This is a genomic window from Serratia sp. NGAS9 (assembly GCF_009905295.1).
In the GTDB taxonomy this organism is placed as follows: Bacteria; Pseudomonadota; Gammaproteobacteria; order Enterobacterales; family Enterobacteriaceae; genus Serratia; species Serratia bockelmannii.
This window is the reverse complement of sequence record NZ_CP047605.1, coordinates 4,854,199-4,911,869: the sequence shown is the minus strand read 5'-3', so window position 1 is coordinate 4,911,869 and position 57,671 is coordinate 4,854,199. Positions and strand designations below refer to the sequence as shown.

At 61.5% G+C, this 57,671-nt stretch carries 47 protein-coding genes and 1 pseudogene (2 of these 48 only partly in view); 24 read left to right on the top strand and 24 right to left on the bottom strand.

Features of this window, described 5'->3' with window-relative positions; translation table 11 throughout:
* Positions 1-327: the 3' portion of a universal stress protein UspB gene (gene uspB / locus GUC32_RS23300; protein WP_369435460.1), read on the top strand. 9 nt of this gene lie to the left of the window's left edge; 327 of the gene's 336 nt are visible here — the last part of the coding sequence; its start codon lies off the left edge, out of view; its stop codon occupies positions 325-327.
* Between the two features lie 73 nt (positions 328-400).
* Here the strand turns inward: uspB and pitA are convergent, their stop codons facing one another.
* On the bottom strand, positions 401-1,903 hold the full coding sequence (gene pitA, locus GUC32_RS23295; RefSeq protein WP_025304605.1) for an inorganic phosphate transporter PitA: 1,503 nt from the start codon (positions 1,901-1,903) through the stop codon (positions 401-403).
* A gap of 300 nt (positions 1,904-2,203) precedes the next feature.
* Here pitA and GUC32_RS23290 point away from each other — a divergent pair, with 300 nt between their 5' ends.
* Positions 2,204-3,403: an NAD(P)/FAD-dependent oxidoreductase gene (locus GUC32_RS23290; protein WP_369435459.1), complete on the top strand. Its 1,200-nt coding sequence runs from the start codon at positions 2,204-2,206 to the stop codon at positions 3,401-3,403.
* 382 nt (positions 3,404-3,785) lie between these two features.
* Here GUC32_RS23290 and GUC32_RS23285 read toward each other — a convergent pair whose 3' ends face one another.
* From GUC32_RS23285 to GUC32_RS23270, 4 genes are all read right to left on the bottom strand, one after another.
* Positions 3,786-4,202, bottom strand: coding sequence for a VOC family protein (locus GUC32_RS23285; RefSeq protein ID WP_043139052.1), 417 nt, complete (start codon positions 4,200-4,202; stop codon positions 3,786-3,788).
* 145 nt (positions 4,203-4,347) lie between these two features.
* Positions 4,348-4,764 (bottom strand): SRPBCC family protein, encoded by a 417-nt coding sequence (locus tag GUC32_RS23280; RefSeq protein WP_049294966.1) that lies wholly within the window; start codon positions 4,762-4,764, stop codon positions 4,348-4,350.
* Between the two features lie 36 nt (positions 4,765-4,800).
* Complete coding sequence (locus tag GUC32_RS23275; RefSeq protein ID WP_369435458.1) at positions 4,801-5,598, bottom strand: SDR family NAD(P)-dependent oxidoreductase; 798 nt, start codon at positions 5,596-5,598, stop codon at positions 4,801-4,803.
* Between the two features lie 53 nt (positions 5,599-5,651).
* Entirely contained in the window at positions 5,652-6,662 is a 1,011-nt protein-coding gene (locus GUC32_RS23270) for an aldo/keto reductase (protein ID WP_197811498.1), read from the bottom strand.
* Positions 6,663-6,803: 141 nt separating this feature from the next.
* Here GUC32_RS23270 and GUC32_RS23265 point away from each other — a divergent pair, with 141 nt between their 5' ends.
* A complete protein-coding gene (locus tag GUC32_RS23265; protein ID WP_025304598.1) occupies positions 6,804-7,703 on the top strand; it encodes a LysR substrate-binding domain-containing protein in 900 nt (299 codons plus the stop codon).
* A 32-nt stretch (positions 7,704-7,735) separates the two neighbouring features.
* On the opposite strand, the gene GUC32_RS23260 is transcribed toward GUC32_RS23265, so the two are convergent.
* From GUC32_RS23260 to GUC32_RS23250, 3 genes are read right to left on the bottom strand one after another with little or no spacing between them, the layout of a single operon-like run.
* Positions 7,736-9,928: a virulence factor SrfC family protein gene (locus GUC32_RS23260; protein ID WP_193402979.1), complete on the bottom strand. Its 2,193-nt coding sequence runs from the start codon at positions 9,926-9,928 to the stop codon at positions 7,736-7,738.
* Positions 9,925-12,870: a virulence factor SrfB gene (locus GUC32_RS23255; RefSeq protein WP_369435786.1), complete on the bottom strand. Its 2,946-nt coding sequence runs from the start codon at positions 12,868-12,870 to the stop codon at positions 9,925-9,927. The genes GUC32_RS23260 and GUC32_RS23255 overlap by 4 nt, the downstream gene beginning before the upstream one ends.
* Positions 12,870-14,108 (bottom strand): SrfA family protein, encoded by a 1,239-nt coding sequence (locus GUC32_RS23250; RefSeq protein ID WP_369435457.1) that lies wholly within the window; start codon positions 14,106-14,108, stop codon positions 12,870-12,872. Before GUC32_RS23250 ends, GUC32_RS23255 begins: the two co-directional genes overlap by 1 nt.
* A gap of 297 nt (positions 14,109-14,405) precedes the next feature.
* On the opposite strand from GUC32_RS23250, the gene GUC32_RS23245 reads away from it, so the two are divergent.
* Positions 14,406-15,320 carry a DMT family transporter gene (locus GUC32_RS23245; protein ID WP_049205608.1) on the top strand — a complete coding sequence of 305 codons (915 nt, stop codon included), beginning with the start codon at positions 14,406-14,408 and terminating at the stop codon, positions 15,318-15,320.
* Here GUC32_RS23245 and GUC32_RS23240 read toward each other — a convergent pair.
* The 9 genes from GUC32_RS23240 to GUC32_RS23200 form a co-directional block, all read right to left on the bottom strand.
* Entirely contained in the window at positions 15,317-16,810 is a 1,494-nt protein-coding gene (locus GUC32_RS23240; protein WP_334274091.1) for a PLP-dependent aminotransferase family protein, read from the bottom strand. The two genes, GUC32_RS23245 and GUC32_RS23240, sit on opposite strands and share 4 nt — an antisense overlap.
* A gap of 79 nt (positions 16,811-16,889) precedes the next feature.
* Complete coding sequence (locus GUC32_RS23235; protein ID WP_043139025.1) at positions 16,890-17,513, bottom strand: LuxR family transcriptional regulator; 624 nt, start codon at positions 17,511-17,513, stop codon at positions 16,890-16,892.
* 109 nt (positions 17,514-17,622) lie between these two features.
* A complete protein-coding gene (locus tag GUC32_RS23230) occupies positions 17,623-18,159 on the bottom strand; it encodes a fimbrial protein (RefSeq protein WP_025304591.1) in 537 nt (178 codons plus the stop codon).
* Between the two features lie 18 nt (positions 18,160-18,177).
* A complete protein-coding gene (locus tag GUC32_RS23225) occupies positions 18,178-19,182 on the bottom strand; it encodes a fimbrial protein (RefSeq protein ID WP_043139022.1) in 1,005 nt (334 codons plus the stop codon).
* Positions 19,183-19,196: 14 nt separating this feature from the next.
* Positions 19,197-19,808: a fimbrial protein gene (locus GUC32_RS23220; RefSeq protein WP_369435456.1), complete on the bottom strand. Its 612-nt coding sequence runs from the start codon at positions 19,806-19,808 to the stop codon at positions 19,197-19,199.
* An 11-nt stretch (positions 19,809-19,819) separates the two neighbouring features.
* Positions 19,820-20,566: a molecular chaperone gene (locus GUC32_RS23215; protein WP_049294961.1), complete on the bottom strand. Its 747-nt coding sequence runs from the start codon at positions 20,564-20,566 to the stop codon at positions 19,820-19,822.
* A 24-nt stretch (positions 20,567-20,590) separates the two neighbouring features.
* A complete protein-coding gene (locus tag GUC32_RS23210) occupies positions 20,591-23,077 on the bottom strand; it encodes a fimbria/pilus outer membrane usher protein (protein WP_050505149.1) in 2,487 nt (828 codons plus the stop codon).
* 86 nt (positions 23,078-23,163) lie between these two features.
* Positions 23,164-23,715: a fimbrial protein gene (locus GUC32_RS23205; protein WP_049294959.1), complete on the bottom strand. Its 552-nt coding sequence runs from the start codon at positions 23,713-23,715 to the stop codon at positions 23,164-23,166.
* 91 nt (positions 23,716-23,806) lie between these two features.
* The gene (locus tag GUC32_RS23200) at positions 23,807-24,337 is read right to left on the bottom strand and encodes a fimbrial protein (RefSeq protein WP_015379342.1); all 531 of its coding nucleotides are present in this window, start codon (positions 24,335-24,337) and stop codon (positions 23,807-23,809) included.
* Positions 24,338-25,093: 756 nt separating this feature from the next.
* Here GUC32_RS23200 and GUC32_RS23195 point away from each other — a divergent pair.
* From GUC32_RS23195 to fetB, 5 genes are all read left to right on the top strand, one after another.
* A complete protein-coding gene (locus GUC32_RS23195) occupies positions 25,094-25,507 on the top strand; it encodes a hypothetical protein (protein ID WP_025304585.1) in 414 nt (137 codons plus the stop codon).
* 29 nt (positions 25,508-25,536) lie between these two features.
* Positions 25,537-26,658 carry an FKBP-type peptidyl-prolyl cis-trans isomerase N-terminal domain-containing protein gene (locus tag GUC32_RS23190; protein WP_369435455.1) on the top strand — a complete coding sequence of 374 codons (1,122 nt, stop codon included), beginning with the start codon at positions 25,537-25,539 and terminating at the stop codon, positions 26,656-26,658.
* 37 nt (positions 26,659-26,695) lie between these two features.
* Positions 26,696-26,983 (top strand): FaeA/PapI family transcriptional regulator, encoded by a 288-nt coding sequence (locus GUC32_RS23185; RefSeq protein WP_004930885.1) that lies wholly within the window; start codon positions 26,696-26,698, stop codon positions 26,981-26,983.
* A gap of 191 nt (positions 26,984-27,174) precedes the next feature.
* The gene (fetA, locus tag GUC32_RS23180; RefSeq protein WP_004930881.1) at positions 27,175-27,852 is read left to right on the top strand and encodes an iron ABC transporter ATP-binding protein FetA; all 678 of its coding nucleotides are present in this window, start codon (positions 27,175-27,177) and stop codon (positions 27,850-27,852) included.
* The gene (gene fetB / locus GUC32_RS23175; protein WP_025304582.1) at positions 27,839-28,612 is read left to right on the top strand and encodes an iron export ABC transporter permease subunit FetB; all 774 of its coding nucleotides are present in this window, start codon (positions 27,839-27,841) and stop codon (positions 28,610-28,612) included. The genes fetA and fetB overlap by 14 nt, the downstream gene beginning before the upstream one ends.
* A gap of 35 nt (positions 28,613-28,647) precedes the next feature.
* Here the strand turns inward: fetB and GUC32_RS23170 are convergent, their stop codons facing one another.
* On the bottom strand, positions 28,648-29,484 hold the full coding sequence (locus GUC32_RS23170; protein WP_049205590.1) for a TIM barrel protein: 837 nt from the start codon (positions 29,482-29,484) through the stop codon (positions 28,648-28,650).
* 31 nt (positions 29,485-29,515) lie between these two features.
* A complete protein-coding gene (locus GUC32_RS23165) occupies positions 29,516-30,958 on the bottom strand; it encodes a sugar porter family MFS transporter (protein WP_369435454.1) in 1,443 nt (480 codons plus the stop codon).
* Between the two features lie 556 nt (positions 30,959-31,514).
* Here GUC32_RS23165 and GUC32_RS23160 point away from each other — a divergent pair.
* Positions 31,515-33,020, top strand: coding sequence for a CoA-acylating methylmalonate-semialdehyde dehydrogenase (locus tag GUC32_RS23160; RefSeq protein ID WP_049205588.1), 1,506 nt, complete (start codon positions 31,515-31,517; stop codon positions 33,018-33,020).
* Positions 33,021-33,097: 77 nt separating this feature from the next.
* Positions 33,098-33,919: a 5-deoxy-glucuronate isomerase gene (gene iolB, locus GUC32_RS23155; protein ID WP_025304578.1), complete on the top strand. Its 822-nt coding sequence runs from the start codon at positions 33,098-33,100 to the stop codon at positions 33,917-33,919.
* A gap of 38 nt (positions 33,920-33,957) precedes the next feature.
* Here the strand turns inward: iolB and GUC32_RS23150 are convergent, their stop codons facing one another.
* Together GUC32_RS23150 and iolC are read right to left on the bottom strand one after the other, a co-directional pair.
* On the bottom strand, positions 33,958-34,794 hold the full coding sequence (locus GUC32_RS23150; RefSeq protein WP_004930856.1) for a MurR/RpiR family transcriptional regulator: 837 nt from the start codon (positions 34,792-34,794) through the stop codon (positions 33,958-33,960).
* 203 nt (positions 34,795-34,997) lie between these two features.
* Positions 34,998-36,929: a 5-dehydro-2-deoxygluconokinase gene (gene iolC / locus GUC32_RS23145; RefSeq protein WP_025304577.1), complete on the bottom strand. Its 1,932-nt coding sequence runs from the start codon at positions 36,927-36,929 to the stop codon at positions 34,998-35,000.
* 545 nt (positions 36,930-37,474) lie between these two features.
* Here iolC and iolD point away from each other — a divergent pair.
* Genes iolD through iolE form a run of 4 tightly spaced genes read left to right on the top strand, consistent with a single transcriptional unit; the run spans position 37,475 to position 42,351 of the window.
* Complete coding sequence (gene iolD, locus GUC32_RS23140) at positions 37,475-39,415, top strand: 3D-(3,5/4)-trihydroxycyclohexane-1,2-dione acylhydrolase (decyclizing) (RefSeq protein WP_025304576.1); 1,941 nt, start codon at positions 37,475-37,477, stop codon at positions 39,413-39,415.
* A 41-nt stretch (positions 39,416-39,456) separates the two neighbouring features.
* The gene (locus GUC32_RS23135) at positions 39,457-40,479 is read left to right on the top strand and encodes a Gfo/Idh/MocA family protein (protein WP_043138991.1); all 1,023 of its coding nucleotides are present in this window, start codon (positions 39,457-39,459) and stop codon (positions 40,477-40,479) included.
* Between the two features lie 31 nt (positions 40,480-40,510).
* Positions 40,511-41,395, top strand: a complete 885-nt coding sequence (locus tag GUC32_RS23130) for a sugar phosphate isomerase/epimerase family protein (protein ID WP_049205585.1) — start codon at positions 40,511-40,513, stop codon at positions 41,393-41,395.
* Positions 41,396-41,454: 59 nt separating this feature from the next.
* Positions 41,455-42,351: a myo-inosose-2 dehydratase gene (gene iolE, locus GUC32_RS23125; protein WP_019455194.1), complete on the top strand. Its 897-nt coding sequence runs from the start codon at positions 41,455-41,457 to the stop codon at positions 42,349-42,351.
* Between the two features lie 60 nt (positions 42,352-42,411).
* Here the strand turns inward: iolE and GUC32_RS23120 are convergent.
* Together GUC32_RS23120 and GUC32_RS23115 are read right to left on the bottom strand one after the other, a co-directional pair.
* Positions 42,412-43,585: pseudogene (locus tag GUC32_RS23120) on the bottom strand (P1 family peptidase).
* Positions 43,578-44,093 (bottom strand): GNAT family N-acetyltransferase, encoded by a 516-nt coding sequence (locus GUC32_RS23115; protein WP_151429175.1) that lies wholly within the window; start codon positions 44,091-44,093, stop codon positions 43,578-43,580. Before GUC32_RS23115 ends, GUC32_RS23120 begins: the two are co-directional and overlap by 8 nt.
* A 389-nt stretch (positions 44,094-44,482) precedes the next feature.
* On the opposite strand from GUC32_RS23115, the gene GUC32_RS23110 reads away from it, so the two are divergent.
* The 4 genes from GUC32_RS23110 to gntK all read left to right on the top strand — a co-directional run bounded on the left by GUC32_RS23110 (position 44,483) and on the right by gntK (position 48,753).
* Positions 44,483-45,178 carry a pirin family protein gene (locus tag GUC32_RS23110; protein WP_004930835.1) on the top strand — a complete coding sequence of 232 codons (696 nt, stop codon included), beginning with the start codon at positions 44,483-44,485 and terminating at the stop codon, positions 45,176-45,178.
* Between the two features lie 293 nt (positions 45,179-45,471).
* Positions 45,472-46,467 carry a gluconate operon transcriptional repressor GntR gene (gntR, locus tag GUC32_RS23105; protein WP_025304569.1) on the top strand — a complete coding sequence of 332 codons (996 nt, stop codon included), beginning with the start codon at positions 45,472-45,474 and terminating at the stop codon, positions 46,465-46,467.
* 340 nt (positions 46,468-46,807) lie between these two features.
* Positions 46,808-48,124 (top strand): gluconate transporter, encoded by a 1,317-nt coding sequence (gene gntT, locus GUC32_RS23100; protein WP_016930400.1) that lies wholly within the window; start codon positions 46,808-46,810, stop codon positions 48,122-48,124.
* 101 nt (positions 48,125-48,225) lie between these two features.
* Positions 48,226-48,753, top strand: a complete 528-nt coding sequence (gene gntK, locus GUC32_RS23095) for a gluconokinase (RefSeq protein WP_213928355.1) — start codon at positions 48,226-48,228, stop codon at positions 48,751-48,753.
* A 30-nt stretch (positions 48,754-48,783) separates the two neighbouring features.
* On the opposite strand, the gene GUC32_RS23090 is transcribed toward gntK, so the two are convergent.
* Complete coding sequence (locus GUC32_RS23090) at positions 48,784-49,377, bottom strand: YhgN family NAAT transporter (RefSeq protein ID WP_004930825.1); 594 nt, start codon at positions 49,375-49,377, stop codon at positions 48,784-48,786.
* 317 nt (positions 49,378-49,694) lie between these two features.
* Here GUC32_RS23090 and asd point away from each other — a divergent pair, with 317 nt between their 5' ends.
* From asd to glgA, 5 genes are all read left to right on the top strand, one after another.
* Positions 49,695-50,798, top strand: a complete 1,104-nt coding sequence (asd, locus tag GUC32_RS23085; protein ID WP_016930397.1) for an aspartate-semialdehyde dehydrogenase — start codon at positions 49,695-49,697, stop codon at positions 50,796-50,798.
* A gap of 443 nt (positions 50,799-51,241) precedes the next feature.
* On the top strand, positions 51,242-53,428 hold the full coding sequence (glgB, locus tag GUC32_RS23080; protein ID WP_025304568.1) for a 1,4-alpha-glucan branching enzyme: 2,187 nt from the start codon (positions 51,242-51,244) through the stop codon (positions 53,426-53,428).
* Entirely contained in the window at positions 53,425-55,407 is a 1,983-nt protein-coding gene (glgX, locus tag GUC32_RS23075; protein WP_060435146.1) for a glycogen debranching protein GlgX, read from the top strand. The genes glgB and glgX overlap by 4 nt, the downstream gene beginning before the upstream one ends.
* 15 nt (positions 55,408-55,422) lie before the next feature.
* Positions 55,423-56,700 (top strand): glucose-1-phosphate adenylyltransferase, encoded by a 1,278-nt coding sequence (gene glgC / locus GUC32_RS23070; protein ID WP_025304566.1) that lies wholly within the window; start codon positions 55,423-55,425, stop codon positions 56,698-56,700.
* 135 nt (positions 56,701-56,835) lie between these two features.
* Positions 56,836-57,671, top strand: partial view of a glycogen synthase GlgA gene (gene glgA, locus GUC32_RS23065; protein WP_025304565.1) — the 5' portion only. 595 nt of this gene lie beyond the right edge of the window; 836 of the gene's 1,431 nt are visible here — the first part of the coding sequence; its start codon is at positions 56,836-56,838; its stop codon lies beyond the right edge, outside the window.

Sequence of the window (57,671 nt, the reverse complement as noted above, 5' to 3'; positions counted from 1 at the left end):
ACCGTCGCGCTGTTTTGGGCCTTATGTGTGGTGTGTGTGGTAAACATAGTGCGGTATTACTCTTCTCTGCGCGCGCTGCTGGTGGTATTGCGCGGCTGTGACCCGTTGCTGTACCAGTACGTCGACGGCGGCGGTTTTTTCACCGCCCACGGGCAACCCAGCAAGCAGCTGAGGCTGGTGCGCTATATCTTCGCGCAACGCTATGTCGAGCACCACGATCCGGAGTTTATCCGCCGCTGCGAGCGGGTGCGCGGGCAGTTTATGCTGACCTCGGCCCTGTGCGGCCTGGTGGTCATCAGCCTGATAGCGCTGATGATCTGGTATTAATGCCTTCCTGTTTCCCTTGATGCAGGCAAAAAAAAGGCGGCCCTGGGGCCGCCTTCCTCATGATGCTTATCGCTTAGATCAGCTTCAACGCAACCCAATACAGCGCACCGGAAAGCAGGATCGAGATTGGCAGGGTCAGTACCCAGGCCAACAGGATGTTCTTCACGGTTTTGCTCTGCACGCCGCCGCCGTCCACGATCATCGTCCCGGCAACCGCCGAAGAGAGGACGTGGGTGGTGGAGACCGGCATGCCGGTATAACTCGCCACGCCGATAGACAGCGCCGCGGTCATCTGGGCCGATACGCCCTGGGCGTAGGTCATGCCTTTCTTGCCGATCTTCTCGCCGATGGTGGTGGCCACGCGTTTCCAGCCCACCATGGTGCCGAGCGACAGCGCCAGCGCGACGGCGACGATGATCCACATCGGCGCGTACTCGACGGTCTGCAGCAGATCCTGACGCAGGTTCTTCAGGAAACGCTGGTCGGCGGATGAGGTTTCCGGCAGCTTGGCGACTTTATCCGCCGTGTCGGTCACGCACATCAGCAGGCGGCGCAGGTGGCTGCGCTGGTCAACCGTCAGCTGATCGTAGCTTTGCAGGTTGGTCAGCATGCCCTGAGCCAGCTCGATCGCCGGCATGGCGCGCGAACTGTCGCAGTGGAACTCGGCAGGCTTGCCAGGCGCGGCTTCGTCATCCGGGCTTGGCACCAGCGGCGTCAGCGACACCGCATGCGACAGCGCGTCGCCGTGCTGCTGGTAATATTGCTGCAGGTGGGTCACGGCATCACGCGTACGGGTGATGTCATAACCGGTTGCATTCATATTGACCACGAAGCCGGCCGGCGCAACGCCGATCAGCACCAGCATGATAAGGCCGATACCTTTCTGGCCGTCGTTGGCGCCGTGCGAGAAGCTGACGCCAATCGCCGACAGGATCAGCGCGATACGGGTCCAGAACGGCGGCTTGCGTTTGCCGTCGACCTTTTCACGTTCCGCAGGGGTCATGTGGATACGCTGGCGTTTCTTGGTGCCACTCCAATAGCGGCGCAAGGCGAACACCATCACTCCCGCCACCATCATGCCGACCAGCGGCGAGAACAGCAGAGAAAGGAAAATGCCAATCATTTTCGGGACGTTAAGCGCATCCACGACCGAGGTGTGGGTCATCAGGGCGTTGGTTAAACCGACACCGATGATTGCGCCTATCAGCGTATGGGAACTGGAGGCCGGCAGACCGAAATACCAGGTGCCGAGGTTCCAGATGATTGCCGCCAGCAGCATGGAGAAGACCATGGCTAATCCGTGTGCTGAACTGACGTTCAACAACAGATCGGTAGGCAGCAAGTGGACGATGGCGTAAGCAACACTCAAACCGCCGAGCATTACGCCAAGAAAGTTGAACAAACCTGCCATCACGACCGCAAGTTGCGAGCGCATGGCGCGGGTATAAATAACTGTAGCGACCGCATTGGCCGTATCATGAAAACCGTTGATGGCTTCATAAAACAACACGAACAACAATGCGAGAATTAACATCAGGCCGGTATGGAAATCCAGGCCAGCGAACAAATGCAGCATAAGCGTTACGCCAGTTTGTGGACATGAACGCCGCGCATTATCAGTGACAACCGGTGCCGGGGAAAAGGAAAATATGACGTTTTTTTGATTTGGACATGACGAAACGATGACGCGCCTATAACAAAAATATGGAATATCAACGCGTTAATCTGCTCTGACCTCTGTAATATTTTCTTACTATGGCGTTGGTGCCGCCGGGGCTTTACAATCTGCCGCCGTGAATTTGGCGGTGACCGGCGGCGAAACGGCGTAATATGGCGCTCTTTTGTCGCGATTGTGGTTTTGATAAGTGAGGCTCAGGTGGAACAGTTTGATGTCGTAGTGATTGGGGCGGGCGCCGCCGGCATGTTTTGCGCCGCGCAGGCGGGGCAACTCGGTTGCCGCGTATTGCTGCTCGACAACGGCAAAAAACCGGGCCGCAAGATCCTGATGTCCGGCGGTGGGCGCTGCAACTTCACCAACATGTACGCCGAACCGGCGGCCTATCTGTCGAACAACCCGCACTTCTGCAAGTCGGCGCTGGCGCGCTACACCCAGTGGGACTTCATCGATCTGATCAACCGTTACGGCATCGCCTACCATGAAAAAACGCTGGGGCAGCTGTTCTGCGACGATTCGGCGCAGCAGGTGGTGGATCTGCTGGTCAAAGAGTGCGAGCTGGGCCAGGTGACGATGCGCCTGCGCAGCGAAGTGCTGGGCGTAGAGAAAACCGAGAATGGCTACGCGCTGGCGCTGAATGGTGAAAAAGTGAGCGCTCGCTCACTTGTGGTGGCCAGCGGCGGATTATCCATGCCGGGGTTGGGCGCGTCGCCGTTCGGTTACAAACTGGCTGAGCAGTTCGGCCTTAAGGTGCTGCCGACGCGCGCCGGGCTGGTGCCGTTTACCCTGCATAAACCGCTGTTGGAGCATGTACAGACGCTGTCCGGCGTCTCGGTGCCGGCGGTGATCACCGCCGAGAACGGCGTCAGCTTCCGTGAAAGCATTCTGTTTACCCATCGCGGCCTGTCCGGCCCGGCGGTATTGCAGCTGTCCAGCTACTGGCAACCGGGTGAGTATGTGAGCATTAACTTACTTCCTGAGCTGGATCTGGCGGGCTTCCTGGATGAACAGCGCCTGCAGCACCCGAACCAAAGCCTGAAAAACACCCTGGCGCTGCACTTGCCGAAGCGGCTGGTGGAATGCTTGCAGACCCTGGGACAATTGCCGGAGGCGACGCTGAAGCAGCTGAATGCGCCGCAGCAGGCGGCGCTGGTGGATCTGTTGCAGAACTGGCGCGTGCAGCCGAACGGCACCGAAGGCTACCGCACGGCGGAAGTGACGCTCGGCGGCGTCGACACCAACGAACTTTCTTCCAAGACGATGGAAGCCCACAAGGCGCCGGGGCTCTACTTTATCGGCGAAGTGGTGGACGTGACCGGGTGGTTGGGCGGTTACAACTTCCAGTGGGCCTGGAGCTCGGCCTGGGCCTGCGCCCAGGCACTGGCAGCGCAGGGGCGTTAACGTTCAGCAGTGACGGGTTAGGCCGATTTTTTTGGCATAAAACGCAGACACAACCCCGCGACAGCGGCATAAAGCATTAGCAGGCAGGTTGTCGAAAGCGCTTGCGGATCGCCGAGACCCCATTAATTAGACTTGTGAACCATTTCCCACGCCATGTCCGGAGTCAGCAGCAGCCGAGAGGGAATGATGTTCGGCAAGAAAGCGAATACCAGAACAAAAATCACCGAGGCGAGCAGTCTTCTCATACGGGGCGGCGCCTCTCGTAGCCAATGACCTTGATAGAACCATAGGCTAACAGCGTATTGTTGGTGCGTGGAACACCTACCCGTGGCGTTCAAACAGATGGGGCCGATAAGGCTCCATTATCTATGGCACGTTAATCTCATCCCGCCGGCCCTTTCAATTCCACGCGATTACCGTCCGGATCGCTGAAATAGATGGACGGCCCGTCGCCTTCCGCCCCATAGCGCGATTCGGCGGGATCAACGCCGATCCCCTGCGATCGCAGATAGGTCAACAACGCCTCTTCGTTGAACGGATCGATGCGCAGGCAGACGTGATCGACATTTTGCCTATGAGGATCGGGCGCTTCGCCGCCTTTTTTCCCCAGCACGCCGTTGACGTCCACCAGGTCGATCATGGAGGCACCGGCGCGCAGGTGCACCAGCCCCAAATCCGGCCGCTGTTTGGCGATATCACAGCCGACGATCTGGGTATAAAAACGCAGGCTGTTCTGCATATCGCGCACGCGCAGAACCACATGATCCAGCCGTTGCAAGTTGAAGGGGCGCACGGTCATCTCCTCAAATGAACATCTCCTTTACAGCATAAGCGGCGATGACGGATTTATCCTGCTGCGCGGCGTGCCCGCTTGTGCACCCAAACCCCAAAAAAAAACGGCCGATGGGTGCAGCCATCGACCGTGGGGCTTAAGTGTTTAAGCGTTAACGAGGGAAGTTGCCGCTCAGCGCATCCAGGCCGCCCTGGTAGATGCCGCTGAACAGGGCGATGGCCTCGTCGTCGCTGATGTTGACCGGCGTGAAGCTGCCCGACCATTCCACGCGCGCCACGTTGGCGTCGTCGGTGGCGTGCACTGACAGGGTGGACAGGTAATTCACCACCGGGAACGGCGCTTGCATGATGGAGTAGCTGTAGCTGCGTTGACGGTTGTCGAACGCTTCCAGCCGCTCGATGACGGTGCCGCCGTCGGCGGTGGTTAAGGTACGCACGCGGCCGCCTTCAGAAACGACGCTTTTCGGGATGAACGGCAGCCAGTCAGGCAAGGCGTCGAAGCCGCCGATCAGTTGCCATACGGTGTCGGCAGATGCCGGGATGTCCATAGAGACGGATGTAGTAGCCATTTTCTTTCTCTCTTAATATCGGTTTCGGATACAGGGTTACATTGCCAGCGTATCTACGACGCCGCCGTCAACGCGCAGCGCCGCGCCGGTGGTGGCCGAAGACAGCGGAGACGCGAGGTAAACGGCCAGGTTGGCCACTTCATCGACGTCCGCCGCGCGCTGAATGATGGAGCTTGGGCGTTCGGTTTTAACGAACTCGTCGGCCTGATCGCGTGCGCTGCGCCCGGATTTGGCCGCCGCATCCGCCAGCATTTCTTGCAGGCCTTCGGTAAAGGTTGGCCCCGGCAGGATGGCGTTGACCGTCACACCGGTGCCGGCGAGGCGTTTCGCCAGGCCGTGAGACACCGCCAGGTTGGCGCTTTTGGTGACGCCGTAGTTGATCATGTCCGCCGGGATGGCGACGCCGGATTCGGACGACACGAAAATAATGCGTCCCCAACCCTGTTCAGTCATGCACTGCGCATAGTGGCGCGCCAGACGCACGCCCGAGAGGACGTTAACGTTATAGAAGTGCATCCACTCGCTGTCGGGCACGGTAAAGAAGTCTTTATCGTTGAAAATGCCCAGGTTGTTGATCAGCACATCGGCTTTCGGTTCCGCGGAGAACAGGGTAGCAGCCCCTTGTTCCGTCCCGAGATCCGCGACCACGCCGCGTACCTGCGCGCCGGGCACGTTGGCGCTGATGTCGGCGATGGCGTGATCGACCCCGGTTTTCTGACGGCCGACGATCACGACGGTGGCGCCCGTTTTGGCGAGCCCGCGCGCGATGCCGAGGCCGATGCCGGAGGTGGAGCCGCTGACGACGGCGACTTTGCCTGAAAGATCCAGTTTCATCATGTATCTCATCGAGTTAATGGGGGTAATGGGGCCATGTGGCCCCATAAAACTTAACGAGTCGGCAACGGCGCGTTGTCGGCCACCAGTTTCTGACGGCGCATTTCGGCCCAGAATTCAGCCGGGATAACGGCGTCCAGCGCAGCCAGATCTTCGGCCATGCGGCCAGGGCGGCTCGAACCGGGGATCACGGCGGCCACCGCCGGGTTAGCCAGCGCGAACTGCAGCGCGGCGGCTTTGACGTCGACCTGGAAGCGAGCGGCGATCGCCTTGATTTGCGCCACTTTCGCCAACACCGCCGGAGACGCTTTCTGGTATTCGTAGTGCTCGCCGCCGGCCAGCACGCCAGAGTTGTAAGGGCCGCCGACGACGATGTCGACGTTGCTCGCCAGGGCTTCCGGCATCAAACGCTGCAGGGCGCGTTCATGATCCAGCAGGCTGTAACGGCCGGCCAGCAGGAAAGCGTCCGGCTGCGTTTCGCTCAGGCCCAGCGCCAGTTCACAAGGCTCGACGCGGTTGACGCCGAGGCCCCAGGCCTTGATCACCCCTTCTTCACGCAGACGGGTCAGCGCGCGGAAAGCGCCGGTGCGAGCGATGTTGAACTGCTCAATCCAGTTGTCGCCGTAAAAGTCCTGGGCCGGATCGTGGATCCAGACGATGTCCAGACGGTCGGTTTTCAGGCGCTTCAGGCTGTCTTCAATGGAACGCAGCGTGGCGTCGGCGGAGTAGTCGTTGACGATCTTGTTCTTCAAACCGTGTTCGAACAAACCGCCTTTCTCACCCAGATCGCGGGCGGAGGTGTCTTCTTCTTCGTCCAGCATGATGCGGCCCACTTTGGTGCTCAGCACATACTCGTCACGTGGGTATTGCGACAGCACTTCACCCATGCGGATTTCCGACAGGCCGGAACCGTAGAGCGGCGCGGTGTCGAAGTAGCGGATGCCCAGATCCCAGGCGCCGCTGACGGTGGCTTGCACGTCCTCTTGCGGGATGTTGCGGAACATATTGCCGAGCGGCGCGCCGCCCAAACCGATCTTGCCGGGTAAAATATTTTTGATGCTCATAGTCGATCCTCAATACGTTATCTTTTCAGGGAAACTTATGGGGCTCATACCTGTCTGCCCCGTCACGAGGCTAAAGATAACGTGGCAAGTTGTGACTTGATAGGACATAATTCGTCTAAGTTAAGTCCTTTGAGGTCTCACATGATCGATTTACGTCAGTTGAAATACTTTGTCGCGGTGGCGGAAGAGGAGCACGTCGGCCGCGCCGCCGAACGGCTGCACATTTCCCAGTCCCCACTGAGCAGGCAGATTTCCCAGCTTGAGGAGCGCCTCGGGTTGATGCTGTTTGAGCGCAATCAGCAGCGCATCCGCCTGACGGCCGACGGCCAGACGTTTCTGGCCGAAACCCGCGCGCTATTGACGCACGCCAACCGGCTTGAGTCGCTCGGGCGCCGCCTGGGACGGGGGGAAGACGGCGGGCTGTGCATCGGCTATATCGAAAATGCGATGCACTCCGGTGTTTTGTCGAACGCATTGCGGGCGCTGCGGGTGTCCCGGCCGGATGTGCACATCGTGCTTTACAGCCAGCCTTCTTCCATGCAGCTCGAAGGGCTGCGGCAGCGTAGCCTGGACGTGGCGCTGGTCAATACGGCGCCGGATCGCGACGATCAGGATTTGGACTATACGCAGGTGTTGGACGATCGCATGCTGCTGGCCCTGCCGCAGACGCATCCGCTGGCTGAAAGGGAGACGCTGCAGCCGGCGGATCTCACCGATCAGGCCTGGATCTCGGTGATCCACAAAGAGGATGCCCATTCACGCGACGACTTCGTGGCGGCCTGCGTGAAGGCCGGGTTTGATCCGGATATTCGGCTGGAAGCGGGCGAGCCGCTGACCGCGCTGGGGCTGGTCGCCGCCGGGTTGGGGATGACGCTGATCCAGCACAGCCTGCGGCATAACGCGCCGCAGGGCGTGGTGCTGCGCGAGCTGCCCTGGATGCAATACACCACGCAGCTGTGGGCAGTGTGGCACAAGGCCAACCTGCGCCCGCTGGTCACCCATTTTCGCGAAGTGATGTCGGCCGGGCCGGCCTGCCACTGATCGCCGGCGGCGCCCGGCCCGGATTGCGCCCGCTACGGCACAGCGCGCAGGGTGGCGACGATCGCCGCCAGGTCGGCGCGCTGCTCGTCTGCCAGCGCGGGCTGCGCCTGCGCGGCATTCTCCGCCAGCAGGGTTTGCAGGCCGATCAGCCAGTCATAGATATAAAACGCGGTATTCTTGGTCGGCGTCGGCGCCAGCCGGGTTAGCCGCTGCTGGCCGCTCCAATCCACCGCCGGCTGCGGCGGCGGGGTAAAGATCGGCTGGCCGGGATTGACGCGGCTTTCGGGGCGCGTTGCCACATCGCGCCGCGGGAAGCCGAGCCAGGCGACGAAGTCGCCCAGTAGCGCCAGCGCCTGACTGATCTGCCGATCTTCACCCTGTTCCGGCAGGCCCCCGGCGCACAGTGCACGCTCCAGTTCGTCGTCGAGCTGCAGGCGGCAGGCGGCGCCGATCAGCGCATCGACCAGCAATTCCAGGTGTGGTTTCTCGACGCCGAGCAGATCCAGCAACCGGCGGCTGTCCGGCAGCGCACGCAGATGATTGACCCAGTCTGCGAAGATCCGTGCGGCAAAAGGCGATGCGGGCTGCTCGCCGGGCGCCGCAGGGTCTTGCTCGCCGAACAGATCGATATCCAGCCCGAACGGTGAAGGCACCATCGTCGGAGCCGGTGCGGTGTGCTGCTGTTGCTGATAAAGCTGGCGCAGCGTATCGCGCTGGGGTAGCAACCGCTCCAGCAGTTCGCCGTGGCGGCCGGCCTGTGCCTGCAGTGCGCGCAGCAGCTGTTGCGCGCGTTGCTGCGTCGCGTGCGGATCGGCGGCGGTGAGCCAGTTGCCGAGCAGGCTTTCCGTCAGCTCGCGCTGCAATTCCTCACGCTGTTCGAGCAGGCGCGCTTGCTTGTGGGCCGGACGCGCCTGAGCGGCCAGGTAGTTCACCATGCGGCGACAGTCCTGTTCATCCAGCGCCAGCAGCGTGGCCCAGCTGTCGCCGGGCTCGCCGACCTGACGCTGGACAGCGTCGTCGGGCCGCGCTTTGCCTTCCTGACGCGAGTCGAACGGCGTGATTGCCCAGATTAAACCGGGCTTGCGGCGTTGGCGCAGCGCCGGGGTTTCCCCCTGGGTGTGGTTGACCCAATCGCCGAGCGCCTGGCCGACGCGCGCGGCGTCCTGCGGCGTGGCGGCGGCATCGGTTACCAGCAACAGATTGGCGTGCAGGCCGTCCGAGCAGCGGGTCAATAAATGGGCGCGCTTTGCCTGTTGCAGACGCTGCGCCGGCTCCGCCTGCGGACAGCTGCGGCTGCCGGGCAGGTCGATCAGCGCCACCTCGGCGGGCAGGCCCGCCTGCGCCGTCTGCGGCAGAACGGTGGTCACTTCGGCGGTCAGCCAGGCCAGATCGCTCAGTGCGATCTCCCGTTCATCGCCGTTTTCGGTCATGACGGCGATCGTGGCGTTTTCCGGTACGGCGTTTGCGGTCAGCAGCGCCAACGCGCGGCGCGGGGCATGAACCTGTCGGCTGCCGCCGAGGGTATGCAGCGCGTGCGCCAGCTGGCGATAACGCGCCGTCAACGTCGCCTCCTCTCCCCACAGCGGTGCAAACAGGCGCGCGCGATCGTCGATGCTCAGCTGCGGCGCCAGCGCCACGGCCTGCGGCCAGAAGTGCCTGTCGAGCGTGGGTTGCTCTTTGCCGCCGTGGCGGCGTTGGTTGTCCCACAGCGCCAGCACGGCGTTGCCATCGAGGCCATCGAGGGCGACGGCTTGGCGGTGGCGCGCCAACGCTTGCAAATGGCCGGCGATGGCGCGGGCGTCCCAGTCCGGGCGAAAGCCGCGCATCGCGGCGGCGTCGATCGTGATGGCCAACCACTGCGCTTCGTTGAGCAGCGCGAGGGCGATCGGATAATCGGCGGGCCCCGTTTCGGCCGCCGTGCAGTAGCGCACCGCGAGCGACAGGTCCGCGTTGAAGCGTTTGGCGCCAGGCGCCAGCGCCGCCAGCAGATGGGCCTTGGCGGCGGCGTTGTGGCCATACAAACCGATGGCGACCTGCGCAGGCCGGGTGTTTTCCAACTGGACGGCGCGGTTATGGCAACCGCGCAGACGCAGCGTCAGGCGATCGGCTTCCCGCTCCAGGCGGGCGGATTGTCGGCGTGTGGCGTCCACCCAGTCGATCGCCTGCACAATGCCGGCGCTGAGCGCGTTATTCGGAGCCGCTGGGGCAAAGGTGTGCGTTTTCATCGTGGGTAAATGCTCCCGCTGTCTATCCAGTAGTGGGTCGCACCGGAGGCGCTGGCAGCCAGGGTATTGAGTTTCAGTTGCAGGTGGTGAGCCGGGACGGGGCTGCCGTCGGCCAGCACCGCCTGCGCGATCTTGACGCTTTCGGCACCCTGTTCGGCGCTGGCGGTGATGGCCAGACGCAGGCCGATCACCGCGTCGCCGGCCAGCTTGCGCGCCAGCTGGGCGTCATTGATGGTCAGCGTATAGAGCGGGGAGGCCGGCCAACGTTCGTTGTCCAACTGGCGGAAGCCCAGACGCAGTGGGCCGCGCAGCTGGAAGCTGACGGCGGGATCGAGCGCGAAATCGGCGCGATCCAGATCGATGTCGCGGTAATAGACGTTATCGTCCGCCAGCATGTTGTTGCCGTCCAGCATGCCCAGATAGCGAATGGTGGAGTAGGGCTGGAAATCGCCGACGTTGAAGTAAAAGCTCTCCAGCCGCAGATCGATCGCCAGCAGGCACAGCATGGCGCCCACGGCGGCGGTGGATTTCGGGTTGTCGATGCGGCCGCGTTTGTTGAACGGGTACCAACTGCGGGTGTGGTAGCCCTCGAGCGGCAGAATGCGGCTGGCGGGCAGCGGCTGCAGGTGGCGCAGCAGCGCCTGCACGCCGGGGAAACGCGCCGGGCGGCCGGTCAGCAGCAGCACGTCGCAGGTATACAGCGCCACCACTTCGGCCAGCAGGCGCAGGCAGCGGCCGATGCCGATGCGATCGGACAAGAAGGCGGCGTGCAGATCGGCCAGGCGGGTCACCAGCGGGGTGTGCAGAATATCGAAGGCGTCGCTGTCGGCTTCGCGCTGCACTTCGCCGTTGATAAACGCCAGCACCTGCGGCGTCGGCGGCTGCGGCAGCAGATCGCCGAGGTTGGCGGCGATTTCCGCCCGGCTGTCCAGCGGATCGTACTGCTCATAGGCACCGAGCAGCGCGCGCCCGGCGGGCATGAAGATCTGCAGCGCGGCCTGCTGACGCAGGGTGGAAAGCCCGTCCATGCGCCCTTCGTTGCCGAACAGTTTGTCCATCAGTGCCGCGGCGGCGTTCACGCCGGCGGCCTCGAACGCCTGTTGCACGGCGGGCAGGACAAACTGCTGGATGATGTCCAGCAAGATATCGTCGCCGGCGACCTTAAAGCCCTCGCGGAACAGCAGGCGCGGGTTGATTTTGATGTTGTTGCCTACGCCGTCATCGAGCGAGTAGTGCGTGATCGCCAGATCGGTGGTGCCGCCGCCGATGTCGATGGAGGCGATGCGCAACGTCTTGCCGGGCTGTTCACCCGGCGCCAGCGGCCGATCGGGCCGCGCCATGGCGGCGAAGAAGGCGTCGGTGCGGCCGGCGAAGTTCACCTGGGTTTCGTTGTACAGATAGACCATCTGGCCGCAGGTGGCTTCGTCCCACTCGATCTGCACCTGCGGCGCCGGGAAGCGGGTGTGCTCGCCGTTGAACGGCGCATCCTGCGGGTGCCAGCCGAGGGCTTTCCATACCAGCCCAATCGCTTCCTGCATGCGGCGGCGGAAGATCTCGCGCTCCGGCTTCGGCATCGCCGAAGGCAGCGTCAGGATGATGGCGCGTAAACGGCGCGGCGCGGTGGCGTTCGGCATGCGGCTGCGTTGGGCGATGCTGTTGATCTGCATCAGCGCCTGCGCCAACAGCTCGCTCAACATCAGGCTCATCACCGCACTGCGGCTGTAATGGGCGGCGAACACCGGCAGCCGTTCGGCCGTCGGCAGGGCGGACAGCGGCACGCCCTCATCGTTGATCAGGGTGGTCAACGGCGCGGCGGCGGCCATCGGCTCGTTCCGCTCGTTGAAGCGCCAGCCGGGCGCATAGCGCTCCTCGTCCCACAGATAACGCCGTGGGCTGGAGATGCCGGTGGTGCCTTCATGCCCTTCGCGTCGCTGCGCCAATTGCGCGGCTTCATGGCCGACGCGGGTGATGGACGGCCATTGGAAGGCATCGTCGCGTCCGCTCTGGAAGGACAGATGCGGCTTGCCGAACGCGGCCCGAGAAAACTCCACCCGGCTCTCGAACAGTTCGTTGTAGACCTGATGCGGTTCGGAAAGCGAGCGCAGCTGCAGCTCATAGGTTTGCTTCAGGCCGTTGCTCTCTTCCGGATGGTCCTCGACCAGCACGCCGCAGGTGTGAGAATTGCCGACGTCCAGCACCAGATCGACGTCGATCGCCGGTTGTTGCAGCGTCGCCGTCACCATTTTTATCTGCGGCACCGTCAGCTGATGGCCGAGCATGTGCAACAGGTTGAGGTAGTGCGCCTGATACTCGAAGGTTTTCAGCCCGGCGTTGATCTCCGCCTCGGCGCGCTGTTCCCGCTCGGTGGCGCGCTGGCTGAACGCCTCGCGCAGCCAGCCGTCCACCCAGGTCAGATCGAGGAACTCGCCCAGCTCGTGGTTGCGGTGCGCCAGCGTGAAGTTCAGCCCGGTGCCGAGATCGCTTTCGCCCGGCGCCAATGCTTCCTGGCCGGGCGCGGCGGCGCGGGTGTCGAAGGCCAGCACCACGCGCAGCAGGTTACCGTCCTGATCCGGCTCATCCAACTGCACCACCTGCAGACGTGCCCAGTTATCCGGGCCCGATAAAAACATTCCCGAGGTGGTGTAGCGCAGGAACGGCAACGGCAGCCAGAGCTTATCCAGCAGGCGCAGCGACTGCTGCAGCGGGTAGCTGAACTCCGGCCGTACCACTTCGGCGGCCTGGTCGCCCACGGCCGGCAACTGGTATTTGCCGCTCTCGGCCTCCCATTGCAGGCGCAGCAGCGGGCCGCTGGCGGTCTTGCGCACGAATTTGCCGGGAAACTCGGCGTCCAGCCGCGGCGTCAGGGCAAAGTCCAGAAACTGAATGCCGCTGTCCTGAATCAGCGTAACGCCGTGTTTGTAGTCAGTAAGGGGGGCCAGCATCATTTACTCTCGCGCTTGAACGTCATGGGATAGGTGGTGTCCGCATCGTAGCGGCCGGTGCACTCCGCCGCGCCGGTCTCGCCTTGGCGGCAGACGATTTCCGGGATCTGATAGCGGCTGCCGTCGCTGCAGCGCGCCTTGGTGCGGCTGTTGATCACCAGATTGCCGGACTGCATCAGGCCGGCTTCGACCGCGACCCGACAGGTGACGCCGTCGCCGTAGGCGATGATGGCGTTGCCTTTGCCCGCGTTCAGGTGGTATTGCAGGCTGGGGCGTTTGCCGGTGATCGGATCTTTCAGCGCCACCGTGGCGCGCCATTTGCCGTTAAGGAAACGGGTGGAGCCAGCCTTCACCGCCTCGGGTGGCAGCACCAGCGCATTTTTGTCCAGCGGTTGCGGGATGGTCGGCGCCGGGGGCGGCGGCATCAGCGTGGCGTGCGCCAGCGGCAAGCGCAGCTTAGGCAATGGCGCGGCGGTTTTTTCCGGTGGTGCCGGAGGGTGCACCTCAGCCGGCATCGCCGGTTGCGGCGTCGGTGAGCGGTGCAGCCAGGCGGCCAGCGCCGCACTGCCTAACAGCAGTACCGGTAACAGCCACAGCGCGTGGCGCCGACGCGGGCGCACGACGGCAGGGGATTCGACGGGGGCCGCCGGAGCGAGCACCGGTTCAGGCTCGGCGGCCGGTGTTGGTTTTGCCGGTTCAACAACGGCCGGCTTGCGTGGTGCGGCGGCGATCGGCGCCGGTTTTTCCACTTCCGATTCGAGCGGGCGCAGGCAGGCTAACGGATCGTCCGGGCTCTGCGCCTGCGGTTTGATAAAGCCCCAAAAGGTCAGCACCGGTCGGTCGTCTACCAGGTAGACGTGGTTGGGATCGGGAATATGCATCGCTTTGGCCAGCAGCGCGCCGAACAGGCGGTGGCTGGGATGATCGGTCGCCCGGGTCTGTTCCGTCAGGCTGCGGAAGGTCGCCAGACAGTGTTCCAGGTGGCGCACCGCCTGCGCGCGCTGGGCGTCGCTTGCCGCCAGCCAGGAGGTCACCTTTCCCGGGAAGGGCGCATACCAGTCGATGCGGGTGCCGCTTTCGTTCGGCTGGGGGATCGCCAGACAGTCGGCGGCCTGCGGATGCCGGCGAAGACGCAGGGTTTCCCGCAGCTGCTGCGCGCAGGCGTAGATCGGTTGCCCGTTCTCGCCTAAAGCGAGCACATCATCCAAACTGCCACTGCGTAAGAAGGGTTTCACCACGGCACCGCACCTTGTCCTGTTCTGCAAAAACGCATAAAAGTCCATGATACCCCGCAGGCAGTGCCGTCAAACGGCCAAGGACAGCCCGAAAAACGCCCTTCTCTGGCGTTAGCGGCGCGCTTTGGCAACCGGCACAGTGAAAATCTCGCTATCTGGACCTGTCCGTGAACCGCTTTATCTGAAAAATAGAACGCAGCCCCGGCAAGCGACGCCGGGGAATGCTGTTCTCTTTCACTATGACCTCGCCTCGCGGGTTGCCGATTTCGGTATGCCTCAGGCGTGCGGAGCGTTCGCATCATGGACAGTCAGTCTGAAAAAACTCTCGTTGTTACCCCCGCTCATCCCGTTGTCGGGCATTCCGCCCAGGGCTGGATGAACGGCTTCCTCGGCATGATTATCTTCAGCGGCTCGCTGCCCGCCACGCGGGTGGCGGTACTGGAGCTCGATCCGCTGTTTCTGACGGCGGTCAGGGCGGCGATCGCCGCCTTGCTGGCCCTGTGCGCGTTGCTGATCACCCGCCAGGCGCGGCCGACGCGGGCCGATTTGCCGCCACTGCTGTTTGTGGCGCTCGGCGTGGTCATCGGCTTCCCGCTGCTGACGGCGCTGGCGCTGCAGCACACCACCTCGGCGCATTCGCTGGTGTATATCGGCCTGCTGCCGCTGGCGACCGCCGGTTTTGGCGTCTTGCGCGGCGGAGAGCGGCCCAAGCCCGCTTTTTGGGCCTTTTCCGGTATCGGGGCCGCGCTGGTGGGGGCGTTCGCGCTGAGCCAGGAAAGCGGCGGTGCCTGGCAGGGGGATGCGCTGATGATCGGCGCGGTGCTGCTGTGCGGTCTGGGTTATGCCGAAGGGGCGGTGCTGTCGCGCCGGATCGGTGGCTGGCAGGTGATCTCCTGGGCGCTGGTGGTCGCCTTGCCGTTGACGCTGGTGGCGGCGTGGTGGGCGGCGCCGGCCACTTGGCCTGCCGTCAGCGGTGCCGCCTGGCTGTCGCTGGTGTACGTCTCGGTGTTCAGCATGTGGATTGGGTTTATCTTCTGGTATCGCGGCCTGGCGCAGGGCGGCATCGCCGCCGTCGGGCAGCTGCAGCTGCTGCAGCCGTTCTTCGGCCTGATGCTGGCGGCCTGGCTGCTGCAGGAAACCGTTCAGCCGATGATGATCGCCGTGATGGCCGGCGTGGTGGTTTGCGTGTTCGGCGCCAAGCGTTTTTCCCGCTAGGCGCCGCTGCCGGCGCAGGCCAGGATCACTTCGCCGAGCCGTTTCACCGCCTGCTGTACCTGGCGTTCATGGTAACCGCCCAATCCCAGCACCAGACCCGGCTCACCGTGGCCGGGCGCATACATCGGCGACACCGCCCGCAGCGCCAACCCGGCTTCGTTGGCGCACTGGGCGACCCGCACGTCATCGAGATCTTTCCTCAGCCACAGCACCATGTGCATGCCCTGATCGCAGGGCTGCACTACCGCCAAATCGGCGGGGATATGCGTGTTGATCGCCTCGATCAGCACCCGGCGTTTCTCGGCGTAGACGCCGCGCATTTTGCGGATATGCCGGTCGAGATACCCTTCGGCGATAAAGGCGGCCAGTACGTGTTGATCCGCGCTGGGCGGGTGACGATCCATCAGGATCCGGGCGCCGCAAAAGGCGTCGACCAGCGGCGGCGGCACGATGGCGTAACCCAGCCGCAGCGAAGGGAACAGCACCTTGCTGAAGGTGCCGAGATAAAGCGTCCGCTCGGGCGCCAACCCTTGTAGCGAGGGGAACGGGTGGCCGGCGTAGCGCATCTCGCTGTCGTAATCGTCTTCCACGATCCAGGCCTGCCGCTCTTTGGCCCAGGCCAGCAGGGCGCTTCGTTTCGCCATGCTCATCGGCATGCCCAGCGGGTATTGATGCGACGGCGTGACAAAGGCGGCTCGGGCGTCGGCGGCCAGGCGCACGCCGGCGGCGACGTCGATGCCGTCGTTAGCGACGGGTACCCTGATCATGTGCCGATCGCGAAACAGGCTGTTAAAAAGGGCGGTGATGCCGGTGTAGGCGGGGTCCTCGACCCAGGCGCTGTCGCCGGCGTCCAGCAGGATCTGCGCGGCCAGATACAGTCCTTGCTGGGTGCCGGCGGTGATGAGGATTTGCTGCGGCGTGCAATTTACCGAGCGGGAACGGCGCACATAGTCGCAGATGGCTTCGCGCAGCGGCAACGCGCCCAGCGGATCGCCGTAGCCCGACGGGGCGCCGGGGCCGCGCGCCCGGATGCGGTTGCCGAGCCGCCGCCAGACATCGTCGGGCGCGGTATCGCCGATCGGCACCGAGACGGTGAACGGCACCGGCGGCAGCGCCCGCACCTGGGCGGCGAAGCGCGCCAGATGCTGCGCCTGTGAAGAAAGCGGAACCGCTACCGCCGAACTCGCCTGTACCGTGGCGCGTGGCGTGCGGCGCGGCGCCTGATAGTGGGCAACCCGGGTGCCGGAACCGGGCTGCGGTTCGAGAAAGCCTTCCGCCGTCAGCTGAGCAAAGGCCTCCAATACCGTGCCGCGCGCCAGATTCAGCGCCGCCGACAGCCGGCGTGTCGAAGGCAGCAGATCGCCCGCTTTCAGATCGCCTTTGTGGATTGCCCGGCGCAGGGCCTGCGCCAGCTGGTGGCTAAGCTGCCCCGCCTGGCGGTCAATCTCGCCGAGGGCGGGGACGTCAACGACTTGGGCTGTTCTGGGCATGTATTCCGGCTCGCTTTGCAGTACAAAAATGAGTATTCAGAGTAAACCACTCTGATATCACTCGCGAGCCTGTTGTCGCTCAGCTTAGCCCCCGCTGATTCAGCAGCACCTTATTCAACTCGCTGTTTTTACGCACGTTAAGCTTGCGCATCGCCGAACGCTTATGGGCGCTGATGGTTTTCTGGCTGCGCTGCAGCAGGCCGGCGATGCTGCAGGCGGACATGCCGCTGCTCATCAAACCCAGCACCTTTTTTTCGCAGTGGCTGAGCGCGGCGATGCGGCAGGCCTGGCATTTCCACAGGCCGGCGGCGTGCAGCGCCACCCACGGATGCTGGATGAACTTTTCCAGCGCCATCTGCAGCTTGAGACGGATGGCATAGGCCGAATCGCGCCGATGGATGCTGAACAGCGGCGGCAGGTTTTTCACCTGTTGCTGGGTCGTGTCGTCGAGGATCAGCAGGGTCAGCTGCCGCTGGCGCGGGATGCCGTAGGCGCTCTGGTAGCAGCAGGCGCAACCCCAGCGCTCTTCCGGCGTGCGAAACACGATTTCGATGTTATCCAACGCCTGCAGCGCCAGCGGCGAGAACTGCGGGTACAGACGCTGGCATTCGTTCAGGGAGTGCAGATAGTCCTGCAGCAGCAGACGCAGCCCCTGCTGGTAGAAGTTATCGCTGTCGAACAGCGTGAAGCGAATATCTGGCATGGGTGGCTCCTTAAAAGGGCCGTGGCACCGCGCCGGAGCGAACGGTGACGGCCCATTGCCGGCGTTCGCGCGCCGGTCGTTTTCCTGATTTCCCTGGGGTGGTGCGGGCTTATTGGTACGCCAGCACAAAATTGGCGACGGACGTGAATTCGCCTTCGGTAATGCTTTGGTTCTGGATCGCGCTCGGCTGCCCCTGCACATAGGCGGTGAAGTTCAGGCTGTTGGGGCCGTTTTGCAGCGCGACGGCACTGGTGGCCTTATTCAGGTCGATGTCCGCTCCCTGATGATCGAACAGGGCGATGGCGGCGCCGTTCGCGCCGTTGTTGATCGCCAGCTTGCCCGGCAGCTCTCCGTCTTCGGTGCCGCTGAAGGTCACGCTGACGGATTTGAACACCGTGGTCTTGCAGTCGGTCAGCTTGATGCTGAACGGCACCGGCGTGGTGTGGCCGTAGCGGTACAGGGTTTTGACGATCACCGTGCCCATCTCCACCAGCTGATCGGCGGACTGCGGTTCGATATTGCACGGGCGGCTCACCACGGTGCCGTGGAACTGCACCGGCGCGCCGATAAGCTCGGTGTTCGCCGCCGCCGGTATGGCAACCCACCAGGGCGCGCAGCTCAGCAGCGCTAAAGCGCGTAGACGCATTTTCCGTTCCTCCCTCGGTTACTGGAATGCCGCCACGATGGTGGCCGATGCGTTGAATTCCCCTTCGCCGATCTCTGCGCCGCCGTTGGCGAACGGCGCCGCCACCAGGTTCCAGGAGCCGCCGTTGCCGATGTTCGGCACCGGGTAAAACTCATTCGGGATAACCAACTGGCCGTTGTGCGTCAGCCGGATGCCGAGATCGTTCTTGTCGGTTTTGAACACCTCGTTGCTGAAGGCGGCCGCCGTGCCCGACACCGCCAGCTTGATGTTCAGCGTGCCGTCTTCGAAGCTGCCGCCCTCGCACTGGAAGCGCACCGGAATGCTCTGCGGATAATTCGAACCGTTGAGATCGCTGCCGCCGATCTCGCCGAACTCGACGTTAATCAGCTGGCCTTCGTTCACCACGCATTTATCCGGTACATAGAGGATCGCGGACTGGATAAACACCTGCGCCATCGGATTGGGGCCGAAACCGCCGTCGGTCGAGCCGAGGCGGCCGTACATCTCGATGATCTGCCGATCGTTAATCTCGACGCCGTTAATGATCTTTTTGCGCACCCGGAAAGTGATCTTGCCTTTGGAACCGCTGCCGTAGTTGTTGACCTGTAAGTACGGCGGCTGGCAACGGTGTTGGCTCAGCAAATTCGATTCGTTGTAAAAAGGCACGGTGACGTAGGCATTCTTGTTGCCGGCAATCCAAACCTCGGCTTTTAAATCCAAAAAGTCATTCAGTTTTAAATAGCCGTTGCCGTAGTCGGAGGGGGGCAACGCCGAATCCGACTTGTAAAAGTGCGGGCTGGTGGGAATAGGGGTATCGCAGTACACCTTGCCGGTATAGGTGCCGCCCAGATCATAGGGAAACAGTTTGGTGAACCCTACCTGGTTGGTGATGTTGCTTTGATTGAGGTCGATATAGAACTGTTTGGGGCCGCCGTCCGGCGTGACGTAGCCGTTGGCCCAGGCGGCGGGGGCCGCCAGTGCGATCGCCAGCGGCAGGCAGAGTTTGGTCAGTTGTGTTTTCATCGCGTTCTCGAGCCTCACAGGTAAATCACCTGAATGTGCGCCATGGCGGCGAACCCGGCGGCCATCACCGCCCGCTGGGTGGATTCCACGCTGGCGCTGAACCACAGAGTGTTGCTGCCGGGCTGCAGAATGTAAGGGCGGCTGCGCTGATTCAGCTCCAGCACCTGGCCCTGCTGGTCTTGCAGCCGCAGGCCGATGCCCTGTACGCCGCCGTTCAGCTTCAGCAACGACGGGTTGTCGACGTCGCTTTCGCCAAGAAATACCAGCGTGGCGGCCTGCTCACCCTGCAGGTAGAGGCGGCCGGCGTCGCCGTTGCGCGGGCCGGCCGGGTTATCCGCCAGCGCGCGCGCGCCCAGCAGGCAGTTGCGGAACGAGAGGCGAAAACGCACCGGCGCGCTGCGATCGCCGGCGTTGCGGAAGTCGCGTGCGCTGACGTCGCCCAGATCGACGGACTGATCCCGGCTGTCCGGCGTCAGGCTGCAGGGGGAGCTGAGCAGGCCGCCGTGAAAGCTGACGGTGCCGGTGGTGCCTTCGATCACGCCCAGCGGCGTTGCCGCCATCGCGCTGCCGCCGCACAGCAGTGCGCCGAGCAGCAGCGGGCGCAGTCGATCGGTGAATTCAGCCATGCTGGACCTCCTTATTTTTTCTCGGGCACGGCGGTGCAAACGCTGCCGTTGCAGGCGAAGCGCAGTTCGGGGTGGCCGCCGTAGTCGTTGATGTAGGTGATGACGAAGCTGTTCATGCCGGTATCGTGCAGCTTGAGGCTTTCGCTGGATTTCGGCTTCAGCATCAGCGGCTGAAAACCGCCGATCGCGCCACCGCCCTGTTTTTGCGTCTGCCGCGTCATGCCGGTCAGGGTGATGTAAAACGGCGTCGGGTTATCGACGGAGATAGCGCCGCCGCTTTTACGGAATACCAGCTTTTCCTGCCACACCTGGCCCTTGGGCGCGACGATGGCCTTCGGCCGGTAGAACAGCTTGATCTGCGTTTGCAGCGCCAGCTGCATCACGTTGGTTTTGGTGCTTTTCGGCGGAATTTCGCGCAGGTTGAAGTAGAACACCGACTCGCGATCCTGCGGCAGGCGATCCGCCTCCGGCGTCTTGGTGATGCGTACCACGCTGCGCTCGCTTGGCTCCACGCGCTGCAACGGCGGCAGCACCACCAGCGGCGAGGTGATTTTCTGGTGCTGCTCGTTCTCCAGCCAGGACTGCGCCAGGAAGGGCAGCTCTTTGTTTTCATTGACGATATTCAGGCTGATCGATTTGGCGTCGCTCACATAGACGGCGCGCGTGCGATCCAGCGATATCGCCGCGTCGGCGGTAGGCAGTACGGCGCTCAGGGCCAGGCCGGCGGCGGTCAGTAGCGTTATCGGGTGTGTGTTCATGTCATTATTTCTCAGCGTTACGGATTACAGGGTGGCGCACGGCAGCAGCAGCTGGTCCAGCGGCTTGGCGGCGCCCGGGATCACGATGCGGCAGCGGCGTTGGCCTTCCCAGGCGACGTCCAGTTTTTCCTCCGGCTGCACGCCGGTCAGGTAGACCGAGCCGCCGTCGTTGACCACCGCGACCTCGCGGCCTTTCTCGCTCAGCACCGCGGCGCCGAACGGCGGTTCGCTGCCGTCCGCGAGGCGAATGGTGGCCAGCAGCTTGCTGCCTTTCACCACCTCGAAGTGGCGGTAGCCGATGGCGCCTTCGGTCAGCGTGCCTTGCACCACGGCGCGGGTGGCCTCGACGTCGTCTGCCAGCTTGTTGACGTCGATGCGGGTGTCGGTGTTGTAGTAGCTGGTGATGTCGGAAATCACCGCCAGCCCGAAGCGGTTGCTGTAAGCGCGGCCGTTGTTGATCGGCACGCCGGCGATGCCGTCGGTGTCGAGCATCATGCGGCTGCCGCCGTTGCTCGAGTTCTGGTGCGCCGCGATACCGTGCCGGGTGGCGGTGAGGCCGCCGCGGAACGAGCCGCCGATCGACGAGTAGCTGTCCTGCTGGTAAGAGGCGCTGGCGTTCAGCGAGCCGAACGAGGCGTTGTGGGTGTAGTACCCGCGCGCCAGCGATTTGCCAGACTGATTAAAGCCGCCGCTGACCTGCCAGGTATTGTCCGGATCGCTGTAGTCGTTGTACGACGCGGTCTGCGTGACGTCGCCGTTGTTGGTTTGCAGCGCATAGCCGACGCGCCGACGATCGCCGATCGGCACGGTGAAGTTGAGCATCACGCTGTCGTCGGTGCGGCCCTGGTAGTAAGTGCGGTAAGCCGACAGCGAGGCGGTGATGTTGCTGATATCCCCAATGCTGAACAGCTTGCTGGTCGACAGGCCGTAACGATCCTGGGTTCGCGCGTCCCAATAGGTTTGGTGCGAGTAGGTCAGATAGGTGGTGATCGCCTTGGCGCTGTCTTCCGCCATAAAGGTTTTGCTGGCGGTGATGGTATACAGCTCTTTCTGACGGCCGTTGTAATTCTTGTCGTAATCGCCGTAGCGCTCCTGCAGATACTGCGACATGTTCATGAACTTGCGCTGCGAGAAGCGGTAGCCGGCGAAGGTGATCTGGCTGTTCAGCTCATCGAAGCGTTTGGCGTAGTTGAGCTTGAACGACATGCCGCTGGCGGTCGGCTCGCCGGGCAGACGGGCGATCGACTGGGTGACGTCCAGCGACATGGCGCCGAACACGTTCAGATCGCGGCCGAGGCCGAGCGCCCAGGCGTTATAGTCGCCGCCGAGCAGCGCGCCGCCATACAGCGACCAGGCGTTGCTCAGCCCCCAGGAGAAGTCGCTGGCGGAAAACAGCGGCCCTTGGGTGCGGTGGTCGTAGGCCGAGGTTTTACCGAGCGCCACGTTGTAGCGCACGTAGCCCGGTCGGGTCAGGTACGGAATGGTGGCGGTATCCACCTGGAAGGTCGAAACGGTGCCGTCCTGCTCTTCCACCTTGACGTCCAGCTTGCCGCGCACCGAGCTGTTGAGGTCCTGAATGGCGAACGGCCCGGCGGGCACGGTGGTTTCGTACAGCGTGCGGCCTTCCTGCGAAACGGTGATCTTGGCGTTGCTCTTGGCGATGCCGCGCACTTCCGGCGCGTAGCCCTGCAGATTGGGCGGCAGCATGCGTTCGTCGCTCGCCAGATTGAGGCCGGTGAAGCGATAGGCGTCGAACACCCCGGAGTCGAGATAGATCTCACCCAGCGTCAGTTTGGCGGCCTGCATCGGTAGCGCGCGATAGGCGTAGATTTGGTTCCAGTCGAAACCGGTGCTGCGATCGCCGGCCTGCTGATTGTAATTGGCTTGGTAGTCCGCGCGCAGGCGCCAGGCGCCCATATTGGCGCCCAGCGTGCCGTAGCTGCTCAGGTTCTGGGCGGTGTTGTTGTTGTGATTCTGCTTGCCTAACTGGCCGCTCAGGTTGTAGTCCAGCAGCAGGCCGGGAATGCCGTCGTCCCACTGTTCGGGCGGCGTCCAGTCGGGATCGGAGTATTTCATCCACGCCTGCGGGATGGTGATCGCCAGCACGCCGCCGCCGATGCGATCGGAGAGGGTCGCGCCTTTGATGCCGCGAATGTCGGCGCACTGGTTGTCGTGCCACAGGGTGACTTTTTTGGCCGCCTCTTCTTTCAGCGCCATTTTTTCCACCAGGTCAGGCGGCAGGCACACCTGGCTACCGCTCTTGTTATCCGGTGACGGGAAATACTGAATGCTGCGCTGAGGCAGCGTTTTCTGGTTGATCTTGATGTCCAGTAAATAAGCGCCGGGCATGACGTAGTCGGCGTCGGAGAAGCGCGAAAGGTCCACTTTGCTGCGCTCACCGATGTCCAGGACGTCGGTATTGAATTCCGTGGCGGAAAATGCCGGACGTACCCAGAGGAAAGATAGAATGACGAGGAGAGGTAGGTGTTTCCGTGTCAGTAATGACGTCATAGCATAATCACTCATGGCAAGTCCGCGCCCAATAGCAGGTCATCCGTACGACCTGAATACGTAATGCTGTGCAGCGCCCGCCGGCGCTAGAGATAAGACAGGGTGAATTTGGCCAGAGAGCTGAAGCCGCCTGCCCGCGCCTTGTCAGGATGCAGGCGCAACTGCGCGCCAAAGCGCAGCGTGTTGTCGCCGGCGACGATCTGGTAATCCGCCGTCGTGCTGCCGAGCGGGATTGGGGTGCCGGCATCGGTCAACAGCTCGATAGCCACGCCCTGCGCCTCGCCGTAAACGCCGAGCAGGGAAGGATCCCCGCTGTCGGCGGTGCCGTCGAACGTGACGTTGGCCGCGCGATAGATGAAGTCAGGTTTCACCTGACTGGCCAGCTCGCAGTTCACCAGTTTGATCGTGAAATGGCGGCGGCTGCCGATCAGCACCGATTGCCCGTCCTGCGAGGCGTCGGTCATGGAAATCAGACCGAAATCGACGGTTTGATCCAGGCTGTCGCTGGCGATGCCGCACGGCGTTTCAACGATGGTGCCGCCCAGGCTGACTTTGCCGTGGCCCTGATTTTTCACTGCCGCCGCCGTGCTGCCTACGCTGAGCGCGATGAGCAACAGGCCGCAAAGGCGGATAGTCATGCTGGCGTCTCCCTGTCTTGCCCTATTCCCTTGCCGCTCTCGTCGGCATGCAATCAAGCGGGGGATGCCCTGAGACATCCCCTGTGGGGTATTACAGGTAAGCCAGGGTGAAGTTCGCCACGCTGGTGAAGTCGCCTGGTACCACGGCGCTTGAGGCGCTGCTGCCCTGCAGGTAAGCGGCGAATTTCAGCGAGTTGTCGCCGTCGTTCAGACCCTGACCGTCGGTTGCGGTGCCCAGTTCCACTTCTTTGGAGTGCAGGTTGTCGTAGATCACGATGCCGGCGCCGGTTGCCGTGCCGCTCAGGGCCAGCAGTTTGTTGTTGACCGGATCAGGCGTGCCGGTAAAGGTCACTTTGACGTTTTTCATGGTGGAGATGGAGCAATCTTTCAGTTCGATGTTGAAAGGCTGCATGCTGGATTTACCCTGGTTGGCCAGGATGCGGCTGCTGATCTGGCCCATCGGCACGGTTTGGTCAACGGATTCCGGCGCGACGCTGCATGGCGCATCGATAATTTCGCCGGTAAAGGTGACTTTACCGCTGCCCTGATTAGATGCGGCATGAGCAACAGAGGCGGAAGCGAAAGCAATCACGGTTGCCAGCATTAATTTATTCAGTTTCATTTCTCAGGTTCCTGTAGAGAGTTTTTAAATAAAAGAACAGCACATCTAAATCCCCCGCGGCGGCGGCAACGCCATGTCGCCGTCCGTGCGGTTGGAGCCAGATCCTTTTGCTCTGGGCAATACGCCGACATCCGTTATTTATGAGAAATAACGAGATTTGGAAAATCGACAATGGATTTTCTGGTAAATAAAATACGAGTTTTACGTGTGGCGTGTTGCTGGGAATATTCTTGCAAATAATAGTATTGCTTGGAAATAGATTTTATTAAATTAAGTCAAATTCAGAATATAAAACCAAAAGGAAAAAGAAACATATTTGCTTTAAAATCAATAGATCGTATACAAATATTATCCAGTATAAATCACTATATAAATAACGATATGCGAGATATTAGATCGGGGGAAATAGGGTGATACCTACAATTCACAATATTGTTTTGCTAATATCGCCCTTAGGCAGCAGATGATGCATTTCCCTTTAGAAACAAAATATAAAACATAATTCATTGTTTTTATTGTTGTTTCATGGTTTTTTGTTCACGAGAGATTGGGTTTCTTATTCGCGTTTAGTTCGCGTTTAAGCCTAATTGATTAACAATTAAATAACAATTACACCGGTAGTGAATTATCCTATCGCATTGCGGTATAGGGATTTTTCACCGCCTAACCAATTTTGATTAATCAAATTAAGGCATGTGCTGCTGCCGTTCGCCACATAATGATGACCTAAGTGACAATTAAAGGATTATAAACGGAATGATAACGATGATTAATGCTTGCAGCGGGCGCCGCTGGATGGGTTTGGCTATATTTCTGCTGTCTTTTATGGCGCTTTCTGGCTGTGCGGGCGGGAGCAAGACAAAACTGAATTCCGTGAAAAAAATCTCACAGAATAATCCTAATGATAAATCCGATGAGCAACGCATCGCACTTTGTCAGCAACGGGTTAATTCATTAAAGAATATTAATCCGCAAAGTTACCAAAAACGCATCGCCTATTTTAACGGCCTTCTTTCCAACGCCTCCGGATATGCCGGGGTACGCGGCAACGTGGATGAGAGTACCCGTAAAGCGATAGATGCTCTTTATCAATATAAAACCGAGAAGTTCTGCGCCGACGTCGAGCATGAGCTGATGTCCGATCTGTCCAGCCGGGTTGAGAATCTGTAGCCATGAAGCGATGCGCGCAGGGATGGGCGATGGTTCTTTTGCTGTTAGCGGCGAGCGGGGCCGCTTGCGCCGCCGATGACGGCATTCCCGCGCTGTTGAAGTTTGCCGAACAACGGCAGGCACCACCGGCCGCGCCCAGGGAAGAAACCGTGCGTAAATCGGCGCCCGCACCGGTCACCAAACCGGCCACCAAACCGGCCGCCATCGTCGGGGCAGACAGCGTTCGTTTAACGTCGCTGAAGCAGTCTTTGCAACAACAGGCGGAGAAAATCCGTCAGTTGGAGCGGCAGTTGGCGGCGGCTCAGGCCGCGGCGGCGGCGAAACGGGAGCGGGTCGTCGTCGATATTCGGCCGCTGGCCGATGCCCTGAAGGGATTGTGGCAAGCCGTTGCGCCGGTGCCAGAGGTGGGCGCATTGGCCGCTTCGCTCACGCGGGCCGAACAGCGCAGCGCAAGTTTGGCGGCGCAACTGGCACAGCAGCAGCAGCGGGTAGAGACCTTGCTGGCCGAACGGCAGCAGGCGGCCAAGCCACCCGCGCTGGCCAGTGAGGCGGACAAGCTGGCATATGCCGCCGGCGTGTCGCTCGGGCGCGACATTCTGCATCTGCAGCAGGAGAACCGGCGCGCGGGGCTGGAGGCGGAGAGTCCGCTGTTGTTGGCGGGCATCGCCGATACCCTGGCCGGGCGGTTGCGGCTGGATGAGGCCGCCATCGACAGCGCGCTGCGCACGGCGCATCAGCGCTTGCAGCAGGCGCAGCAGACGCAGGCTCCGCCTCTGGACGGTAAAGACTATCTGGCCGCTTTTACCCGTCAGGAGGGCGTCAAGCAGGATGCGCTCGGTTTCTACTACCGGGTGGACTATGCCGGCAGCGGGGCGATCGGCGCCGACGATCGGGTAGATATCGTGGTGCGCGAAAGCCTGACCGACGGGCGGGTGGTCAAAGACATGGAGCTGGCGGGGACGGTGATCTCGCAGCCGTTGACGCGCTATCCGCCGCTGTTTCGCGCCGCTATCGAGAAGCTGCAGCGCCACGGCTCGATCACGCTGGTGGTGCCGCCGGCGCTGGCGTACGGCAAACAGGGCAGCCCGCCGGCGATCCCCCCGAATGCCACCATGATTTACACCCTGCGCATCGCTGACGTGCAGCCGTGAGCGGGGTGCTCAGCAGTAACCACTCAGGAGGAATGCTATGGCCAAGGCGCCGAAAACGTTTGAAAGCAGAAAATCGCTGATGCTGAATGTGTTGCAAGGGTTGTGCAGGGAGCGTGTGGAAGGATCCGGGGGCCATCATCCCCCGCCGGAACAGTGGCCGAAGACGCGCGAGCTGGCGGATAAATGCGGCGAAAATATTTATACCACCCGCACCCTGCTGCTGGCGCTGGAAAAGGAGGGCAAGGTTCACTGCACCCACCGCAGCATCAACAATTCTCTCCGTTGGTACAGCTGCGACGAACAGGCAGCGATAAAAAAAGAGTGATTCGACCTTGGTGGTCGCTTTTGACTATTCCCACAGCTAATCATTAATTAAATTTATCATTTGACGGGGCGTTTCGCTCCGTCAATCCTCCCTCTTCGTTCACTGCCATCCGCACAGCCATTGCTAAGATGTTTTTTGCGGCCATATACTTATCGCTCAGACGGGAACAGGTGTAGGGAGCCGGCATCGTAATGAAGGAAAAGAAAGACATACTGAGATTGGATGATATTCATTATCAAATAGACAGCCAGGTGATCCTGGATTCCGTCTCTTTCACGCTGGGTGAAGGCGAGTTCAAACTGATCACCGGGCCTTCCGGCTGCGGGAAAAGCACCCTGCTGAAAATCATCTCTTCCTTAATGGATCCGACCAGCGGAAAGCTCTATTTCGACGGCCAGGCGATCGACGAGATGTCGCCGGAGGCGTATCGCAAGCAGGTCTCTTACTGCTTCCAGACGCCGTCACTGTTCGGCAATACGGTTTACGACAATCTGGCGCTGCCTTACCAGATCCGCCAGGAACCGCCAGCCGAGCGAAAAATGAAGGCCGATCTGGCGCGTTTCGGGCTGCCAGAGGCGATGCTGACCAAAAGCATCAATGAACTGTCCGGCGGGGAGAAGCAGCGCGTGTCCCTGATCCGCAACCTGCAGTTTATGCCGCGGGTGCTGTTGCTCGATGAGATCACCAGCGCGTTGGACGAGGAAAATAAGCGCAACGTCAACGAAATAGTGCATCAACTGGTGGCGGAACACCGGCTGGCGGTGCTGTGGGTGACGCACGATACCGAAGAGATAGCGCATGCGGACGAGGTGATCACCCTGCGCGCGCATGGCGCCGAGCAACAGGAGCAACAGCATGAATCAGCATAACATCACCAACGAATCCTTGGGCTTGTCGATGGTGCTGGTGGTGGTCGCCATCCTGATCAGCCACCGGGAAAAACTGGCGCTGGAAAAGGACATTATCTGGAGCATCTGCCGCGCGGTGGTGCAGCTGATCATCGTCGGCTACGTGCTGAAGTATATTTTCGATCTGGATAACGCCGTTCTCACCGTGTTGATGGTGCTGTTCATCTGCTTTAACGCGGCCTACAACGCCAAGAAACGCAGCAAGTACATCGAACACGCGTTCGTGACGTCGTTTATCGCCATTACCACCGGCGCGGTGCTGACGCTGGCGGTGCTGGTATTGACCGGCTCCATCGAATTTACGCCGATGCAGGTGATCCCCATCTCCGGGATGATCGCCGGTAACGCCATGGTGGCGGTGGGGCTGTGCTACACCAACCTCGGCCAGCGTTTCAAAGGCGAGCAGCAGAAGATTCAGGAGATGCTCAGCCTGGGGGCTACGCCCAAGTTCGCGTCGGCGGCGCTGATCCGCGACAGCATCCGCGCTTCGCTGATCCCGACCGTGGACTCGGCGAAAACCGTTGGGCTGGTCAGCTTGCCGGGCATGATGTCCGGGCTGATCTTTGCCGGTATCGATCCGGTGAAAGCGATCAAATACCAGATTATGGTGACCTTCATGCTGCTTTCTACTGCCAGCCTGTCAACCATCATCGCCTGCTATTTGGCCTACCGTAAGTTTTACAACGAGCGCCACCAGCTGGTGGTCGGCAACCTGAAGTAACGCCATGAAAAACGGCCTCCGCGGAGGCCGTTTTTTTACCCTTGCAGCAGGGCGATGCTCTGGCGGATTTCCCGTTCGATATCCGCCTCGCTCCAGCTGTCCAGTTGTGAAGAGAAGGGCTCGAAGGCATAGACGCCGGTGTAGCCCAGGCGTTCGAGGTTCTGTACCTGGCGGCGGCTCTCTAGCCGATCGCCCTCGCTCAGCATAATGCGCTCTTCGTCGCTCAACGTGCCTTTATCCCGCCCGTCCTCCACGCCGGACAGATGCACCAGGCCGATCTGCGCCACCTGGATCTGCGCGTCGAAGTCGGCTTGCGTCACGCCGCTCAGATAGTGGTGGAACGTATCGAGCACGATACGGTACGGCGCGCCCGAGTCGCGGATGAGCGCCTGGGTCAGCAGCGACGATCGCAACGAGCTGATGCCGAAGCCCAACGGTTCGACGTATCCCTGTACGCCATAGCGCGCAAACAGCGGTGCCAGCAGCCGCAACGCGGCGAGGGTGTCGTCGCGTTTTTGCTGCTCGCTGCGCGTGTCGTCGGCGCTGCAGTGCGGGCACAGCACCAGCGCCCGGCTGTGGATGGCCTGCGCCTGCGCCAGCAACGCTTCGGCGCGCTGCTGCAGCGCCGCCGGGTCATCCATCAGATTGAACATGCCGAGGGCGTTGATCGTGACGATTTCAATGCCGTATTGCGCGGCGAGCGCGTTGAGCTGCGCGTCGCTCAGATCGTCGGTCACCTTGCCGCTGGGCATGTCGTTGCGCAGCTCAACTTTGCTGAGCCCGCAGCGTTTCACCAGGCGGAAAAAATGGTCCAGATTGAGATTCGGCGCGATCTTGCGGTTAATGCAGAAGCGGTCCAGCGCAATGTTCATGGGCATGACTCCAGCGGTCAGGGTTGAGAGATCAGGATTTGCCGTTTTCCAGCGGCAGCGGCTTGCCGTCGGGCAGGGATTGGCGGTGGCGTTTGGCCATCACCACCTGCTCCATTTTTTCCAGTGAGACGCCTTTGGTTTCCGGAATATAGCGGCCGATAAACCAGTAGCTGAACAGACAGCAGGCGGCGAAGATCCACATCGGGAAGGCGCCGTGGAAATGCGAGAACAGGTAAGGGTGGTCGTTGATCATCGGGAACGACTGCGACACCGCGAAGTTGGCGACCCACATGCAGCCGACGGCGATGCTCATCCCCTGCGCGCGCATGCGGTTCGGGAAGATTTCCGACACCAGCACCCAGGCGCCGACGCCCCAGGACAGCGCATAGAACACCATGAAGAACAGCATGCCGAACAGCGCGAAATAGCCGGTGGCCTGCGTGTAGAGCGCGTACGAGGTGAGCAGCAGGCCGGCGATGGCGCCCAGCGTGCCGTAACGCATCAGCGGAATGCGGCCCATGCGATCCATCAGCATGGCGCCGATGACCGAACCGACCAGCTGCAGCACGCCGATCCAGATGGTCTGGAACAGCGCTTCCTGCGCGTTTTCGGTGACGGTTTTCAGCACTACGGGCGCGTAGTACATCATCACGTTGACGCCGGTGACCTGCTGTAACATGGCGATCATGCAGCCGACGAACAGGATAAACCGCACCCGCACATCGCCGTAGTTCAGCTTCCGGTGCTGCTGCTGTTGATCCTGCTGCAGCGAGTCTTTGATTTCTTTCAGCAGATTCTGCGCGTGGGCGGCGTTGGAGACCTTGGTCAACATCGCCAGCGCCTGATCGTCGCGGTCCATCATCACGTTCCAGCGCGGCGATTCAGGAATGACGAACACCAGGATGCAGAACAGAATGCAGGGGATCACGCCCGAGGCGAACATCCAGCGCCAGCCCATTTCCACCAGCCAGGCTTCGCTGGCGATGCTGGCGATTTTGAAGTTGACGTAGAAAATCACGATCTGGCCAAAGACGATGGCGAATTGCTGCATGCTGAGCGCCCGCCCGCGCATGTCTTTCGGCGACACCTCCGACATGTACATCGGCGACACGGTGGCGGCAATGCCGACCGCCAGCCCGCCGATGATGCGGTAGATGACGAACCAGGTGAAGGTCGGGGCCAATGCGGCGCCGACGGCGGACACGGTGAACAGCAGCGCCGCCAGCATCAGCGCCTTTTTGCGGCCCCAGCGCGCCGCCAGCGGCCCGGCGGCGAAGGCGCCGACCACGCAGCCGATCACCACGTTGGAGACGGCCCAACCGGTTTCGGCCGGGCTGAGATCGAAATAGGTTTTCAACGCTTCGATCGCGCCGGAGATCACGGCGGTATCGTAGCCGAACAGAATGCCGCCCAGGGCGGCGATGCCGCAAATTCGCAATATGTAGCCGGTATTGTGCTTACGCTGATATGACATGTGTTGCTCCGATTTTTATCCTGGCTTCCATCCGCACGGTCGGGGTGTCGGGAAGAGGGCGAGCGGAAGGGTGTGAACCGTGCCTGTCATCAAGGCGATGTCGTCGATAAATGCTGGAACAAACAAGAACATTTATTTCATAATTAGTGAATAATGGAATATTGATTTTTAGATCCAGTTCAAAAAAAACCGTCACCTCTGCGCCAGGCGCCTTGGGCGTTCGGGGGCGGACGGTAACGGCGGCAGGGCAGGCTCAGTGCGGGTTTTCTGTAGCAAAGTCAGTGTGTATTAGCTCTGTTTTCTCCGCCGCTGTTGTGCTTTCCCTGGCACGGCAATGAAAGCGCCAATCCGATCGACACCGCAAAATTGCGACCTCACGCACTAAAAACAAATTTTTCAAAACAATTTATTTGAAACTTTTTTTTCAATGAAATAGAGTTTGCTGCATCCGGTCAGGATTTAGCCGGCTTGCCGACGGAGTTTGGCGAGCGGGACGATTAACGCCGCGCCGCCTGTGAGTGGCCTGGCGACAGCGGACTTGAAAAGAGGGCGTGACATGAAAACCGTGGGTAATTTTATTGACGGGCAGGTGTGCCTGAGCAGCAGCAATCAAACCATCGACGTGCACAACCCAGCCAGCGGGCAGGTTGAGCGGCGCGTCACGCAGAGCACCGCCGCCGAAGTCAAACAGGCCATCGACGTGGCGCATCGGGCGTTCGCCGACTGGTCGCGCACCACGCCGCTGCGCCGTGCGCGCATCATGTTCAATTTCAAGGCGCTGTTGGAACAACACCGCGACGAGCTGGCCGAGCTTATCGTCAGCGAGCACGGCAAAGTGTATTCGGATGCGCTGGGCGAACTGACGCGCGGCATGGAAGTGGTCGAATTCGCCTGCGGTATCCCGCATCTGATCAAGGGAGAGTATTCGCCGGACGTCGGCAGCGGCGTCGACAGCTTCTCGCTGATGCAGCCGCTGGGTGTGGTGGCGGGCATTACCCCGTTCAACTTCCCGGCGATGGTGCCGATGTGGATGTTCCCCATCGCACTGGCCTGCGGCAACACCTTTATCCTCAAGCCGCCGGCGCTGGTGCCTTCGGCCTCGGTGCGCCTGGCGGAGCTGCTGAAAGAAGCCGGCCTGCCGGACGGCGTGTTCAACGTGGTGCACTGCGCCAATGAAGATGCGGCGCAGCTGTGCACCGATCCGCGCATTCAGGCGGTGAGCTTCGTCGGCTCCTCCACCGTGGCGGAACATATCTATACCACTGCCAGCGCGCACGGCAAGCGGGTACAGGCCTTCGGCGCGGCGAAAAACCAGGCGATCGTCATGCCGGACGCCGATCTGGACGCCACGGTCAACGCGTTGATGGGCGGCGCGTTCGGCTCCGCCGGCGAGCGTTGCATGGCGCTGCCGATCGCCGTGGTGGTCGGTGACGATACCGCCGACAAACTGATCGCCAAACTGAAGCCGCTGATCGCGCAGCTGCGCGTCGGGCCGGGCTTGCAGCAGGGTGGCGAAGAGAATGAAATGGGGCCGCTGGTGTCGTCTGCCCACCAGAAAAAGGTGCTGGGCTACATCGATCTGGGCGTGGAAGAAGGCGCAACCCTGGTGGCCGACGGCCGCAATTATCAGGTGCCGGGCTACCCTGAAGGCTACTACGTCGGCGGCACGCTGTTCGACCATGTGAAGCCGAATATGCGCATCTACCGCGAAGAGATCTTCGGGCCAGTGCTGGGCATCGTGCGGGTGCCGGACTATCGCACCGCCATCGACACGGTCAACGGCCATGAGTTTGGCAACGGCAGCGCCATCTTTACCGGCAGCGGCCACTACGCGCGTCAGTTCGTGCAGGAAGTGCAGGCCGGGATGGTCGGCGTCAACGTGCCGGTGCCGGTGCCGATGGCGTTCCACAGCTTCGGCGGCTGGAAGCGCTCGGTGTTCGGCGCGTTGAACGTGCACGGCACCGACGGCGTGCGCTTCTACACGCGCATGAAGACCGCCACCGCACGCTGGCCGGCCGGGCAGCATACGGTGTCCGAATTCAGCATGCCGACGCTGGGTTAAGCGCTGTCATATTCAGGCCAGGCCGTTGCTCCTTCGGGGCAGCGGCCTTTGCACGGGTCATTAACAGGAGAATCGAGATGTCTTCACTGCTTGCCAAATGTCAGACGCCTAATGCCGAGGGGCGTATTCAGCACGTGACGCCGGAAAATGCCGGTTGGCGCTATGTCGGCTTTGACGTTTACCGCCTGGCCGCCGGGCAGTCGCTGCAGCTTGAGTGCGGCGACCAGGAACTGTGCCTGGTGCTGGTTGCCGGTATCGCCTCCGTCGCCACGCTGCGCGCCGAATACCCGCATATCGGTAAACGCATGAGCCCGTTCGAACGTACGCCGCCTTACGCGGTGTATGTGCCGCACCACGATCGCATCGACGTGCGGGCAGAAACCGATCTGGAGCTGGCGGTGTGCAGCGCACCCGGCAGCGGCCACCTGCCTTCACGGCTGATTACGCCGGCGGATATCGGCGTGGAGCGGCGCGGCAAGGGGCGTAACCAGCGGTTGGTGCATAACATTCTGCCGGACAGTGAGCCGGCCGACAGTCTACTGGTGGTGGAGGTTTACACCGACGAGGGCAATACCAGCTCCTACCCGAGCCACAAGCACGATCAAGAAGACTCACCGCACGAAACCTATCTCGAAGAGACGTACTATCACCGCATACAGCCGGAGCAGGGGTTCTGCATGCAGCGCGTCTATACCGACGATCGCACGCTCGATGAGTGCATGCCGGTCTACAATCGTGACGTGGTGAAAGTGCCGCGCGGTTATCACCCGGTGGCGACCCTGGCGGGTTACGACAACTATTACCTCAACGTGATGGCCGGGCCGGTGCGGCAGTGGAAATTCACCTGGGAAAAAGACCACGCCTGGATTAACGGCGACGGCTATCCCGCCGCGCAATAAGCGTCTGAGGCCCGGCTTGCCGGGCTTTTTTGTCAGCCTTACTCGTCCCGGGCGTTATTCAGCGCCAGCGAGACCGCCAGCGTCTGCGCCAGGCACATCGAAGCCACCTGCGAGCGGAACCCGTCCACCTGCGCTTCGCGCACCACGAAACAGACGTCGCTGAAGGCGGCCAGCGGGCTGACCTGGCTGTCGGTGATGGCGATCTGCTGCGCGCCGCGCTTGGCGCCCAATTCCACCAGTTCCACCGCCTCGCGGGCGTATGGCGAATAGCTGATGGCGATCACCACGTCCTTCGGTTTCACCATGCTCAGCTGTTCGGTGAACATTCCGCCCAGGCCGTCGATCAGAAACGCGCGGCGCTCCAGATGGCGCAGCGCATAGGTGAGGTAGGAAGCGACGCTGAACGAGCGGCGCAGGCCGATCACGTAGATGTTTTCAGCGTTGTTGAGCAGCTCGACGGCGCGATCCAGCTGCTCGGGAGCGATCTGCATCGCCAGCTGCTGCAGCGCCTGCGCGTTGACCATGGTGAATACGTTGAGAATCTCCGCCGGCTTCTCTGGCGCGACGTTGTCGTCGGTGGAGGTTTGGCGGAACAGGCGCGCGCGCTCGGTATAGTTCACCGTCTCTTCCATCAGATGCTGACGGAACACCTGCTTCATTTCGTTGAAGCCGCTGAAACCGAAGGCGTTGGCGAAACGGATCAGGGTGGAAGGCGGCACGCTGGCCTGTGCGGCGATGGAGGCAACGGTATCGAAAGCGATGCTGTTACTGTTATCCAAAATATAGCGCGCCACCTGTTTCAAACGCTTGCTCAGCGTTTCATAACGGTGGCGGATCTCGTCCTGTAACAGCGAAAGTTGAGTTGGGTTGTTCATCCATTCGGCTCGCAGTGGGGTGAAGGCGCATTGGCCTGACGCCTGAAATATTGACAGGGTATTTTAACAGACGGAGCGGAAATTTCATTTCCTCAAAAAGCGATTTATTCGATCGCACATTGCGCGACTTCACAGAAAATGGGCAAAAAAATCCCCTTAAAGCGGCGAAATGGCCTTAAGGGGACGTGAACCTGCTCTCGCTGTCAGTGCGTGCCGCCCGCCTGTGGACGGTACTGGCGCCAGAAACCGATCAGCGTCAGGTATTTTTGTTTCACCTGCTCGATCAGGGCCGCGTCGTCGATTTCCCCCTGCAGCCAGCGGCGCGAAGGTTGGCCGAAAATAGTGCGGCCGACGGCGAAACCTTTCACCCAGCGCGCATCTGCGGCGGCGGCAAAGCCCGCCTTCAGCACCGCCTCTGGGGAATCGAGCCCCAGGATCAGCACGCCGCGGCAGTCGGGATCGTAGGCGTCGATCAGCGCGCCGACCTGCTGCCAGTTTTCCGCGCTCAGCGGCGGCAGTTTCCACCAGTCCGGCTGAATGCCCAACCGGTAGAAGTGTTCAATCATCTCCAGGTAATAGCGCTCGTCCTTGTCGGCGTTGCCGTCCGGCAGGATCACTTCCAGCAGCAGCTCATGGCCGGATTTGCAGCAGCCGCGGTAGACGTCGGCGATCAGCTCATCCTGTTCGCGGCGCAGTTCTGCCGCGTCGTGCGGATGATAAAACACCAGGCACTTCACCACGTGCTCCTGCGGCCAGTCGATCAATTGCGAACCGATGTTGCCGTGCTCCAGGCGCAGCGGGCGCGAGCTGGGCAGCTCCACCGGCCGGCCAATCCACCATCCCTGACCGGTGATTTCGTTCAGCGCCGCCTGCCCGTAGGTGGTGTCGGCCAGAATGCCGCTGTTGCCGTTGAGGCCGGCCTGCGCGGCAGCCTGTTGCGCCGCCGTTAACAGCAGGGTTTTCAGGCGCGGAATGCGTTCCTCGCTGACGCCGGCTTCGCGCGCCATGTCCGCCAGCTGCTTGCGGTGATCGAAGGCGAATACGCACAATTCCGGCCACTGTTGCTTGCGGGTGGTGACCCGGTGCAGGTGATTCAGGCGTGCGTCGCGGTCCGGGCGCGTGACCTGTTGTTCACGCTGCAGATAGTCATCCAGCTCCCGTTTGGTCGGCATGGCCGGGGCGCAGCCGTGACGCGAGACCACCAATGCGCCGCAGGCGTTGGCGTAGCGGCAGGCCTGATCCCAGCCCTCATCGTTCAGGTAGCCGCGCAGCAGGCCGGACATAAAGGCGTCGCCGGCTCCCAGCACGTTCAGCACCTCCACTCGCACACCAGCGTGCAGCTTCACCTGTTCCCAGTCGTCGGCGATGTCATCTTCGAACACCGAACAGCCCTGCGCGCCGCGCTTGCACACCAGCGTGGCCGCCGTGGCCCGGCGCACGTTTTTCAGCGCCGTCAGCGTGTCGGTGCTGCCGCCGGCGATATGAAATTCCTCTTCGGTGCCGACGATCAGATCGAAATGGTGCAGCACCTCTTGTAGCTCGCGCGTTACCTGATCCGATTCCACAAAGCGGGTTTCGCCGTCGCCCAGCGACGTCAACCCCCACAGCACCGGGCGGTAATCGATGTCCAGCGCGGTGCGCAGGCCGTGGCGGCGCGCGTATTCCAGCGCCTTCAACACCGCGGCGCGGGTGTTCGGGTGCGACAGGTGCGTGCCGGTGATGGCCAGCGCGCGCGCGGAAGCAATGTAGGCCTCGTCGATGTCGTCGGGCGTCAGCGCCATGTCCGCGCAGTTTTCGCGGTAGAAGATCAGCGGGAAGGTTTCCTGATCCTTGATGCCGAGAATCACCAGGCCGGTTAACCGACGTTTGTCGGTGATCAGGCAGCGAGTATCGGCCCCGACGCGCTGCAGCTCTTCGCGCAGAAAGCGGCCCATGTGTTCATCGCCGACGCGCGCCAGCATGCCGGATTTTAACCCCTGAATGGCGGTGCCGTAGGCCACGTTGCCGGAAGATCCGCCGAGGTACTTGGCGAATGTGCCGGCGTCTTCCAGCCGCGCGCCGATCTGCTGAGCATAGAAATCGACGGCGATGCGCCCGAGACAAATGACATCAAGCTGTTTTTCTTGTGTAGCCATACCCGTTTCCTTCTGTTTAAGCAAAACTCCGGCGGCGGCCCGAGCGTGGCGCCCTGCAGGAAGCATGGGGATAGTATGGGGAATGAAAATTTCAATTTCAATATAGAATGAAATTTACACCCCGAAAATGTGATGCGTTTAAAACATCGACAGGAGAACGGGAAAAGCCGATGAAGCGGCCATAAGACGGCGACCGGGCGCGCGCAGAAAAGGGGATTAGATCAGGATAAAAGGCTGTCAGCCCGTGTGGTAACGGTTGTTATCGGCCGGTGCGCGGCGCGAAGCCAGTAAAGGCTGAATCACGAGATGAAACGGGCTTTTCATGTAATATGCGATCTTTATCGCAAAATGAAATGTTTCTTCTGTAATGTGATTTTATGAAAAATATATTTGTTTATAATCGCTTCACGTTTCAGGTTGTCGACTTCGTGAGCAGCGGGCATCGCCTGCTCAAGATAATAGCTGCCGCCGCGTAATACAAACACGGGATTGTCGGCTCGGCGCGAGCCCTTTCCGGGGCGGCCCTCAATCTAAAGGGTGAGTAAATGGGCAAGATCAGGCTAACCATGGCGCAGGCGCTCGTCAGATTTCTCGATAACCAGTATCTGCTGGCCGACGGGGTGGAAACCAAATTCGTCGCGGGCATTTTCGCGATTTTCGGCCACGGCAACGTGCTGGGGCTGGGGCAAGCGCTGGAACAGGATAGCGGCGATCTGCGGGTGCATCAGGGCCGCAACGAGCAGGGGATGGCCCATGCGGCGATCGGCTTCGCCAAACAAAAACTGCGCCGGCAGATCTACGCCTGCACTTCATCGGTCGGCCCCGGCGCCGCCAATATGATCACCGCCGCGGCCACCGCCACCGCCAACCGCATTCCTTTATTGCTGCTGCCGGGCGACGTTTACGCTTCCCGCCAGCCCGACCCGGTGCTGCAGCAAATCGAACAGTCTTACGATCTCAGCATCAGCACCAACGACGCGTTCCGCGCGGTGAGCAAATACTGGGACCGCATCGTGCGACCGGAACAGCTGATGAGCGCCTGCATCAATGCGATGCGCGTGTTGACCGATCCGGCGGAAACCGGCGCGGTGACGCTGTGTCTGCCGCAGGACGTGCAGGGGGAAGCCTACGACTACCCCGACTATTTCTTCCAAAAACGCGTGCACCGGCTCGATCGCCGTCCGGCGACCGACGGCATGTTGGCGGACGCGTTGGCGCTGCTGACGGCCAAACGCAAACCGCTGCTGGTGTGCGGCGGCGGCGTGAAATACTCGCAGGCCGGGCGGGCGCTGCGCGAATTCGCCGAGCGCTTCGGCATTCCGTTCGCCGAGACCCAGGCCGGCAAAGGCGCGGTGCCGAGTGACCATGAGTTCAACCTCGGCGGCATCGGCGAAACCGGCTGCCTGGCGGCCAACACGCTGGCCCGTCAGGCCGATCTGGTGATTGGCGTCGGCACCCGTTACACCGATTTCACCACCTCGTCTAAATGGCTGTTTCAACACCCGGACGTCAGCTTCCTCAATATCAACGTCAGCGCCTTCGACGCCGGCAAGCTCGACGGCGTGCAGGTGCTGGCGGACGCCCGCGAGGCCCTGAGCGAACTGGGCGCGCTGCTGACGCAAACCGAGTACCGCGCCGGCTGGGGCGACGCCATCGCCGCGGCGCGCGCTGCCCAGCATGAAGAGACCGAGCGGGTTTACGCGGTGGAATACAGCGGCGCAGGCTTTGTGCCAGAGATCGACGATCACCTCGATCGCGAGCGGGTGTTCGCCGAATTTATCGCTCAGACCGACTCGGCGATGACGCAAAGCCGGGTGCTGGGGGTACTGAACCGCGAGCTCCCGCCGGACAGCGTGATCGTGGCCGCCGCCGGCAGCCTGCCGGGCGATCTGCAGCGGGTGTGGCATAACCGCGGCGAGCACGGTTATCACGTGGAATACGGCTACTCCTGCATGGGGTACGAGGTGAACGCCGCATTGGGGGTCAAGCTGGCCGAGCCGCAGCGTGAGGTGTACGCGATGGTGGGCGATGGCGCCTTCATGATGCTGCATTCCGAACTGGTCACCTCGATTCAGGAAGGTTGCAAGATCAACGTGGTGCTGTTCGACAACATGACCAACGGCTGCATCAACAACCTGCAGATGGAACACGGCATGGACAGCTACACCACCGAATTCCGCTTCCGCAATCCAGAGGGCGGCAAGCTCGACGGCAAACTGGTGCCGGTCGATTTCGCCATGCTGGCGGCGGCTTACGGCTGTAAAACCTATCGCGTCACCACCGAGCAGCAGCTGCTCGATGCGCTGGCCGACGCCCGCAGGCAGACCGTGTCCACGCTGCTGGACATCAAGGTGCTGCCGAAGACCATGGTGCACAAGTATCTCAGCTGGTGGCGCGTGGGCGGCGCTCAGGTGGCCGACAGCGAGAAAATCGTCGCAGTGGCGCGCAAGCTGCAGGAAAACATCGATAAGGCGCGCGATTACTGATTCGTTTTCGAACACAACACACTTTCCAGAGGGTAGCGAAAATGACATTGAACATTGGGGTTATCGGCACCGGCGCCATCGGCCGCGATCATATCCGTCGCTGCAGCAAAGTTTTGCAGGGCGCCCGCGTCGTGGCGGTGAACGACATCAATCGCGACAACGCCGCCAAGGTGGTGAGCGATCTGCAGCTGGATGCGCGGGTGTATGACAACGGCCACGATCTGATCAAGGCCGCCGACGTGCAGGCGGTGCTGGTCACCTCCTGGGGGCCAAGCCACGAAGAATTCGTGCTGGCGGCCATCGCCGCCGGCAAACCGGTGTTCTGCGAGAAGCCGCTGGCGGTGACCGCGCAGGGCTGCAAGAACATCGTCGATGCCGAAGCGAAGCACGGCAGGCGGCTGGTGCAGGTCGGCTTTATGCGCCCCTATGACCAGGGCTATCGCGCGCTGAAACAGGTGCTGACCAGCGGCCAGATCGGCGAACCGCTGATGTTGCACTGCGCGCACCGCAACCCGACGGTTGGCGAGGCTTACACCACCGATATGGCGATCACCGACACCCTGATCCACGAAATCGACGTGTTGCGCTGGCTGCTCGACGACGACTATGTGTCGGTGCAGGTGGTGTTCCCACGCAAGAGCCCGAAGGCGTTCCCGCATCTGAAAGATCCGCAGATTGTGTTGTTCGAAACCGCCAAAGGCACGCGCATCGACGTCGAAATTTTCGTCAACTGCCAGTACGGCTACGACATTCAGTGTGAAGTGGTGGGGGAAACCGGCATTGCCAAACTGCCGGAGCCGTCCTCGGTGCAGATGCGCAGCGGCGCCCGCCTGTCGACCGAAATCCTGACCGACTGGAAGGATCGCTTTATCGACGCCTATGACGTCGAGCTGCAGGGGTTCATCAACGACGTGGCTGCGGGCCAGTTGACCGGGCCTTCCGCCTGGGACGGCTACGCCGCCGCGGTGACCGCCGACGCCTGTGTGGCGGCCCAGCTCAGCGGTGAGATCGTACCGGTGACCCTGCCGGCGCGCCCGGCGTTTTACAACAAGCCATCGGCTTGAACCCCGTACCCATGATTGCAGAGGAGTGACCATGAAGATCGCTTTTGATGTCGACGTTATCCGGGATTTGGGCGTGACCAAAATGGTTCAGCAGGTGGCGGACTGGGGCTATAAATACATCGAGCAGTCGCCGCACCCGCAGATCAACCCGTTTTACAAGCATCCGAAGGCCAGCCGCGAAATCATGGCGGAGTATAAAAACGCCCTGAAAGCGACCGGCGTGGAGATCTCCTCATTTATCGTGGTGTATCGCTGGTCCGGGCCGGGCGAAGATCGCCGCCAGGCGGCAGTCAAAAACTGGCGACGGATGATCGAGATCGCGGTGGAAATGGGCGTGCAGGTGATCAACACCGAACTGGCCGGCAACCCCAACGAGCCGGAGATCTGCGAGGAGCTGTGGTATCGCTCGATGGAGGAGCTGCTGCCGATCATCGAGCGTGAAGGTATCCGTATGGAGATCCAGTCGCACCCGTGGGACTTCTGCGAGCTGAGTAACGAAACCGCCGATCTGGTGAAATCGCTGCGCAGCGACCACGTCAAATACCTCTACAGCGTGCCGCACACCTTCTACTACGACAAGGGGCAAGGCGATGTGGCCGGCATGTTGCAGTACGCCGGGGACGATCTTTCCCACGTGCTGATTGCCGACACCATGAATCACACCAAGCATTGCCGTTATATCGTCAATCCGCCGGGCGTTGACGCCGCGGTGCATCAGCACGTCGGCATCGGCGAAGGTGAGGTGAATTTCGACGCCCTGTTCCAGACGCTGCGCGACATGGAATTTGCCAACCGCAGCTTCAAGGCCGGCGGCGAATCGATCATCTGCACCTCGCTGTTCGGCTATCCGGAAAAGATGCCGAGCCAGGCGGTGGCGACCAGAGAGCGCATCGAAAGAGAGCTGTTGGGCAAATAATCCTATTTGGCTCGCCGGCGTCATTTGCACCGGCGGCCCTCCAAGGACCGAGGCAGACCATGAATAAAGACAACGTGAAATTGGCCATCGCGCCAATCGGCTGGACCAACGACGACATGCCCGATCTGGGCAAGGAAAACACCTTCCAGCAGTGTGTCAGCGAAATGGCGCTGGCCGGTTTCACCGGCAGCGAAGTGGGCAGCAAATACCCGCGCGATCCGGCGGTGCTGAAACCGATGCTGGATATTCGCGGCATCCAGATCTGCAACGCCTGGTTCAGCACCTTTTTCGCCGACGGCCAAAAAGACAAAACCATCGATGAATTTATCAACCACATGAATTTCCTGCATGCTATGGGCGCCAGGGTGATTGGCTGCTCCGAGCAGAGCAAGAGCATTCAGGGCACCACCAAAGGCGTGTTCGAAGAGAAGCCGTATTTCAGCGATGAAGAGTGGCAGCGCGTGGCCGACGGTTACAACGAGCTGGCGAAGATCGCCGCCGGCAAAGGCATGCAGGTGTGTCTGCACCACCACATGGGCACCGGCATTCAGACCACCGCCGAAATCGATCGCTACATGAGCATGGTCAACGACGACGTCTACCTGCTGTTCGATACCGGCCACGCCTACTATTCGGAAGGCAGCCAGCAGGCGATGATGGCGATCCTGGAGAAGTATCTGCCGCGCATCAACCACGTCCATCTGAAGGACGTGCGCGATGAGGTGGTGGCGGAAGTGAAGGCCAACAAGCTGAGCTTCCTCGACGGCGTGAAGAAGGGCACCTTCACCGTGCCGGGTGATGGCGTGATCGACTTCAGGCCGGTGTTCAAGCTGCTGGACGAGCGCGGTTACAAGGGATGGATGGTGGTGGAGGCCGAGCAGGATCCGGCGCTGGCCAACCCGTTCGAGTATGCGGTGAAAGCGCGCCGCTATATTCGGGAAACCGCCGGTATTTAAGCGGTAAGGGGCAATAAAACTCGAGGGGCGCCGCCAGCGCCCCTTTTTGATGGCGGCGCGTTAGCCGCCGAGCGTTCGCCAGGTGGCAACCTGGCTGCCTGGCCACGGCGTGGCGGCGTATACGCCACGGGCGATCGCCCGGGCCAGGGCATCCGCCGCCAGCGCGCCGATCTGCAGCACCGCCAGTTCGCGGCTGCCCTGTACCTCGCGCTGCCCGGTGGACAGGGCGAACACCACGTCGCCGTCAAACGGGCTGTGCAGCGGGCGAATCGCGCGCGCCATGCCGTCTTGCGCCATGATGGCCACCCGTTTCAACTCCACTCGCGTCAGCGCCAGATCGGTGGCGATGCAGGCCAGGGTGGTGTTCTTTCTGCCGCCCTGCGGCTCTTGCACCATCCCGTCTTCACCCTGCGCATGCAGTTGCGCCAGCGCCGCCGTTGCCAAATTCACCGTTAATTTCATAAGGCGTCGCCCAGAAGGCGCGGGTGCCGGGTGCGACCACCGCACCCAAACTGTTGACCGCCACCAGCGCGCCGACGGTAGCGCCGTTGGTGGCCACGATCGACGCCGAACCGAGGCCGCCTTTCAGCTTGCCCATGCCGGTCATGGCGCCGTAGCCGGCCCCGACGGTGCCCAGCGGAAAGTCCAGGCCGGCCTTGCCGACCGCCTCGATGCCCAACTGGCGATACGGCGGCGTGAGCTGCCAGTTTTTGTCGCCGCCGTTGGCCAGATCGTACAGGCAGGCGGTGGGCACGATAGGGGAGACCGGCACGCCGGGTGCTGGGCGCAGCGCGTAGCCTTTACCCTGTTGCCCCAGCCAGGCTGCGACGCCATCCGCCGCCGCCAGACCGTAAACCGAACCGCCGCTGAACGTCAGCGCATCGATGGTCTGTACCAAATTGTCCTCACCGAGCGCGTCGGTTTCCCGGGTGGCGGGGCCGCCGCCGCGCACGTCCACGGCGGCAATCGCCGGGCTGTCCGGCAGGATCACCGTCGCGCCGGTGCGCACCCGGCTGTCCTGAGCCACGCCGACCTTCAGGCCGGGCACATCGGTAATCAGGTTGCGGGAGCCTGGGCGCCCGGCGGCGGAAGTTGGCATAGCGGCACCTAATGGGGTGAGAGGAGAGAATATGCCGACGGCGGCGGTCAGGCCGGCCAGCGCGTGTAAAAAGGTTCGGCGGTTGATATGCAGGGGCCGGCACAGCGGCCCCTGCGGGTGGGGAATATTACGCATCGCCGTGCGGCTGCCCGGAACGCAAACGCGCCATATGGTAGGCGTTGACCAGCACGCCATCGCGCATGGCATAGCCGCGGCTGGTGCCCTCTATCTCGAAGCCGAACTTGCGGTATAGCGCGATGGCGGCCGGGTTGTCGGTGAACACCGTCAGTTCGATGCGCTCGATGGCGGCCCAGTTGTCGCACAGGTCGATCATCGCCCGCATCAGGCGGCTGCCGACGCCTTTGCCGTGGTAGCGCGGATCGACGCCGATGCCGAAGGTGGCGACGTGGCGGCGGCGAACGCGCTGATTCAGCATCACAACCAACTGGCCGGCAAGCTGCCCGTCGATGATGGCCGCCAGGTTATGCGTGCCCGGTTCGGGATTGGCGAGTCGCTTCTGCCAGGACTCGACGGACGGTAGCGGGAGCTGCAGCGTATCGCGGTAGACGGGCGTCTGCGAATAAAGATGATGCAGGGCTTGCGCATCCGTTGTTTCCACGTGGCGTATCACGATCTCGCTCATGTCGCTGCTCCTTTTGCTTACCGGTTGAATAACCTCTGAATTTATCCGTTTACTGCCTTGAGTCAATATTATTTCAACGGGTCAAAAAAAACGCTTTACAGGTGCGAATGATAATGATTATTATTGCGATGCGTTCCGGGGAGGGCATCAACCCTTGATACTCTCACTGCGAAGGCACGACATTGCTCACATTGCTTCCAGTGTTTACTTAGCCAGCTCGGGTGCTGGCTTTTTTTTTGCCCTTTTTCAGCCGTTTCCGCCTTCAACAAATCCGCTGCCCATCCGCTGTTTCATTCCATCGAAATTTTTGAACAGAGGCATGAGTTTTTTACGCTTTCTTATTCTGCTGGCAGGACTAGACTGTAAAAAAACATTGAGGAGAGTTGAATATGATTTATGTACGTAAAGCGGAAGACCGCGGCCACGCCAATCATGGCTGGCTGGATAGCTGGCACACCTTCTCATTTGCCGATTACTACGATCCGAACTTTATGGGATTCTCGGCGCTGCGGGTGATCAACGAAGATGTGATCGATGCAGGGCAGGGTTTCGGTACTCACCCGCATAAAGACATGGAAATCCTGACCTACGTGCTGAGCGGCACGGTGGAACATCAGGACAGCATGGGCAACAAGGAGCAGATCCAGGCCGGTGAATTCCAGATCATGAGTGCGGGCACCGGGGTGCGTCACTCCGAGTACAACGCCAATCAGGATCGTCCGTTGCACCTGTACCAGATTTGGATCATCCCGGATCAGGTCGGGCTTGAGCCACGCTATGAGCAGCGCATGTTCGACGCGCCGCAGGGCCGTCAGCTGGTGCTGTCGCCGGATGCGCGTGACGGCTCGCTGAAGGTGTTCCAGGATATGACGCTGTCGCGTTGGGCGCTGAATAAAGGCGAGCAGGGGGAATGCCCGATCGCCGCCGGCCGTCGCGTTTGGATCCAGGTGGTGCGCGGCAAGGTCTCGGTCAACGGCCAGACCGCCGGCATCAGCGACGCGTTCGCGGTGTGGGATGAATCGGCACTGACGATCCAGGCCGACGAAGAGAGCGAAATCCTGCTGTTCGATCTGCCGCCGGTGTGATTAAGCGGTAAATATCAAGGGCTCACGGTGTGAGCCCTTGAGGTGAGTGACTCGCCTGCCGACGTTGCCTGACTTAACGCCGGCAAAACATATAAAAACAAGGAAAATCAATTTATTGATTTTCGGCTGATCGTCACAAAGGGGGAGAAACCACGCTTTTTCCCCTTTGTCTGCGTATGAAGGGCTCACGATGTGAGCCCTTTTTGCGTTGGCCGTCGCATAACCGACAATATCGGCCCGCCGTTTTTTTTGCTAAAATGACTGCCCATTCATGGTTAGTCAGTTCATTGATAATGAAGAAAAAACGGCCGGTACTCCAGGATGTGGCGGACAAGGTGGGCGTGACCAAGATGACGGTGAGCCGTTATCTGCGCAATCCCGACCAGGTTTCCGTCGCCCTGCAGCAAAAAATCGCCGTCGCGCTGGATGAGCTGGGCTACATCCCCAACCGCGCGCCGGACATCCTCTCCAACGCCACCAGCCGGGCGATTGGCGTGCTGTTGCCGTCGTTGACCAACCAGGTGTTCGCCGAAGTGCTGCGCGGCATCGAAAGCGTGACCGACGCGCACAACTACCAGACCATGCTGGCGCACTATGGCTACCTGCCGGAGCGTGAAGAAGAACGTCTGACCTCGCTGCTGTCTTACAATATCGACGGCCTGATCCTGTCTGAGCGCCATCACACGCCGCGCACCCTGAAAATGATCGAGGTGGCGGGCATTCCGGTGGTGGAGCTGATGGACTGCGTCTCGCCGTGTATCGATCTGGCGGTGGGCTTCAACAACTTCGAGGCGGCGCGCCAGATGACCCAGCAGATCATCGCGCACGGCCACCGTCACGTGGTCTATTTCGGCGCCCGTCAGGATGAACGTACCATCATCAAGCAGCAGGGGTATGAGCAGGCGATGCGTGAATCCGGCCTGGAGCCGTACAGCATCATGACCGCGCGATCTTCCTCCTATTCCGCCGGCGGTGAACTGCTGCGCGTGGCGCAGCGCGACTATCCGCAGATCGACAGTATCTTCTGCACCAACGATGACCTGGCGATCGGCGCGGCCTTCGAGTGCCAGCGGCAGGGGCTGTCGATCCCGCAGGACATGGCGATCGCCGGCTTCCACGGCCATGACATCGGCCAGGTGATGGTGCCGAAGCTGGCCAGCGTGCTGACGCCGCGTGAACGCATGGGGCAGATCGGCGCCGAGCGCTTGCTGGCCCGGCTGCGCGGTGAAACGGTGTGCCCACGCATGGTGGACGTCGGTTTCACCGTGATCCCCGGTGGCAGTATCTGAGCCATTTTAACGTTCTGTTTTAACACCCTTTCTTTTTGCAGCGCGCTCTGAGGCGCGCTGGTTATCCCGCCTGTAAGCCCGCCGCTCGTTGCCGACATAAGTTTGATCTCTGTCCCAGAACGCGAATTTTAGCCGCTTACCCGGTTCCGGCGCTCATGTTGTTACCGGTATCATGATACCGGTAACAACGAGTGTGCGGTCATCTTGCTGCAAGACTGAACCTCTGACTCAACAACACCTACAGCTCTTCTTAAACACCGGGAAAGAGCCTAAAAATAAAACAACCGCACGCTTTACGCCTATCGTAAAGAGAGTCGCGATAAAAGGTTGGAGAAAAACTATGCCATTAGTGATTGTTGCAGGCGGCGTAGCGCTGCTGCTGCTGCTGATGATCCGCTTCAAGCTGAACGGCTTTATCTCTCTGGTTCTGGTTGCCCTGGCGGTCGGGATTGCACAGGGTATGCCGGTCGATAAGGTCATCGGCTCCATCAAGGCCGGCGTGGGCGGTACGCTGGGCAGCCTGGCGCTGATCATGGGCTTCGGCGCCATGCTCGGCAAGCTGCTGGCGGACTGCGGCGGCGCACAGCGCATCGCCACCACGCTGATCGACAAGTTCGGCAGAAAACACATTCAATGGGCGGTGGTGCTGACCGGCTTCACCGTCGGCTTCGCGCTGTTCTACGAAGTGGGCTTCGTGCTGTTGCTGCCGCTGGTGTTCACCATCGCCGCCTCCGCACGCATTCCGCTGCTGTATGTCGGCGTGCCGATGGCCGCCGCGCTGTCGGTGACTCACGGCTTCCTGCCACCGCATCCAGGCCCGACCGCCATCGCCACCATCTTCCATGCTGACATGGGTAAAACCCTGTTGTACGGCACGCTGCTGGCGATCCCGACGGTGATCCTGGCCGGCCCGGTCTATGCCCGCTTCCTGAAAGGCATCGACAAGCCGGTGCCGGAAGGCCTGTACAACCCGAAAACCTTTACCGACGCGGAGATGCCGAGCTTTGGCGTCAGCGTTGCCACGTCGCTGGTGCCGGTGATCCTGATGGCGCTGCGCGCGGTGGCTGAAATGGTGCTGCCGAAGGGCCACAGCCTGCTGCGCTTCGCCGAGTTCTTCGGCGACCCGGTGATGGCGACCCTGATCGCCGTGCTGATCGCCATCTTCACCTTCGGCCTGAACCGTGGCCGCACCATGGATGAAGTGATGGGCACCATCACCGACTCGATTAAAATCATCGCGATGATGCTGTTGATCATCGGCGGTGGCGGCGCCTTTAAACAGGTGCTGGTGGACAGCGGTGTCGAGCAGTACATCGCCGGCCTGATGGAAGGCAGCAACGTTTCGCCGATTCTGATGGCTTGGTCAATCGCCGCCGCGCTGCGTCTGGCGCTGGGTTCCGCCACCGTGGCGGCAATCACCGCCGGCGGCATCGTCGCGCCGCTGATCGCCACCACCGGCGTCAGCCCTGAGCTGATGGTGATTGCGGTCGGCTCCGGCAGCGTCATCTTCTCGCACGTCAACGATCCGGGCTTCTGGCTGTTCAAGGAGTATTTCAACCTGAGCATCATGGAAACCATCAAATCCTGGTCGGTGCTGGAAACCATCATCTCGGTGTGCGGCCTGGTGGGCTGTCTGCTCCTGGCGACGGTCGTATAATCTTTATCCGGCGCCCTGCGGGGCGTCGGCGTTCCAGAGTATCTTTATCAGTTGGGACGCATTTGGCGCGCTTGCGCCAGTTCCCATAGGGGCATGACACAATGAGCAATCCGCAGAATCACGTATTTATCCTGATGGGCGTATCCGGCAGCGGCAAATCCGCCGTAGCCAGCATTGTCGCCCACGAGGCCGAGGCCGCCATGCTGGACGGCGATTATCTGCATCCGCGCGCCAACATCAACAAAATGGCTGCCGGGCACGCGCTGGACGACAACGATCGCGCCCCGTGGCTGGCGGCCTTGAACGACGCCATCTTCGCCATGCAACGCACCAATCCCGTGTCGCTGCTGGTCTGCTCGGCGCTGAAAAAAAGCTATCGTGACCGCCTGCGCGAAGGGAATAGCAACCTGCATTTCCTCTACCTGAAAGGCGACAAGGCGGTGATCGAGGAGCGCCTGAAGCAGCGCAAAGGTCACTTCTTCAAACCGCAGATGCTGGTTTCGCAGTTCGCCACGTTGGAAGAGCCGGGCGAGCAGGAGCCGGATGTGCAAGCGATTGACATCAACCAGCCGCTGGACGGCGTGGTCGCCGATACGCTCGCCTATATTCGCCGCGTTACCGCCCGCTGAGCGCGGGCCGTTGTCGGCGCCGCCAGGCGCCTACAGCTTCATGTAAGCCCGCACGCCGTCCAGGAACATCTGGGTCGACAGCATCACCAGAATCAGCCCCATCAACCGCTCCAGCGCGCTGACGCCTTTGCTGCCCAGCAGGCGCAGGAACAGGTTCGACATCAGCAAAATGGCCGCAGAGAGACCCCAGGCGATCAACAGCGCTGCCACCAGATGGGGCAGCTGATGCGGATACTGGTGCGACAGCAGCATCAGCGCCGCCAGAATCGATGGCCCGGCCACCAGCGGGATCGCCAGCGGCACCAGGAACGGCTCCTCGCCGGCGGACAGCCCGGAGCTGTTCCCCTCCTGCGTGGGGAAAATCATCTTGATGGCGATCAGAAACAGGATGATGCCGCCGGAAATGGAGACGGTTTCGGTACGCAGGTTGAGGAACGCCAGAATTTTCTCGCCGGCGAACAGGAAGATCAGCATCAGCAGTAGGGCGATCAGCAGCTCGCGGATCAGCACCACCCGGCGGCGGCGCGGCTCCAGATGCTTGAGCACCGACATGAAAATCGGCAGGTTGCCCAGCGGATCCATAATTAAAAACAGCAATACCGTAGCGGAAATCATCTCTGTCATGGTGACCTCGTGATCGGGAAAACGCCTCGGCCTTTTCGGCCGCGTCCTTGCCTATACCTATGGATTTCAAATTGCAGCTAGGCCCCAGCGATCGCATCCCCAGGAGCTTACTCAAGTAAGTGACTGGGGATGCGATCGTGCAGGTAACAACGCTGCAGTTTGAAAGACGACGGGTATATAAGAAGGATTGCTGAGAAATCCTCAGCCATCGAATAAATTCACTTTGCGCCCGCGCCGACATTTTGTAAGGTGAGGAGATATTGCACACAACTCGTTATCACCTACATAAGCCCTTATCCGGGCGGGATACAGATATTATGAAAAACGTTGGTTTCATCGGTTGGCGCGGAATGGTCGGCTCGGTTCTCATGCAACGCATGACGGAAGAGCGCGATTTCGACGCCATTCGCCCGGTCTTTTTCTCCACCTCGCAGCACGGTTCTGCCGCGCCGGCCTTCGGCGGCCAGCAAGGCACGCTGCAGGATGCGTATGACATCGACGCACTGAGCGCGCTCGATATCATTATTACCTGTCAGGGCGGCGATTATACCAACGAAGTCTATCCTAAGCTGCGCGCCAGCGGTTGGCAGGGTTACTGGATCGACGCGGCCTCGTCGCTGCGCATGCAGGACGACGCCATTATCATCCTGGATCCGGTCAACCACGCGGTGATCCAGCAGGGCCTGGACAAAGGCATCAAAACCTTCGTCGGCGGCAACTGCACCGTCAGCCTGATGCTGATGTCCCTCGGCGGCCTGTTCGCCAACGATCTGGTGGAGTGGGCGTCGGTCGCCACCTACCAGGCGGCCTCCGGCGGCGGCGCGCGCCACATGCGCGAACTGTTGACCCAAATGGGTATGCTGCACGCCGACGTGGCGAAAGAGCTACAGGACCCGGCTTCCGCCATTCTGGATATCGAGCGCAAGGTGACCGAAGCCACCCGCAGCGGCAAACTGCCGACCGATAACTTCGGCGTGCCGCTGGCCGGCAGCCTGATCCCATGGATCGACAAGCAGCTCGACAACGGCCAGAGCCGCGAAGAGTGGAAAGGCCAGGCGGAAACCAACAAGATTCTGAACACCGGCAGCGTGATCCCGGTCGATGGCCTGTGCGTGCGCGTGGGCGCGCTGCGCTGCCACAGCCAGGCGTTCACCCTGAAGCTGAAAAAAGACGTGTCGCTGCCGGAAATCGAGCAGATGCTGGCGACGCACAACGACTGGGTGCGCGTGATCCCGAACGACCGCGAGCTGACCATGCGCGAACTGACGCCGGCGGCGGTGACCGGCACGCTGAATACGCCGGTCGGCCGTCTGCGCAAGCTGAACATGGGGCCAGAGTACCTGTCGGCGTTCACCGTGGGCGACCAGCTGCTGTGGGGCGCGGCCGAGCCGCTGCGCCGCATGCTGCGCATCCTGTTGTAAACCCGCACTTCCTGGGGGCTGGCTGATTTCAGCCCCCTAAAGCCTTATTTTCCGCCTTTTTGTTCGCCGCGCACCGCGTCGGACAACGTCACCGCAAGCCTCGTTTCACTGGGCTCCACCCCGCATATCGCCTCGTCGGCCGCCGCATTCAGACGCCGCCGGGCTGGCAGTTTTCTTAATGAAGAATTTTCCTGAGCAATGCTGAGCAGTTTTTAACAGACATTGGCTATGCTTAACGCATGGGTGAACACTTTTTCACCATGACTGAAATATTTCAAAAAATAAGCATAAAGAGCGAAATTCAGGTCGGCAGAGTAAAGATTGGTCAATAACCGACCGCAATCACGCTTTAGAGTCCGAATGCATTGCATGATGACCAAAACGGCCAAGGAATAACCAACAAGCCGTGCTTAGATCATGCTGTTAATCTAAGGAAGAAGACTATGCCTGTACTTCCCGATCGTGACGTGATTGATCAGATCATCTCCGGCCATTACGCCGACCCTTTTGCTCTGCTTGGCATGCATGCGACCGATAACGGTCTGCAGGTGCGCGCGCTGCTGCCGGACGCCGGCGCAGTCTGGCTGGTAGAACAGCAAACCGGCCGGCGGCTGGTGCAGCTGAACTGCGACGATCCGCGCGGTTTCTTCAGCGCCGTGGTGCCGCGGCGAAAAAATCCTTTCCGCTATCAGCTGCAGGTCAGCTGGCGCGATCACCAACAGACTGTCGACGATCCCTACCGGTTTGGCCCGCTGCTGCAGGATATCGACAGTTGGCTATTGGCCGAGGGCACGCATTTGCGTCCCTATGAACGGCTGGGCGCCCACCTCGTTACGCTGGATGGCATCGACGGCGTCAGTTTTGCGGTCTGGGCGCCCAACGCCCAGCGCGTCTCGGTGGTGGGGGAGTTCAACTTCTGGGACGGCCGCCGCCATCCGATGCGTCTGCGGCGTGAGAACGGCATTTGGGAGCTGTTCCTGCCCGGCGTGCGGGCCGGCCAGCTGTACAAATATGAAATCGTCGATTGCTACGGCAATACCCAGCTGAAAGCCGATCCTTACGCCTTTGAGGCGCAGATGCGCCCGGATACCGCCTCGCTGGTGGCGCCGCTGCCGGAGGGGGTGCCGTCGACGCCGGCGCGCCGCCGCGCCAACGATTTTGACCAGCCGATCGCCATTTACGAGGTGCATCTCGGCTCATGGCGCCGCCACACCGATAACCACTTTTGGCTCAGCTACGGTGAACTGGCGGTGCAGCTGATCGACTATGTGAAGGACATGGGATTCACCCATATCGAGCTGTTGCCGATCAACGAGCACCCGTTCGACGGCAGCTGGGGCTATCAGCCGCTGGGGCTGTATGCGCCGACCCGTCGCTTCGGCACGCCGGCCGATTTCAGGGCGTTCGTGGCGGCGGCGCATGAGGCGGGCATCAACGTGATCCTTGACTGGGTGCCGGGGCACTTCCCGAGCGACGCCTACGGCCTGGCGAATTTCGACGGCACCGCGCTGTACGAATACGCCGATCCGCGTGAGGGCTACCACCAGGACTGGAATACGCTGATCTACAACTACGGCCGTCACGAGGTGCGCAACTACCTGGCGGGCAACGCGCTGTATTGGCTGGAGCGTTTCGGTATCGATGCGCTGCGAGTCGATGCGGTGGCGTCGATGATTTATCGCGACTACAGCCGCGCCGACGGCGAGTGGGTGCCGAATTACTACGGTGGCAACGAGAACCTGGAGGCCATCGCCTTCCTGCGTTATACCAACCAAACCATTGGCCAGGCGCAGCCGGGCGCGGTGACGCTGGCGGAGGAGTCCACCGACTATCCCGGCGTCACTCTGCCGCCGGACGCCAACGGCCTGGGGTTCCACTACAAATGGAACCTCGGCTGGATGCACGACACGCTCAATTATATGAAGTGCGATCCGGTGCACCGCAAATATCACCACAACCAGATGACCTTCGGCATGCTGTATGCCTATACCGAGAACTTCGTGTTACCTATCTCGCACGATGAAGTGGTGCACGGCAAAAAATCGGTCCTCGACCGCATGCCGGGCGACGCCTGGCAAAAGTTCGCCAACCTGCGCGCCTATTACGGGTTTATGTGGGCGCATCCGGGCAAAAAGCTGCTGTTTATGGGCTGCGAATTCGCGCAGGGGCGCGAGTGGAATTTCGATACCAGCCTCGACTGGCATTTATTGGAAGGGTTGGATAACTGGCATAACGGCGTGCAGCGGCTGGTGCGCGATCTGAACCACTGCTACCGGCAGCAGGCGCCGCTGTACGAGCGCGACTACCGGCCGGACGGCTTCGAGTGGCTGGTGGTCGACGATCACGATAACTCGGTGTTCGCCTTCGCGCGCTACGATTCGCAGGGCAATGAGCTGATCGCCATCAGCAACTTTACCCCGGTGCCGCGCTACCGCTACCGCATCGGCCTCTCGCGCGCCGGTGACTACCGCGAGATCCTCAATACCGATTCGCACCACTATCACGGCAGCAACGCTGGCAATCAGGGGCGGGTCTCTTCCGAAGCGGTCGGCAGCCACGGCCGCGACTTCTCCATCTGCGTAACGCTGCCGCCGCTGGCGACCATTTATCTGCTGCGGGAGGCGCCATGACGGAGCTGACGGCCGGCCTCGCCGCGCCGCTGGGCGCGCATTACGACGGCGAAGGCATCAACTTTACCCTGTACTCGGCGCACGCCGAGCGGGTGGAGCTGTGCCTGTTCGACGGCCAGCAGCGCGAAGTACGCCTGCCGCTGCCGGCGCGCAGCGGCGATATCTGGCATGGCTATTTGCCGGGCGGCAGGCCGGGGCAACGTTACGGTTACCGGGTCTACGGCCCGTTTGACCCGGCGAACGGACAGCGTTTCAACCCCAACAAACTGGCGCTCGATCCAGCCGCGCGCGCGGTGGAAGGGCCGGTGGGGGACCACCCGCACCTGCACGGCGGTTACGAGCAGCCGGACCCGCACGACAGCGCAGAGCTAATGCCGAAATGTGTGGTGGTGGACGAACGGTATGACTGGCAGGACGATCGCCCGCCTGCCACGCCCTGGGGCCAGACGGTGATTTATGAAGCGCACGTGCGCGGCCTGACGCTGCTGCACCCGAAGATCCCGCCGGCGCTGCGCGGCAGCTTCGCCGCATTGGGGCACCCGGCGATGATCGCCCACTTCAAACGCCTCGGCATCACCGCGCTGGAACTGCTGCCGGTGCAGCAACATACCTCCGAACCGCGCCTGCAGCGGTTGGGGCTGATCAACTATTGGGGCTATAACGTGCTGGCGCCCTATGCGCCGGACAACCGCTACGCCAGCCTGAGCACCGATGCCACGCCGCTGAACGAATTCCGCGATGCGGTCAAGGCGCTGCACCAAGCCGGCATCGAGGTGATCCTGGACGTGGTGTTTAACCACAGCGCCGAGCTGGATAGGGACGGGCCGATGCTGTCGCTGAGCGGCATCGATAACCTGAGCTACTACTGGCTGACGCCCGAAGGGGACTATGTCAACGACACCGGCTGCGGCAACACGCTGCGGTTGGATCAGCCGCAAGGCGTGGCCTGGGTGATGGATTGCCTGCGTTTTTGGGTACGGGAGTGCCACGTCGACGGCTTCCGTTTCGATCTGGGCAGCGTGCTCGGCCGCACGCCGGAGTTCGATCGCGATGCCCCGCTGTTCCAGGCGATGCTGGCGGACGATGTGCTGTCGCGCTGCAAGCTGATCGCTGAACCCTGGGACGTTGGCCCCGGTGGCTATCAGGTGGGGGCGTTTCCCGGCCGCTTCGCCGAATGGAACGACCATTACCGCGATGACATGCGCCGTTTCTGGCTGCAGAGCGGCGTGTCGCTCGGCCAGTTCGCCCGGCGTTTTGCCGCTTCCAGCGATCTGTATAACCAGCGCGGGCGAGCGCCTTACGCCACCGTCAATATGCTGACCGCCCATGATGGTTTTACCCTGCAAGACGTGGTCAGCTTCAATGAGAAACACAATCAGCCCAACGGCGAGGGCAACCGCGACGGCAGCGATCGCAATTTCAGCAACAACCACGGCGTCGAAGGCCTGGTGGCCGACGACGCCATTGTGCAACGCCGCAGGGCCAGCCAGCGGGCGATGCTCGCTACGCTGTTGCTGTCCCAGGGAACGCCGATGCTGCTGGCCGGCGATGAACAGGGACACAGCCAGCAGGGGAACAACAATGCCTATTGTCAGGACAACGCCACCACCTGGCTCGATTGGGCCACGGCGGACGATGCGCTAACCGATTACGTCGCGGCACTGATCGCGCTGCGCCGCCAGATCCCCGCGCTGCAGCAGGACCGCTGGTGGCAGCAGGATGACGGCAGCGTGCAGTGGCTGAACGCGCAAGGGCAGGCGCTCGACGCGCAGCAGTGGGAGCAGGGCGAGCCGCTCATGCAGATCCTGCTGTCGCAGCGCTGGCTGCTGCTGATCAACGCCACGCCGCAAACGACGGAGATGAGGTTGCCGGAAGGCGATTGGCAGGTTGTCGCCCCGTTCACTCAGGAAGACTCACGGGCGGTATTGCCCGCCTGGCACCAGGCCGCGCGCTCGCTTTGCGTACTGGTACGGAAATAATAAAAGGAGTCCGCTATGGTTAGGTTTGAAAATAAAGACCCCCTGATGTTGGCGCGCCAGTTGCCGATTAAATCCGTAGCGCTGATCCTGGCCGGCGGCCGCGGTTCACGTCTGAAAGATTTGACCTCCACCCGCGCCAAGCCCGCCGTCCACTTTGGCGGCAAATTCCGCATCATCGACTTCGCCTTGTCGAACTGCCTGAACTCCGGCATCCGCCGCATCGGCGTGATCACCCAATACCAGTCGCACACGCTGGTGCAGCACATTCAGCGCGGCTGGTCATTCCTCAACGAGGAGATGAATGAGTTCGTCGATCTGCTGCCGGCCCAGCAGCGCCTCAGCACCGAGCATTGGTACAAGGGCACCGCAGACGCGGTGTACCAGAACCTGGATATCATCCGCCGCTACGAGGCCGAATACGTGGTGATCCTGGCGGGCGATCACATCTACAAGATGGATTATTCGCGCATGCTGATCGACCACGTCGAGAAGGGCGCTCAGTGCACTGTGGCTTGCCTGCCGGTGCCGCGCAGCGAGGCCGGTGAATTCGGCGTGATGAAGGTGGATGAAAGCGATCGCATCATCGAGTTTCTGGAAAAACCCACCGATCCGCCGGCGATGCCGGGCAACCCGGATATGTCGCTGGCCAGCATGGGCATCTATATTTTTAATGCCGCCTACCTGTTCCAGCTATTGGAGGAGGATATGTCGACCCCCGGCTCCAGCCACGACTTCGGCAAGGATCTGATCCCGAAAATCACCGCGCAGCAGGCGGCGTGGGCACATCCGTTTACCTTATCCTGCGTGACGTCCAACCCCGACTTGCCGCCGTACTGGCGCGACGTGGGCACGCTGGACGCCTACTGGCGCGCCAATCTCGATCTGGCGTCGGTGACGCCGGAGCTGGACATGTACGACCGCGCCTGGCCGATCCGCACCCACATGGAACCGCTGCCGCCGGCCAAGTTTGTGCAGGATCGCTCCGGTAGCCATGGCATGACCATGAATTCGCTGGTGTCCGGCGGTTGCATCGTGTCTGGGTCGGTGGTGGTGCATTCGGTGCTGTTCCCGCGCGTGCGAGTGAACTCGTTTTGCACCATCGACTCTACCGTATTGTTGCCGGACGTGAACGTCGGCCGTTCCTGCCGCCTGCGGCGCTGCATCATCGACCGCGCCTGCCACATTCCGGAGGGCATGGTGATCGGGGAAAACGCCGATGAGGACAGCAAGCGTTTTTATCGCTCGGAAGGCGGCATCGTGCTGGTGACGCGCGAAATGTTGTCAAAATTGTGAGTTAACGTGGGCGGCAGAACGATAGCCTGCCGCCCGATGAACGGTTCGATGGCTTGCGCAACGCGGCACACATAACAGCGGCAAGCCTGCTTTATTTCTTATCCAGAGGCCTTCGGCCGACTTTCAGGAGTGATAATGCAGGTCTTACACGTATGTTCTGAAATGTTCCCCCTGCTGAAAACGGGCGGACTCGCAGACGTGGTTGGCGCACTGCCGGCGGCGCAAATCGCCGAAGGCGCCGATGTTCGGGTGCTATTGCCCGCTTTCCCTGACGTACGCAACGGCATTCCGGACACCGTGCTGGTGGCGGAAATCGATTCGTTCGCCGGCCGGGTGGGCCTGCGTTACGGCACCTATCATGGCGTGGGCATTTACCTGATCGATGCGCCCTGGCTGTATGACCGGCCGGGCAGCCCGTACCACGATCAGTCCATGTACGCCTACCCCGACAACCACCGGCGCTTTGCGCTGCTGGGCTGGATGGCCTGCGAGCTGGCCAAGGGGCTGGATCGCTACTGGCGCCCGCAGCTGGTGCACGCCCACGACTGGCACGCCGGTCTCAGCTGCGCCTATCTGGCCGCCAACGGCCACCCAGCGCGTTCGGTGTTCACGGTGCACAACCTGGCCTACCAGGGGCTGTTCTCCGCCCATCACGTGACCGAGCTGTGGCTGCCGGCGTCGTTTTACAACGTCTATGGCCTGGAGTTCTACGGCCAGATGTCGTTCCTCAAGGCCGGGTTGTTTTATGCCGACCACGTGACCGCCGTCAGCCCGACCTATGCGCGCGAGATCACCCGGCCGGAGTTCGGCTACGGCATGGAGGGGCTGCTGCAGGAGCGGCAGCGGCAGGGCAGGCTGAGCGGCATCCTCAACGGCGTGGACGACAAGATTTGGGATCCGGCCCACGACCCGCGGCTGAGCGCCCGCTATGACGCCGACGATCTGAAAAGCAAGGTCAAAAACAAGCTGCA

Coding starts and splice junctions, on each gene's coding strand:
- GUC32_RS23115 (WP_151429175.1), bottom strand. CDS start 44,093: ATGAGCGAGATCGTGATACGCCACGTGGAAACAACGGATGCGCAAGCC.
- fetB (WP_025304582.1), top strand. CDS start 27,839: ATGAATCAGCATAACATCACCAACGAATCCTTGGGCTTGTCGATGGTG.
- GUC32_RS23090 (WP_004930825.1), bottom strand. CDS start 49,377: ATGACAGAGATGATTTCCGCTACGGTATTGCTGTTTTTAATTATGGAT.
- iolD (WP_025304576.1), top strand. CDS start 37,475: ATGGGCAAGATCAGGCTAACCATGGCGCAGGCGCTCGTCAGATTTCTC.
- GUC32_RS23130 (WP_049205585.1), top strand. CDS start 40,511: ATGAAGATCGCTTTTGATGTCGACGTTATCCGGGATTTGGGCGTGACC.
- GUC32_RS23205 (WP_049294959.1), bottom strand. CDS start 23,715: ATGACTATCCGCCTTTGCGGCCTGTTGCTCATCGCGCTCAGCGTAGGC.
- GUC32_RS23135 (WP_043138991.1), top strand. CDS start 39,457: ATGACATTGAACATTGGGGTTATCGGCACCGGCGCCATCGGCCGCGAT.
- gntT (WP_016930400.1), top strand. CDS start 46,808: ATGCCATTAGTGATTGTTGCAGGCGGCGTAGCGCTGCTGCTGCTGCTG.
- GUC32_RS23210 (WP_050505149.1), bottom strand. CDS start 23,077: ATGACGTCATTACTGACACGGAAACACCTACCTCTCCTCGTCATTCTA.
- GUC32_RS23240 (WP_334274091.1), bottom strand. CDS start 16,810: ATGCCCAGAACAGCCCAAGTCGTTGACGTCCCCGCCCTCGGCGAGATT.
- GUC32_RS23195 (WP_025304585.1), top strand. CDS start 25,094: ATGATAACGATGATTAATGCTTGCAGCGGGCGCCGCTGGATGGGTTTG.
- GUC32_RS23220 (WP_369435456.1), bottom strand. CDS start 19,808: ATGGCTGAATTCACCGATCGACTGCGCCCGCTGCTGCTCGGCGCACTG.
- GUC32_RS23190 (WP_369435455.1), top strand. CDS start 25,537: ATGGTTCTTTTGCTGTTAGCGGCGAGCGGGGCCGCTTGCGCCGCCGAT.
- GUC32_RS23270 (WP_197811498.1), bottom strand. CDS start 6,662: ATGAGCATCAAAAATATTTTACCCGGCAAGATCGGTTTGGGCGGCGCG.
- gntR (WP_025304569.1), top strand. CDS start 45,472: ATGAAGAAAAAACGGCCGGTACTCCAGGATGTGGCGGACAAGGTGGGC.
- glgX (WP_060435146.1), top strand. CDS start 53,425: ATGACGGAGCTGACGGCCGGCCTCGCCGCGCCGCTGGGCGCGCATTAC.
- GUC32_RS23200 (WP_015379342.1), bottom strand. CDS start 24,337: ATGAAACTGAATAAATTAATGCTGGCAACCGTGATTGCTTTCGCTTCC.
- GUC32_RS23185 (WP_004930885.1), top strand. CDS start 26,696: ATGGCCAAGGCGCCGAAAACGTTTGAAAGCAGAAAATCGCTGATGCTG.
- GUC32_RS23255 (WP_369435786.1), bottom strand. CDS start 12,870: ATGCTGGCCCCCCTTACTGACTACAAACACGGCGTTACGCTGATTCAG.
- GUC32_RS23260 (WP_193402979.1), bottom strand. CDS start 9,928: ATGAAAACGCACACCTTTGCCCCAGCGGCTCCGAATAACGCGCTCAGC.
- fetA (WP_004930881.1), top strand. CDS start 27,175: ATGAAGGAAAAGAAAGACATACTGAGATTGGATGATATTCATTATCAA.
- GUC32_RS23230 (WP_025304591.1), bottom strand. CDS start 18,159: ATGCGTCTACGCGCTTTAGCGCTGCTGAGCTGCGCGCCCTGGTGGGTT.
- GUC32_RS23235 (WP_043139025.1), bottom strand. CDS start 17,513: ATGCCAGATATTCGCTTCACGCTGTTCGACAGCGATAACTTCTACCAG.
- GUC32_RS23275 (WP_369435458.1), bottom strand. CDS start 5,598: ATGAAACTGGATCTTTCAGGCAAAGTCGCCGTCGTCAGCGGCTCCACC.
- GUC32_RS23170 (WP_049205590.1), bottom strand. CDS start 29,484: ATGAACATTGCGCTGGACCGCTTCTGCATTAACCGCAAGATCGCGCCG.
- GUC32_RS23110 (WP_004930835.1), top strand. CDS start 44,483: ATGATTTATGTACGTAAAGCGGAAGACCGCGGCCACGCCAATCATGGC.
- iolB (WP_025304578.1), top strand. CDS start 33,098: ATGTCTTCACTGCTTGCCAAATGTCAGACGCCTAATGCCGAGGGGCGT.
- glgC (WP_025304566.1), top strand. CDS start 55,423: ATGGTTAGGTTTGAAAATAAAGACCCCCTGATGTTGGCGCGCCAGTTG.
- glgB (WP_025304568.1), top strand. CDS start 51,242: ATGCCTGTACTTCCCGATCGTGACGTGATTGATCAGATCATCTCCGGC.
- GUC32_RS23245 (WP_049205608.1), top strand. CDS start 14,406: ATGGACAGTCAGTCTGAAAAAACTCTCGTTGTTACCCCCGCTCATCCC.
- GUC32_RS23160 (WP_049205588.1), top strand. CDS start 31,515: ATGAAAACCGTGGGTAATTTTATTGACGGGCAGGTGTGCCTGAGCAGC.
- GUC32_RS23280 (WP_049294966.1), bottom strand. CDS start 4,764: ATGGCTACTACATCCGTCTCTATGGACATCCCGGCATCTGCCGACACC.
- GUC32_RS23265 (WP_025304598.1), top strand. CDS start 6,804: ATGATCGATTTACGTCAGTTGAAATACTTTGTCGCGGTGGCGGAAGAG.
- GUC32_RS23215 (WP_049294961.1), bottom strand. CDS start 20,566: ATGAACACACACCCGATAACGCTACTGACCGCCGCCGGCCTGGCCCTG.
- gntK (WP_213928355.1), top strand. CDS start 48,226: ATGAGCAATCCGCAGAATCACGTATTTATCCTGATGGGCGTATCCGGC.
- GUC32_RS23150 (WP_004930856.1), bottom strand. CDS start 34,794: ATGAACAACCCAACTCAACTTTCGCTGTTACAGGACGAGATCCGCCAC.
- iolC (WP_025304577.1), bottom strand. CDS start 36,929: ATGGCTACACAAGAAAAACAGCTTGATGTCATTTGTCTCGGGCGCATC.
- GUC32_RS23165 (WP_369435454.1), bottom strand. CDS start 30,958: ATGTCATATCAGCGTAAGCACAATACCGGCTACATATTGCGAATTTGC.
- GUC32_RS23285 (WP_043139052.1), bottom strand. CDS start 4,202: ATGACCGTGCGCCCCTTCAACTTGCAACGGCTGGATCATGTGGTTCTG.
- pitA (WP_025304605.1), bottom strand. CDS start 1,903: ATGCTGCATTTGTTCGCTGGCCTGGATTTCCATACCGGCCTGATGTTA.
- GUC32_RS23225 (WP_043139022.1), bottom strand. CDS start 19,182: ATGAAAACACAACTGACCAAACTCTGCCTGCCGCTGGCGATCGCACTG.
- asd (WP_016930397.1), top strand. CDS start 49,695: ATGAAAAACGTTGGTTTCATCGGTTGGCGCGGAATGGTCGGCTCGGTT.
- iolE (WP_019455194.1), top strand. CDS start 41,455: ATGAATAAAGACAACGTGAAATTGGCCATCGCGCCAATCGGCTGGACC.